Below are 57,671 nucleotides of genomic sequence, written 5' to 3'. Positions count from 1 at the left end.
TGATTTATAAAAATTCAGAACAATCTCTTGAGATATTCAAGGTTTATAATATTACAACCGGGAAATGGATGGTCCTAAAAACCACTTCTCCAAACCAATTATATTCTGACTTATTACATTTATCAGGAAAAGACGGCATTAGTGAGCTATGTGATTATGCGAGCGTGACCTGGATCACGAACTTCTTCAATGGTTGGTCTAACCTGCCAATCAGAACAGAGCGTCGTATTGTTCTGTCCATGGTTGAAAAATATTATCCACAAACATTTGCTGAAAGGTTAATGGATGCTAATAAGGATCTGACCATTGATCAAAAAGCAAGATACATGTTGACGTTATTGCGCGGTTTAAACGCTATCCATGCACGTTCTGGCACGACCACGAACACTGGCTTTGTTACCATGCCCTTTTTTCATGGTGATATCAAAATATCAAATATCATGTTTGACCCTGACTCCGACCAGCCAAGGATTATTGACTTTGACCGCTTTGGTGAATGGGACAAGCTCACCTGGACTAACGGCTGGAGCGCACCTGAATGCAGTAAATTTAAACATCTCCTGAATTCTCCCTCTTGCAACAAAGAAGATATTTTGCAATTTAACGCTGAATACGGCCAAGCTATGGATTTATGGAATATGGGAATGGTTTTTGCCATGATTCTGACCAGAGCAATCACCAATCCCTGTTATACATCCAATAACTTTTATCCGCCTTTTTCTTTTTTGCATAATCGACTTAATACTGCAAATGAAATCGGTCGTTACCATTTTGATATGATAGTACTGACTCAGAAAGAAATTGATTCGGAAATTGAACAGTTGTTACGACAATTACCGGATAGCCAGGAAGGAAGGATTTTATTTGGCTTATGGTCTGTAGTTATCTCCATGCTCAAGATAGATCCCCAAAAACGAGAATCAGCAGCAAACCTTGTGCGGATCATGGAACTCGGTATCCTCAACGAATTTACAAATGATTGTGAGACAGTTCAAGAAGCCTCATCCGAACCTTCCTGTTCTTTCCAAATTTAAAGTAGACGAGTTGTTTGCTGCTAAACCCTGTTATTGTCTGCGCTTATGTATTAAGCGCAACAAAAGCTGTTTGAGAAATTTCTTCTATTCGTGTTATCTGTTTAAAATTCCACCTTAATATTGTGTTAATTTTTATTATCTATAATCGAATTTACTGTATGTGATTGGATTTTGAAATGATGAAAATTAAACAAGACAAAATAGCCCTTCCTGGTGGAATAGAATCGCTAATGCAAGTATCTGACGATAATCCGATTGCCACTATATCTGGAGATGACGTACAAACAAACGAAGCTATGATTAGAGCGTACATTAAGACATGCCGGCAGCATCTAGAGGCTCTCAAGGCAGAGCTTTATAAAGTACTTGATGCCGGATACTCTACTGCAGAACTGTATAGAACAGATCCTGCGTCAACAGCGGACTTCAGCGTAAAGCCCTCTGCTTTTCTGGAAAAAGCATACACAGTCCAGGCTTATGATGAGAAGGGGGCCGGTATTGAAAACCGAGATCAACCTCATATAAAAGCAGGTACTGATTTTTCGAGTTATTGTGAACAGAATAGAGATACTCTTAGTAATGACTTATTGCTTTCAAATGATGCAAGTAAAATAATAGGCTCAATTAATTCAGCTATAAGCCAGTTAAATAAAGTTGAAGCCAGTCTGACAAAAGCGGTGAAAAATCAAGATGAGTATGAAATAGCTGGCGGTTCAATACCAGTGTTAAAAGGTTGCATCGAAACCGTTCTAGATCAAGCAGCTGAGTCGAAACTGGTAAAAATTGTACCAAATCAAAATTTTATTCAAAAATTGTTATCTCTACTATCAGATATTGTATCCAAAATTGGAAGTTTTTTCTTAAATCTTGGTAAATCAGAAGAGGAACAGAACTTAGCGAAATTTACCTTTTTCAAAGATAAGTATCAGACCGCTTCAAGAATACCTTCAGTCGGTTCGACGCAAGACGCTGAATTAAGTGACACTGAAGAGCTGGATGATGTTAAAGAAAACTCGCCCACATAAGGCTTTCCCATATAAGTAGTTTTGATTTGAACACAGATGGTAAATTGATGCACGAAGCTGCTCCTTTCTCCCTTTTTAAGGGAGAAGGGTTGGGGATGAGGGTTTCATACCAGTGACATAAGGCTTTCCCATATAAGTAGTTTTGATTTGAACACAGATGGTAATTTGATGCACGAAGCTGCTCCCTTCTCCCTTTTTAAGGGAGAAGGGTTGGGGATGAGGGTTTCTTACCAATTGACAAGGATACGGTACAAGGCAACTTCCCTGTGGTTTTTGATACAAGATTTCATCTTGATTTGAGTACAGATTTTTCAATTTGACTTCGTACCAATACCTATTTAACGATAACAGCATTTAACAATGTATGCCCGGAACATAGGTATCACAAATGAGCATCTCAAATTCCGAAATTTAGGTTTTACCTCATAGGAACAGTTGCATAGACCTGAGAATATAACTGTGCAATTGTTGTTGAATTGTTTGCAATCACCCTGCAACGAGTCAACGATATAGAGCCTTGAGTTGTGAACTTGTTGCTGATTTTTTAATCTGATATAGTGCTTCAGTCTCAATTAAATGGATTTGATAATGAAATTATTTCACAGTGTATTGCTGCTTGGTGCAGTAATGCCGTTGTTTGCTCAGAACATGGATTCTGTTCCAAATCGGCAGATTGCAGTTGTTAAGGGAACACATTCAATAACCCGACATTATACTCATTCGGAACAGTCTTTGTCAGGGGAAAGAACAATAAACTATCCAACCCAGGTAGTAAGGATTACAGGAGCAATTGAAACCCCAAACACTACATGTGAGGACGTTTTCAGAGAAATTGAACATCTTTATATTGATTATCTGTCCGATTCTCGAATGTATTATTTGAACAGTTACACCTTCTGCAGATTTGATCCTAAAACAGAATTGGCTAATCAATTTATTATTTCCAGCTATTTTGATCCAGCTAACGATAAAGCGGTAAGTGAGTTAACTGAATGGCTTGAGACGATGAAAGGTGCTGAAATCTATGGATATCCCTTTACAGTTGAAAGTGCCAAGGAGCTGATCGTTTCTCTAAAAATTTCATCAGGATTTAAAGAGGGAATCAGCGACCCTAACTTACTGGTGTACCGAACCGATACGAGCAATCTTCTTTTTGCCAATAATTATCAAATGAAAAAAGAATTGATAGACGATATCCGGCAGCGATTTTACAGTTACGAACCTAAAATAATTTTATCATTTCTTGAGCATTGGTTTTTTCCAGGATTGGGTGGTATTTATCAGCACGTATTAGCATCTTCAAATTATGTACTGTTAGAACCACATCGTATTTTTGTTATGAAACAAGAGCCACAATTGTTCACTCCAATGTTCAATATTGATTTTGCTCATCAATGTTTTGAATCAAAAACAAAATTCTGTCTGTAGCCAGTCTGCTTGATATTTGTTTTCCGAACTGGGTGGGCCTCGGCATTAGAGCCCAGTTCTGATTGGCACTTTATTTTAGCACCAGGTTCCTTGTTATTTATACTTTATCGAACATACACGCTACTTTCTATAGCTACAAATTGACTTTCACGGTAAAATCACCTCTTTATTTTTGAGAGACACTTATGTTGGAAGTGAATCAAATCAGTCTTAGTTTGTCAGATCTCGATAAGCGAATTGAATCGCTTAGGGGGTATCTTTGACTATGAAGCTAAAAGCGAACGTCTGGAAGAAGTAATACGCGAATTAGAATCGCCTACAGTTTGGGATAATCCTGAACAGGCGCAGGCATTAGGTCGAGAGAAGACCCAATTGGAATCCGTAGTCCATTCCTTATCTGAGTTAGGCCAATCTGTAATTGATTTAACCGAGTTATTTGAACTTGCAAGAGAAGAGAATGACGAGCAAACCATCAATGAGATAGGCGAAGAGGTTAATGGAATAGAGAAACAGGTGGCTGGATTAGAGTTCAGAAGAATGTTCTCTGGCAAAATGGATAATTCCAATGCTTATCTTGATATTCAATCGGGTTCTGGAGGAACCGAAGCTCAGGATTGGGCCGAAATGCTATTGAGGATGTTTTTGCGCTGGGGCGAGCAGCATGGTTTTGTAACTGAGTTAATCGAATGTTCTCCTGGTGAAGTTGCCGGTATAAAAAGTGCCACCATTTACTTTAAAGGTGAGTATGCTTTTGGCTGGTTAAGAACGGAAACAGGGGTTCACCGATTGGTTCGTAAATCTCCTTTTGATTCAGGAAACAGACGACACACTTCCTTTGCCGCTGTATTTGTTTCTCCAGAAATTGATGATGATATTGATATTGAAATTAATCCAGCAGATTTACGCATTGATACTTATCGTGCTTCCGGAGCTGGTGGTCAGCACGTTAACCGTACTGACTCTGCGGTGCGTATTACCCATATGCCCTCTGGTATTGTTGTACAATGTCAGAATGACCGAAGTCAGCATAAGAATAAAGATCAGGCGTTCAAGCAGTTGCGAGCAAAATTGTATGAGCTGGAAATGCAGAAAAAAAATGCTGAGCAACAGGCCTTGGAGGCGAGCAAGTCGGATATTGGATGGGGATCCCAGATACGATCTTATGTATTGGATCAATCAAGGGTAAAAGATTTACGCACTGGTGTTGAAACAAGTAATACGCAAGCCGTATTGGATGGAGCACTGGATCAATTTATTGAAGCAAGTTTAAAAGCAGGAGTAGGGCAGCATGACCGATGAACATTTAGATGAAAGTGAAGTTTATCATATTCGTAAACAAAAATTAGCCGAGTTAAGAACAAGTGGTTTTGATTTTCCAAATCAATTTCGCAGAGAGCATCTTGCTGCAGATCTGAATGCAGAATTTAGTGAGTACGATAAAGAAACATTGGCTCAAAAACAAATTAAAGCAGCCGTTGCTGGTCGAATTGTACTGAGACGTATTATGGGGAAAGCCAGCTTTTTTCATATTCAGGATGTTTCCGGCAGGATTCAAATATACATCAGAGCCAATGACCTTCCAGAAGTTTATGAACAATTCAAACATTGGGATCTTGGCGATATCGTTGGGGTCAAAGGGGAGTTGTTTATAACCAATACGGGTGAACTCACTTTAAATGCTGAACATGTAGAACTGTTGACCAAATCATTGCGGCCTTTACCGGATAAATTCCACGGTTTAGCTGATCAAGAACTTAAATATCGTAAACGTTATGTTGATTTAATTGCCAATGAAGAAAGTAGAAAGACCTTTTTAATTCGTTCGCGATTAATTCAGGCATTCAGACGTTTTATGGATAATAATCAGTATCTGGAAGTTGAAACGCCCATGATGCATCCAATCCCTGGCGGGGCAGTGGCTCGTCCATTCGTTACTCATCATAATAGCCTGGATATGACCATGTATTTGAGGATTGCTCCTGAGTTGTATCTAAAACGATTGGTTGTAGGTGGCTTCGAACGAGTATATGAGATAAATCGCAATTTCCGTAACGAAGGTATATCAACCCGGCATAATCCCGAATTTACTATGATTGAGTTCTATCAGGCTTATGCGGATTATAAGGATCTGATGAATCTTACAGAAGAGTTATTGCACTATTTATGTGATGAAGTGATTGGAACTCGCCAGGTTGAGTATCAGGGGCATCTCATTGATTTTAATCAGCCTTTTGCCCGTATGTCTGTTAAGGAAGCAATCCTGAAATATCACCCAGAGATTCAAGCTGCCCAATTGGAGAGTATCGAGGGGTGCAGAGCCATTCTGAAGCAACTTAACTTGCCTTATAAGGACACTGATGGCTTGGGTAAATTGCAAATGATTGTGTTTGAAGAAACCGTTGAACACCAATTATTTCAACCTACATTCATTACTTCCTATCCCACTGAAATTTCACCATTGGCCCGACGGAGTAATGCGGATCCCGAAGTCACTGATCGATTTGAATTTTTTATAGCAGGACGCGAAATTGCCAATGGCTTTTCCGAGTTAAATGACGCAGAAGATCAGGCTGAACGTTTTAGAAAGCAGGTTGAAGAAAAAGATGCCGGTGATTTGGAAGCGATGCATTTTGACAGCGATTACATTGAGGCTCTGGAATACGGTTTGCCTCCTACGGCAGGAGAGGGCATAGGGGTTGATCGTTTGGTGATGTTATTTACCAATTCTCAATCCATACGAGATGTTATTTTATTCCCGCATTTAAGACAGTAACTTTGGGTGATTTATGGCTTTAGGTATCATTCAAAAAGCAGTAGCCTATATAAAGGAAGTGCAGGATATAGGGTTGTTTGGTGTTATGGCAGATTCGCGTTTGTTCGCAGCATTCAGTGGATCTCCATTTTTCTATGTGATGCTTCCATTCATCGCTGTGTTATTGACTTTATCCGCTGCAATCAGTGGATATCAATTAGCTTATGCTGAAAATAAAAATTTCGATAAGTGGTTTGCATTCATTGCCTCTGGAGTTTGTGCTGTTCTTGCCAGTGTTTCTCTTTACGGTGCGGTTATTGCTTCTGCTTTAAAGGTTACTTTTGCTGCAGGACCCTGGTTCTTTTTGAGCAGCGCTGTTTTGGCCGGATTGCATCAGGGCATTATGCTGGGTATTAACATCTACAGAGCATGTATGTCTTTAACGGGTTCTGCGCAACGAATGCATTTCATCCAGGCTGCGTTGAGTAATGCATTTATTTTGGGATTATTAACTGCAATTTCCGGTGCGATCACCTTTGTTATGCTGACCCCCGTTGCGCCTATGCTGGGTACTGTCTGTGCAGCGACAGCAGCTTTTTTAACCGGGTTAAATTTGCTCTGGCGGATGATTCCCTATAATTGGAAGTATTCCATAAAGGATTTTTTTCATATAAACAAACCTATAGTGATCAATTTTGGCAATCTGGAAGCTTTGTTTATCAAAACGGAAATTCCTGAGCTTGGCGCTACCATTTCCATTTCAAGTCATCGATTATTTAGTCCAATCGATTACTGTAGTGTGCTTCAATCAATGGAACCATTCCAAGCGAATCAGTATCTAAAAGATATAATTAACAGGAAAATTGAACAGCTTCATTCCAGTTCAATACCTGACAGTGAAAAGAACAGCCAAAAAGAAAATGTATTAATCCATCTTTCGACACAGTTGGACAGCAAAGAGCTTATTTCCAAAGAGGATTTGTTAAAGACTTATCCATTGGCTTTCCAGAGTTTCTGGGCTGAAAAAGGTGAAGTGGAGCAGATTTATGATGCTGTCATGCTCTTACAGGGAAGAAATGAACCTGTTGTCCATGATGATGTTGTGCATCAGTCTGAATTGACGCAAGCTTGTATTTAACGGACAGCATTAAATTAAGAACCGGGTTTATGTTGTTCTTGTACCCGGTTCTTAAGACATTCAGGAGATCAGATTATTAACGATGCCCATGTACATGGCCGCCGCCACTATGACTGTGTCCGCCATCGTGTCCATGATGATGTGAGCCTCCTGAATGATTGCCATGATGGACTGTTCCTTCACCAAAAATACCGCCACCACCGTGTCCATGATGATGGTGATGATGTCCCCCTCCAGGTGTAAAAATTACTGATGGGGTAAACATAGAGCTACCAAAAAATCCACTATTTCTATAGCCGGAAGATCCCCCTACAACGTAGGTGCTATTGTTTGAAAATAATAAAGGCAATACACAAATCGATGCAATAATCAGGACCGCTATTCCCATAATAGGAATAATGGGGGCAACACTAAAAGCAGTCGCAGTCGCTCCAACAGCCATACCTGTAGCAGCAGTTTTGGCAGAAAATGACAGAGCCATTGCTGTGATCGCTCCAGCGGCAATTAGCGCTGCGCCTACTCCAGCCATGCACTTTAGAAGGAAGCTATAGTTAGTGTCATCATCTTTTTTATTTTTTAGATTGGGTTTTGTATCCATATTTACCTCAAGTTTTGTATCAAGTTAGTAAAGTAATTGAATGCATTTATTTTTTATTTTTTTTCATGTTACTAATGTGCCGTGGGGATTGTACCGGATTAACGATAAAAGTCATCACTATTTTAACAAAATTTTGATTTATAGATTTAAAATTGTTCATCTCGATGTCCATTAAGAGTGCTATATTTTAGAAATTATTTTAGAGCTGTTAATTAGTTTGATACGCAAATGTTATAAAAGTGTAAATTTCTGTTAAAAGAACCTGCTATAATAAATTTGTATGATATTGTCAAAAACATAGAAATTATTCAGATTGAGCAATTAACTGATTCGATTGAACAGATATGGGTGCGAATATGTCAAGTAATGAAGATAAAATTAAGAAGAATTTCCAGGAAGAACGACTGAGACAAGAGGCTTTGAGTAGAGAAATGGAACAGCTTCGTCTTCAAGAAGAACGGCGTAAAGCAGCTTTAGCGGCGGAAGATGAACCTTCACCAAAACCACAACCTGAAGAAATAAAGCTTCGTTTCAATCTTGTGCCTACAGGTGGAGAATCAGAAGATTGGAAGAAGATTCTTCAAGATTTTAAGAAAAAGTATCCTGATGCGGTCATTGAAAATAATGTATTAATTTTTCCTACCAAAGATGATGCCATTGCATTTTTTACTGCTCAAGCCAACCAGGAGCCACCCCGTAAGTTTCTTGTAGCTGAGATTGATAGTGCTGGAAAACCGACTGGTTTTCATGTATTTTCATGCGGTAATGGTACACTTTATCAAGGCAATTTGAACGAAATTGAAGAGCAATTAAAACAGGATCAACAGAATAATCCTGAAGATCCTAACTTGAAAGAGGGTTTGGCAACTATTGCACGGCTTTTAAACCCATCCAAAGGTTTTAAAGAATCTTTGATACAGGCTAAAGAGCCTGAAGCAAACAATTTGCAAGACGAACACCGGGCAGAACATAATTCTTTATTGTCACAGAGATCTAAATCGTGATTTAAAGTTAGATCGCCGAATGATTGGAATAGGACTCTGGACTATCTATCATGCGGTTTCTTGAGATGTCGGTTTTCTTAACCACCCTGTATTTACTTTTAGGATGGTTCCCCGCTCTTCCAATTAGCTTTAAGTATTTCTTGACGAAATGCTAAATTGATAATTCCCAATGTTATCGAAATCTCGCTAAAATGTCCTTCTCCCTAAGGGAGAAGGTGCCAACGGCGGATGAGGGGATCACACATCATTCATTAACTACTTATAGATAACATCCATTACGAAATTAAATTGTTGCCCTACTTCATTATTCCAAAACCTTAAAATTTCATAGCCTGAATTATTAAGACAGTTAGTCCTTCTATTATCGTATTCATTTTGGCTGCACTCATTCTGCTGACCACCATCTATCTCAATAATTAATTTTTTTTTCGATACAAACGAAATCTACAATATAGCTACCAATAGGGCATTGTCTTCTGAATTTAAATCCTTGAACTCGTTGTGCTCCAGGTGAGTTCCATATTTTAATTTCCATGCAGGTGCTGTTTTTGCGTAGGCTTTTTGCATTATCAATTAATCCCATGCATTGAATTCATATTTGGTTAGACTAAGTATTTTAAAAGATAATTTTATCCTTTTAAGAACCCTTCATCCGCCGTTGGCACCTTCTCCCTGAGGGAGAAGGACATTTTAGTGAGATTTCGATAACATTTGAAATTAAAGGTTTAGCATTTCGTCAAGAAATACTTAAGGCTAATTGAAAGTCCCCGCGGTCGCGGGGATTAACTAAAAAGTGAGGAATGTTCAGGTAAACTCTGCGGTAGTTGAGTGTTTAATAGCTATTGAACTCGTGAATTGCCAACAGACCCTAAACATCAATCGGTTGTTAATCATCTTCCCAGCTTAGAGTTCCACCAGCCTGATATTCAATGACGCGCGTTTCAAAGAAATTTTTCTCTTTCTTCAAGTCCATCATCTCACTCATCCATGGAAACGGATTTTCAGCACCAGGGTATTGATCAGCCAAACCAATCTGATTTAAACGTCGGTTTGCTATGAAATGCAGATATTCTTCAAACATTTCTGCATTCATTCCCAAGATTCCATGAGGCATGGTGTCTTTTGCGTATTGATATTCCATCTCTACAGCTTCTCTGACGAGCTGGATGATTTCTTCTTTAAACTCAGGTGTCCATAAATGAGGATTTTCAATTTTAATTTGGTTAATCACATCAATACCAAAATTCATATGCATGGATTCATCACGTAGAATATATTGGAATTGTTCTGAAGTGCCTACCATTTTATTTCGACGGCCCATAGATAAAATCTGAGTGAAGCCTACGTAGAAGAAAATACCCTCAAAAATAACGTAAAAAGCAATCAAGTCACGTAATAGGCGTTGATCGTTCTCAACAGTTCCAGTGTGGAAGGATTCATCACCTAAACTTTGAGTGAACGGTAGGGCCCAGGCTGCTTTAGTAGCGACTGATGGAATTTCCCGATACATGTTAAATACTTCAGCTTCATCAAGCCCCAGGCTTTCAATGACGTATTGATAAGCATGAGTATGAAGCGCCTCTTCAAATGCCTGACGTAACAGGTATTGACGGCATTCTGGGTTAGTAATGTGTTTATACACAGCAAGAACCAGATTGTTGGCGACTAAAGAATCAGCTGTTGAGAAAAACCCTAAATTACGTTTGATTATTAAACGCTCATCTTCAGTTAGACCATTGGGATCTTTCCAAAGGGCCACGTCAGCACTCATGCTGATTTCATTAGGCATCCAATGATTTGCACAGGCAGTCAGGTATTTATCCCAAGCCCAGCGGTATTTAAAAGGTACCAATTGGTTTAGATCAGCACGGCAATTGATAATTTGTTTGTCATCAACATGAATACGTGCAGCGCCCATTTCTAAAGACTCAAGTCCTGTCGCACCCAAAATTTGAGAAGCGACAGCTTGCTGATTATTATTATATTGCATTAAATTTCTCCTGATTATTGGCACGCTTCACAGTCGGGATCAAGAATGGAACATACTTTAGGTTCTTCATTGATCAGCTTCACTGCGTTTAGCGCTCCATCGGTAACTGTTGATTTTTCAGCGTTACTTGCACCTAAACTGCGTAAATAATAAGTGGTTTTTAATCCACGTATCCAAGCGTGCATATAGAGTTGATCCAGTTTCTTGCCGGAGGGCTGTGCCATATAGATATTAAGGGATTGAGCCTGATCTATCCATTTTTGGCGACGCGATGCGGCCTCAACTAACCACATTGGATCAATTTCAAAAGATGTGGCGTACCGTTTTTTCAACTCTTCAGGGATCCGGCTAATTGGCTGTACACTGCCATTGAAGTATTTCAGATCATTGACCATGACTTCATCCCAAAGATTCAGTGCTTTAAGATCAGCAACCAGATAAGGATTCACCACGGTAAACTCACCTGACAGATTGGATTTCACATACAGGTTTTGATATGTGGGTTCAATCGATTGTGACACGCCGCAAATATTGGAAATAGTTGCTGTCGGTGCAATAGCCATCACATTGGAATTACGCATACCTTGAGTACGAACTTTAACTCTTAATGTTTCCCAATCCAGTCTTTGCGAGCGATCCTGTTCCAAATACTTGTTACGAGCTTGTTGCAGCAAGTTTATTGAGTCAATTGGTAATATACCTTTACTCCATAAAGAGCCTTCATAAGTAGAGTAATTGCCTCGTTCATTGGCCAGATCACAGGATGCTTCAATAGCATAGTAACTGATTAGCTCCATAGATGAGTCAGCAAATTCGACTGCTTCTTTGGAGGTATAATCAATTTTCAGTTCGTATAATGCATCCTGAAAGCCCATGATGCCTAAACCTATAGGCCTGTGCTTCAAGTTGGAATTACGAGCCTGCGGTACAGAGTAGTAGTTAATATCAATAACGTTATCCAGCATACGGATGGCGGTAGTGATGGTTTTTTTCAATTTCTCTTTATCCAGAGCACCGTTTTTAATGTGAGCAGGAATATTCACGCTGCCCAGATTACATACTGCTATTTCTTCTTCTGAAGTATTTAACGTAATCTCTGTGCACAAGTTGGAACTATGAATCACTCCAGCATGTTGTTGTGGCGAGCGAAGATTACATGGGTCTTTGAACGTCATCCATGGGTGACCTGTTTCAAACAGCATGGACAGCATTTTTCTCCATAATTTAACAGCAGAGAGTGTTTTAGCATTTCTGATGATGCCTTGACGCGCTTTTTCTTCACATTCAACATACAGGGTTTCAAACGCTTTGCCGTATTGATCATGTAAATCAGGTACTTCGTCTGGAGAAAACAAAGTCCAGTCACCTTCTTCACGCACTCGTTTCATGAACAGATCAGGAATCCATAATGCAGTATTCATATCGTGAGTACGACGTCGGTCATCCCCTGTATTTTTTCTTAATTCAAGAAATTCTTCAACGTCTCTATGCCAGCATTCCAGATAAGCACATACAGCACCTTTACGTTTACCGCCCTGGTTTACAGCGACAGCTGTAGCGTCAGCAACATTTAGAAACGGAACTACGCCTTGTGATTTACCATTGGTCCCTTTGATATGTGATCCCATGGCACGCACTGGGGTCCAGTCGTTGCCTAGCCCACCAGCAAATTTGGAAAGCAGAGCATTATCTTTTATTGCGCTGTAGATGCCATCCAGATGATCAGGAACAGTTGTTAAGTAGCAACTGGATAATTGAGGTCTTACTGTACCTGAGTTAAATAGAGTAGGAGTAGAGGACATGTAGTCAAATGAAGAAAGCAATTGATAGAATTCAATGGCTTTGGCTTCCTTATCTTTTTCACGAATGGCAAGACCCATGGCTACTCTCATGAAAAATGCCTGAGGTAACTCATAACGGACGCCACGATCATGGATAAAATAGCGATCATACAAAGTTTGCAGACTTAAGTAGGTAAACTGCATGTCACGTTCAGGCAGCAAGGCTTTGCTGAGTTTATCCAAATCATAATCGGCCATTTTGGCATCAAGCATGCCTTGAGCAATCCCGTGCGCTATGTAGGCTTTGAAGTACTCAGGGTAGAGCTTGCTCATTTCATCAAAAGTGGCGTCAGATTTAATGTTTAACTTGGACAGTGCTTCCATACGCAGACTGTCCAGCAGCAGACGAGCACTGACGTAGGTATAATTAGGTTCTTTTTCAACAAGAGTTCGCGCGGACATAATCAATGATTTATGAACGTCTTCAAATTTTGCCTGATTGTACAGGTTACGCAGCGCGTATTTAATTACAGGTTCAGCTTTTACATGTTCCAGATCGCGAATGGATTCGTTAACTATAGTATTTACCCTGTCCATATCCAATGGCTTTAATTCGCCATTGGGCATAGTGATCATCAATTGTTTGCTGTCAGTGGGTTGTTGTTTTACTTCACTTTGACGTGCCTTACGATGTTCTTCACGGTACAGAACATAGGAACGAGCCACTTTATAATGACCGCTACGCATGAGAGCGAGTTCAACCTGATCCTGAATGTCTTCAATATGTATTGCGCCACCGCTAGGTAAACGACGCTTGAATACTTGAGATATTTGGCGCGTTAGCTCTTCAATCTGTTGATGAATTCTATCAGATGTCGGCGCAGTTCCGCCTTCGTCTGCAATAAATGCCTTGGTAATGGCAATTTTGATTTTAGTGTCATCATAGTTTACTACTTTGCCATTACGTTTAATTGTTTTAAGTAAACCTGGGGCATTAGCAGTCAATTCCAGTTGACTTGTTTGCGGCACATCTTTTACCGGCTCAATAATTTCGGACATTTTTCCTCCACGAAACATGTATTTGTCAACAGTTGATAAGGCGTAATTTACTGTTACTTTAAGTATAGTAGAAAACCCAACATATAGGGTGTCTTTGGGGTACTGATAACAAGATAGTGTGTTTTTTCCGGATGGTCAAGAGAATAATATGGGTATATTTTGTGGATAACTTGTGGGTTAAAATTTATAAACTGAGAGAATAAGCGAATATGTGTTTATTTTCATAAGGTTTTCAATTTACAGGTTTTTATATTTTTTTTACGATAATTGCATCACTTACATGAGAAAAACCATGGACGTTAAGCTGGAACGAGCCAATATGGGCATACAGTTGGCTAGAACTTCCTCCATCAAGATTGATGGCATCGACACAGGAAAGTGGCGGCGCTTTTAATAATTGTGCGAGTTGGTAGGTAGACATGGCTGCATTGGTAGTTACGAGGATGATTACTTTACCGTCTTTAGTGATACCTAAAGCGGAACGGTCCGCAACTCCGGCTTTGAGGCTGGGGATTTTTCCGCGAATTAATAATCTGGGACCACTTTGGATAGCAAAATCAATGGGTTGATCAGGGTTGAAGTGAGCGACATTGGTGATATGGGGTACCTTGTTTTTTGTATAAAAAATTCCCCACCAACTGATTCGCTTTAACGGATTTTCCATTTTTTTATTATTGATTCTAAGCCCAAGCGGCTTAAATTCATGATCAAAAAAGCCGCCATTGATGCTTAAAAGCGCTTTACTGTGTTGGGCAAATTGATCGGCAGATGCGTTTTTAAGGGATAGTGATTTGGCATTGACCAGGGCCAATTTATTTTTATTTAGATCAATGCGAAAAACATGAACGTGTGACCAGGGAGCTAATAAGCCACCCTCAAGATCCTGGTATTCAATTCCTGGAGATAACTCTTGCCATCGATCTGCGGAACAGGAATTGACCGGCAGAGTGACACACAGAATCAAAAAAAGAGTTCGTAATAAATAAGTTATGTTTGCAGGATAAAGATTGGTTTGCGAAGACATGTTATTGTATCCTTATGTACATCATTCAACACCACGGAATCTCATATGCAAATTAAACCGCAACATAACAATAGTGAAGCACATAAGTCAACTACAGAATTAACACAATTGATGAATCAAGTCCTGGAAATCGCCAAACAAAAGGGCGCTACTGATGCTGCGGTTGCCGTTAACAATGACAGAGGATTTTCTGTAGACGTTCGTATGGGCGAAGTGGAGACAGTTGCTTTTAGTGAAGATAAAGGTGTTGGATTAACGGTGTATATAGGTCAGAAAAAAGGTGGCGCAAGCAGCACGGATACATCGCCTGAAGCACTTGAGTCAATGGTACAGGCCGCATGTGATATTGCCAGAGTGAGTTCTTCAGATCCTTGCTTTGGACTCGCTGACAGGGAGTTGATGACAAAGCAACATCCTGATCTTGATTTATACCATCCTTGGGACGTTACACCACAACAGGCAATAGATATTGCTCTAAAATGTGAGCAGCATGCCTTATCTCTCGATAAGCGAATAGTTAATTCGGATGGCGTAAGCGTGTCTTCTTATGAGTCGCATCATGCTTTTGCAAATACTCATGGTGGGGAAGGTTATATCCACAGTACTCGACACAGCATCAGTTGCTCTGTGATTGCAAAAGATGGCGAGGAAATGCAACGAGATTATGATTACACAACAGTGCGTAATGCAAAGGATTTGGTGAATACTGATTTGATTGCGCAAAATGCCGTTGAGCGTGCCTTGAGTCGATTAGGATCGCGGCAGATTGAAACACAAATGACGCCAGTCATTTTTTCATCCAGAGTGTCAAGCGGATTGATTTCCAGTTTTGTCAGCGCAATCAGTGGTTCTAATTTGTATCGAAAAAACTCATTTTTGCTTGATTCCGTTGGTCAACAGATTTTTCCCCAATTTATTCGCATTTACGAACAACCACATTTAAAGGGTGCTCTGGGAAGCTCTCCTTTTGATGGTGAAGGTGTTCCAACGCGGCCTAACATTCTGGTTGAAAAGGGACGTGTAATCCAATACGTTCTTGGTAGTTATTCAGCACGGAGGATGGGGTTAAAAACAACTGCCAATAGTGATGGAGTGCATAATCTGACGGTAGATTCGACAGCAGGTGGATTGTCTGACTTATTGAAATCAATGAATAAAGGTTTATTAGTGACCGAATTAATGGGGCAGGGAGTTAATGGTATAACCGGTGACTACTCACGAGGTGCGAGCGGCTATTGGGTTGAGAATGGTGAAATACAGTTCCCGGTTGATGAAGTGACCATCGCTGGAAATTTAAAAGAAATGTTTCATTCCATTCGCGCTGTGGGTAACGACATCAATCCGAATATTCCAACCCGATGCGGCTCTATATGGATAGAGAACATGATGGTGGCCGGAAAATAAAGAGGGTTGGGGCCTGTTCTTTTATCCCGAATGCAGTGATGGATGATTAATAAAGTCGAACTGAACCGATGATCTTGCCGCATTCGGGATGATATTTCATTCGTCGTTCTTCTGAGAGGCGTGCAGGTTCTTCTTCAAGAGGCGCGGTACTATTGTTCCCCAACATACCGCTGCTTATATGCTGTACTTGGGGTAGTGACCCATTTATTGGTTTGGTAGATAATGATTTATAAACCCATGATCATGCTGCGCTGAGGCAGAATGCATCATTGGTTCGTGTCATGAATTTAGAGTAATCTGTTCGAGTGCCTCTACCATTAGCGCAGGAACTACCTACGCCAAGTGACTATATAAGAAATGAATTTCAGATGAATTTAATTCGATTAGTGAATTAAATTAATTTTTATCACGGAATATGATACGGCCTTTGGATAGATCGTAAGGAGTTAATTCTACCTTCACTTTATCTCCTGTCAGGATTCTGATGTAATTTTTACGCATACGACCTGAAATGTGGGCGGTTACTACGTGTCCATTTTCTAATTCTACACGAAACATAGTGTTAGGTAGGGTATCTATAACGGTGCCAGCCATTTCAATATGATCTTCTTTTGCCATAGGTCTCTCAGTGATGTTACAAGTTCATAAAGGTGAAATAGTGCACTAATTTGAGAAAAATGGCAATCCAAGCGTGATATTCATTTAAATTATTAGCGAATTTTACCGGTTTTTGAATGGATTTATCCCTGACATTGCACTTTTCCTGAAAAAAACGCTGTATTCCAATTCTGGAATCCGATCAGCAAGCAATCTTCTACTTAGGTTAAGTCGCAGAATGTAACCAGGCTACTTAACTGTTTGCAAGCAAACAGGTTGTCTCTTGAACACATCTTTGCAGAAGGCCAACGGATTTGATCGCGGAGCAAGGATGACTGTGCTAAAACACTGGATCAACTATGTCTTACTATCAGGTGGCTGCCGTTGTATAAATATAGGCCGAAATCCCGCGGAGAAGACCGCGGGATTTCGCTTGAACTGTGAGTACATGCTGCATTTCGAATTTCCGCGGATGTGACCGCGGAATCCAGAGATTAGAACTTTATTGCGTTCATGTGTCATTTCACCATCTCCTGGAGACCGCGCACAAGTCGTGGTACGTAGTCTGCGGAGATGAATTGTAAACACGTAATTAAATACATCAGATTCACAGAATTATTGATTTCAAGATTTATTTTTGAATGGGATAACCTGCCTCCACCCAGCTTCGTAATCCTCCATTGAGTGAATAGATTTTGGTATACCCCATTTTTTGTAAGGAATCAGCCACTAAAGCACAACGAAATCCACCACTGCAATACACTACTATGGGTTGATGCAGATCAGGGAGCTTTTGTTCAATATCACGCTCAATGACTCCCTTGCTTAAATGTATGGAAGTTGGGATGTATCCATCAGATAATTCATGTTCTTCCCGGGTATCAATCACAATAATCTGTTCTTTGTTATCAAGCATTTTTTTTAGATTTTGCGGGCTTATTTCCTGTATTCGTTTTTTAGCATCTTCTACTAATTTCAGGAACCCAGGGGAATGTTGTTTCATGATCAATGCTCCTTATTGTATATCGGTTAAGCTTAGCTCATTTAATATAAGTTGATAAGGTTATACTCGAAAAACAGATTAGGGACATATTAAGAGAGAATGAAATACTCTTCGATAAAGCGGACTCAATTTGAAAATTTAAGTGAATAATGATGTACTGTAGACTATTGAATTGCTCGTGTTGGAGGTATCTCTGTGCTATGGATATCGGCTCCTCATTTATGGGTTGCTTTCGCTGCAACGCTTTTTTTAGTGATATTTCACTATTTAAGTCCATGGTTTGCAAATCATTTACCTGGAAATGGAAGTGCCTTTGTCTCCTTTGCAGGTGGTGTAGCTGTAGCCTATGTTTTTTTACATATGTTGCCCAATTTGGTTGAGTACAACAAGCCCATAGGTCGTTTTCTCATGGTTAATCAATGGCTTACTCCCTTTACCGAGTTATTGATTTACATTGTCGCATTATTCGGATTTCTTGTTTATTATGGTTTTGATCTGATTGCAGAGCGAAATCGTGATGAAGGGCATGATGACGGCATGGTTTATGGGTTGCATCTTACCATGTTCTGTCTTTATAATTTTTTGATTACTTATACCATGTCGTTACGTGCTTTATCCAGCATCACCGCTACTGTTTTGTTTACCTTTGCTATGGCGCTTCATTTTGTATTGACCGATCGTAAATTCTGTCGGTTTTATAGCATGCAATTTAATCATTTAGGTCGTTTTATACTGATAAGCGCTTTGCTTGTTGGCTGGATCTGCTCGGTGATTTTTGATCCGGTTAACGTGTTAATCGCTGCATTGATGCTTGCATTTCTTGCGGGTTCCGTTTTATTGAATGTGTTTCGAGAAGAGATGCCCGCATCCGGCCTGGCCAGTTACTATTGGTTTTCTTTTGGTGCGTTGCTGATTATGTTTTTGTTATTGTTACAAACATGGATATTTGTGTGGTATCCCGTTTCAATTAAACCAGAACTGGCTATGCTCAGTCCCTGACTCTATGTTACAGACTTTTTGTATCTCAGTGCACTAATTTAATTATTGGTTAAATTATGTACTATAATAAGGTAAGAAATCTTAGGGTACATGGAGGTTTTATGGGCTATGTTATTGCGATTAGCCAATCAAAAGGCGGTAGTACAAAAACAACTACAGCCATTAATTTATGTGGTGCTTTATTAGAGAAAGGTTATAAAGCAATCGTTGCTGATATGGATAAAGATAAACCTGATGCCATAAATTGGGCCAAGCAGGGAGAACATATCAATTTTGTAATGGAGCTTTTTGAAGAAAAACCCATGGATATAATGGAATCATTAAGGCGAACTTATGATTTCATTGTATTAGATACCCCACCCAACTATATGCCCGCCGCATTTAAAGCAATCATGCTATCAGACTTGATTATTTTACCCTGCTCTCCCAGTTTTTTGGATCAAACAAATTTGACCGACGCTATATCCATACCAAGAATGGCGCAAAAGCCATTTAAAATATTAGGCTGTAAGATAAATAAAAGACATAAATTATCAGAAAAATTATTATCTGAGCTTATTAAATCCGGACAGGCATTTGAAACGTCCATATCCACCAAAGCTGCAGTTTTGGAAAGTCCATTTCAAGGTAAATGGCTAGGAAATTACCGTCCTGGCTGTGATAGTCATAAAGAGTTCTTGTCATTAGCTGATGAGGTTATCAAAATGGCTAATTTATGGACTAAACCTTATCCTGCTCTTCATTCTCAAAATACAGAGACTGTTGAACGAAGAGCAAGTCCTCTATAGGAAATTAAAGGAGCTCAAAATGCAGAATTTTTGTCTATCCGATGCAATCCTTGAACGATTTAAGGCGGTTGAGCAAGATATGGGATATTCTGAGCATATTGTTCAGCTGGATTGCAACACAATAGATACATGGGAATATCGTGAGCGAAGCTCTTATGAATTAGGTTCTATCGATTCTTTAGCCTTGAGTATAAAACAAGCAGGACAGTGTCAGCCAATCATTGTTGTCAGAGCTTCAGAGATCTTTAGACCTAAAGACAACCCCTTAGCACAATACGTTGTCATTGCAGGATACAGGCGATGGATGGCTTGCAAGACTCATCACCTTGAAGTGCAGGCAGTGATAAGAAATTTAAGTTTTGAGCAGGCAATCACCGTTCTGGTAGCTGATTCTGAAAAAGAATCTGTTTCTGAATATTCCAAGGGCATGTTGTATCATACCTTATTAGGTTCGGAGAAAATCTCTCCTGATCAGTTATGTCACAGATTAAACATCAGTCCGCAACAGCTCGAGAATTATTTGGCATTCGCACAGGTACCTGACGAGCTTTGGAGTTCAGTAGGGGATATGTCTAAGGTATCTGCCAGGACAGCAGCTACAATCAAGAGTTTATCCGAACGAGGAACCATTTATCGTGATGCACTCCTCAGTATAGCTAAAAAAATAGGCCAAGGCTTTGGTGAGAAGCGAATTAAGAGAGCGGTTGAGACGAGCATTAATCAACAGTTGAAGAGTAAAACAGCTGAAAATCCGAGCGATCATCAAATTGAATTTAATGGGAAAGTTCTGATGAATCTTCATCAAGGACGAATTAAACTGGATAAATCTTTGGTAAATCATGGTAATTTTAAAGAGTTAGTTGGTACTTTGGAAAAAAGTATCACTGATTTTGCTAATAATTATTTCAAAGGTAATTGTAAGGGGTAATCCCACAACCCCATTTTATTGGGATTTTTTAGCGTTAACTCTAATAAGTGAAGAAATTCTTTCCGACTGATGATGGTCGCACCTAACCTAAGTAAATGGTTGGTTGGCATTTGGCAATCAATGAAATCAAATTTCCAGGCGCTTAATGTATGGCAAAGATAATATAAAGCAATTTTGGATGCGTCAGTTACTTTATGAAACATGGATTCACCAAAAAAACCTTTTCCCAAACCAATGCCATATAATCCTCCGACAAGAATATCGTCTTGCCATACTTCAAAGGAGTGGGCATACCCCATAGTGTGTAAGGTAGTATAGGCATCAATCATTTCATGGGTAATCCAGGTATTATTGACCCGACCGGAGCAGGTTGCACATGCGGTAATTACCTCATGAAATGCAGTATCAATGGATAGTCTGAACGGTTTTTTTAGAGATTTTCTCAGGCTTGGTGATATCTTCATTTGGTCAGGAGCAAGAATCAGTCTTGGATTTGGTGACCACCATAAGATAGGACAACCAGGTTCAAACCAAGGGAAAATTCCTTGGGAATAGGCTTGCAGGATACGTTGTGGATGCAAATCACCGCCTATAGCCAGTAGTCCTTGTTTGTCGCTGGTTTCAGGGTTTGGAAAAATATAGTCAGTATCAACCAATGTAGTCCTTAATCCATTAGGTAATTTATAAAGAATACAGCCAACAGAGCCTGTTGGCTATAGTGTTTATCTTACTGATTTTATAGTGAATCCAGATATTTTTCTGCATCAAGGGCTGCCATGCAGCCGAAACCTGCAGAGGTAATTGCTTGTCTGTATACATGATCAGCAACATCCCCACAGGCAAAAACTCCGGGTATAGAGGTACTTGTTGCCATACCATCCAGTCCGGATTTGATGGTGAGATAGCCGTCTCTCATCTTTAATTGGTCGGTGAATAAAGAGGTATTGGGGGTATGACCAATGGCGATAAAAACGCCATCAAGAGATAATTCTTCTTTTTCATTAGTCAGAACATTGCGAATGGAAACGCCCGTTACTTTTTTTCCATCCCCCAGTACTTCATCAAGAGTTGAGTTCCATATCAATTTGATGTTACCGGTACGTGCTTTTTCAAACAGTTTATCCTGGAGAATTTTTTCGGAGCGTAGGGTATCTCTTCTGTGAATCAAAGTAACCGATGCAGCAATATTGGATAAATAAAGAGCTTCTTCAACCGCTGTATTTCCACCACCAATAACGCACACGTTTTTATTGCGATAGAAAAATCCATCACAGGTTGCGCACGCAGAAACGCCTTTTCCTTGATATGCTGATTCTGATTCCAGACCCAAATATCGGGCAGAAGCGCCTGTAGCTATGATTAATGCATCACAGGTATACGTTGTGCTGTCTCCTTGCAGTGTAAAAGGCGCTTGCGCTAAATCGGCTTTGACAATATGATCAAATATAATTTGAGTTTCAAAGCGCTCAGCATGCTTTTGCATCCGTTCCATCAGAGCAGGACCTTGCAGACCCTCAACGTCGCCAGGCCAGTTATCTACCTCGGTGGTTGTCGTTAACTGACCACCCGGTTCCATACCCGTTATTAATACCGGGTTTAAATTGGCTCTTGCGGCATAGACTGCGGCCGTGTAACCTGCTGGACCTGAACCAAGTATGATTAAGCGGTGGTGATTGCTTGTGCTCATCGTCTCTGCCTTCCTTATATTTTGTGTTAAGATGGCAAATATTATGACAAAAACGAAAATAATAAAATACCTATGGCAAAACAAGACTCGGGAAAACAGGCTGGAGCCCCTAAAAAATCCATGCCAAATTATATTGTAAAACGCTTGAGTGAAGGCGGTTTTATACTTATTTTATCCATCGCACTTTTTGTACTTTTATCGCTATTTACTTATAAAGTGAGTGATCCTGGCTGGTCGCATGCTACCCGGCCCGGAGTTGATATAGCCAATGCTGGTGGGCAAGTCGGTGCTTATCTGGCGGATGCCTTGTATTTTGCTTTTGGATACTTTGCATTTTTGTTGCCTATAGCTTTTGTTTATGTTGCCTGGGCGTTATTAAAAGATTTTCATGCGTTAAAGTCCTTCGATAAAACAGTTCTGATGATTCGTTCCGCTGGATTTATTCTGATGGTAATGGGTGGATGTGGACTATTAACTCTTCAACCAGAAATCAAAGCAGTGGACTCTATTCATAGCGCTGGAGGAATAATAGGCCAGGCAGTGAGCAATGGCTGGTATCAGATGTTAAATTTTCAGGGCGCCACTCTTGTTTTATTGGCCATGCTTTTAGTGGGAACAACATTGCTAACAGGCCTATCCTGGCTTATCTCGATAGAACTTATTGGTAAGTATACTCTAGTAGGCATTAATGCCTCGTATAAGGCTCTGAAGCACGTCATAACCTTATTTAAAGGAAGAATGCCCTCCATTACCATTAACCCCAAAGAACGTACTGTGGCGACATCAGAAGCTCCCAGTAAAGAAAAATCAGTACCTCAATTATTTAGGCCGAAAAAGGAAAAAGAACGAGATCGCGAAAAAGCACCGCCGGTTCTCATCCTTCCGGAAGAAGCCAAGCCTGAGGTGATAAAAAACGTGCGAGAGTCCAGAGAAATCCGTCCTCCCAAGTTGACTTCATCGGGTACCTTACCTGGGCTAAATTTATTGGATAAAGGTCAACCTGGAAAGCCTATGGGTGGATATACCCATCAGGAACTGGAAAATGTTTCTCGAGATGTGGAACAGCATTTATTGGATTTTGGCATTCAGGCCGATGTGGTAGCCGTTCATCCAGGACCAGTAGTCACCCGATTTGAATTACAGCTAGCAGCCGGTGTTAAAGTGAGTAAATTAACCGCTTTGGCCAAGGATTTAGCGCGTTCACTGTCGGTGATTTCTGTCCGTGTAGTGGAAGTTATACCTGGGAAAACCGTGGTTGGCCTTGAGTTACCAAATCATTCGCGTGAAGTGGTTCGTTTATCGGATGTACTGTCTGCTGACGTTTATCAACAGGCACATTCACCCCTTACATTGGCACTGGGCGTGGACATTGCCGGTCACCCTATGATAGTAGATTTGGCGAAAATGCCCCACCTGTTAGTGGCAGGGACTACTGGCTCAGGGAAGTCAGTGGGTATTAATGCGATGATATTGAGCATTCTTTTTAAAGCATCACCTGAGCAGGTTCGTTTGATTATGGTGGACCCCAAGATGCTTGAATTATCCGTCTATGATGGCATCCCTCATTTATTAACCCCTGTCGTTACCGATATGAAAGAAGCCGCAAGCGCATTGCGTTGGTGCGTGGAGGAAATGGAGCGAAGGTATAAGTTGATGGCCGCTCTGGGAGTAAGGAATTTGGCAGGTTTTAACACTAAAATTGCAGAAGGAATTGCTCAGGGCGAACCGCTTGTTAATCCATTATGGAAACCCGTAGACTCTATGGACACTACAGCGCCTCAATTACAAGCGCTTCCCTATGTCGTTGTGGTTATCGATGAGCTTGCTGACATGATGATGGTGGTTGGCAAAAAAGTAGAGCAGCTTATTGCGCGTATTGCTCAAAAAGCTCGGGCAGCGGGAATACATATGATTCTTGCTACACAACGACCTTCTGTGGATGTATTGACTGGATTGATAAAATCCAATATCCCAACCCGTATTTCATTTCAAGTATCATCAAAAATCGATTCTCGTACTATACTTGACCAACAGGGTGCAGAGCAGTTACTAGGCCATGGAGATATGTTGTATTTGGCTCCTGGAAGTGGTGCTCCCTTGCGTGTGCATGGCGCATTTGTGGATGACAAAGAGGTGCACCGTATCGCTGATGATTGGCGTTCCAGAGGTGAGCCAGATTATATCGAAGACATTTTAAAAATGACCAATGATGGTGAAGGTGGTGTGGACGATGAAGGTCAATCAACAGAAGATGATGATCCTTTATATGATCAAGCCGTAGAATTTGTTATTCAAACACGAAAAGCAAGTATTTCTGCGGTACAGAGAAGATTAAAAATTGGATACAACCGTGCAGCACGAATGGTTGAAGAGATGGAGCGAACGGGAATTGTTGGTCCACTGGATGGTGGATACCGGGATGTTCTGGTTTCATCGGTAACTGAGGAATGAACATGAAAAAATTAGCTGTATTGATCCTGGTCTGCTTTTCGGGCAGTTTGTTTAGCCAGACCTCCGGGGAGTTATTGCAAGAGAAGCTTAATTCCATCAAAACCATGAGTGCACATTTTAATCAGATAGTCAAAGCTAAAAAGAAAGAAGTGTCTCGTTCATCGGGTACCATGGCCTTACAGAGGCCAGGACGTTTTCGTTGGCAAACCATTGATCCCATGGAGCAACTTGTTGTTGCCGATGGAACAAAAATGTGGGTCTATGATGTGGATTTAGAGCAGGTCACTGTCAAAAAGCAGGAAAAAGGCCTTGGTGGAACTGCTGCTTTATTTTTGAGCGGTTATGATGATACCGTCACCAGAGATTTTGATGTAACTCAAAAAGAAGTGGGGCAGGTCATTACTTTTAATTTGAAATCGAAATCTCCCAAAGAAAATTTCCAACAGATTAAATTGATTTTTACTAATGAACAATTAACCGGCCTGGAGTTGTATGACCAGTTAGGGCAGGTGACTACGGTTAAATTAGTCCAAATAAAATCCAATCCCAAGTTACCTGCCAAGTTGTTCCAGTTTAAGCCTCCTAAAGGGGTCGATCTGGTGCAGCAATAAGCACCATTCGGGCATATAGGGTATTTACGAATGAGTTTGTTTAATACGGAGCCTACACCGCCCCTCGCTGAGTTTTTAAGGCCCAAGCATCTCGATGAGGTGATTGGACAAAAGCATTTACTCGGCGAAGGTAAACCCTTGCGATTGAGTTTTATGGGGCAAAAACTTCACTCCATGATACTCTGGGGGCCACCAGGGGTAGGTAAAACAACAATTGCAAGGTTAACAGCTCAGGCTTTTGATTGTGAGTGGATTGCCTTGTCTGCGGTGTTCTCAGGGGTTAAGGAGATCCGAGCTGCAATGGATCAGGCGCAAGATCATTTAATTCATGATAAGCAGACTATATTATTTATTGATGAAATACACCGCTTTAATAAAGCGCAACAAGATGCATTGTTACCCTATACTGAATCTGGACTTGTCACTTTTATCGGGGCGACTACAGAGAATCCTTCATTTGAAGTCAATTCAGCGTTGCTGTCCCGTGCACAGGTCTATGTTTTAAAATCTTTGACTGATGATGAATTAAACGAGTTGTTTCAACGAGCTTATTCAACTGTTTTGTCTCATCTGCAATTCGACAGCCAGGCACTGGAAGACATTATCGCCTGTTCTGATGGTGATGCGCGAAGGCTGCTTAATTTGCTCGAACAAATTAATACTGCCTGTGCTGCAATGAATGTGAGCGAAGTAACCCATGAATTTGTAATGAATGCTTTGGCACCAAACTCCAGGCGCTTTGATAAAGGCGGTGATAATTTTTATGATCAGATTTCAGCATTGCACAAATCCGTTCGTGGTTCTGATCCTGATGCCGCCCTCTATTGGTTATGCCGTATGCTTGATGGTGGCGTTGATCCGCATTACCTTTCAAGGAGGATAGTCCGAATGGCCTGGGAGGATATTGGATTAGCTGATCCAAAGGGGATGCAAATTGCCAACGATGCCGCAATGACTTATGAGCGTTTGGGATCTCCCGAAGGGGAGTTGGCTTTGGCTCAGGCGGTTATTTATCTCGCGGTTGCTGCGAAAAGCAATGCAGGATATGTTGCGTTTAATCAGGCCATGTCTTTTGTAAAAAAAGATAAATCCAGAGAGGTTCCTGTTCATTTGCGCAACGCCCCTACCCGATTATTAAGCGAGTTAGGACATGGGCGCGAATATCGTTACGCTCATGATGAACCACACGGTTATGCCGCAGGAGAACACTATTTTCCAGACGGAATTAAAGATCCCCAATGGTATAAACCTGTACCAAGAGGCTTGGAAATCAAAATCGCTGAAAAGCTGGCATTTTTAAATCAATTGGATGATGAGTCTAAAGGTTAAATCGCTTTGGTCATTGATCAGTGCATATTCATTAATTTTTTTCAACCCATTGATTTTTTAATGAATTTTCAGGTATAACAATATGTCTTAAAAATAAAAGGAATTAGAATCATGCAAAAAAGTTGCAAATTAGCTTCAGTTTGTCTTTCATTAGGCATTTCGACTATAGCTGCTGCTGGGACAATGGGACCTGCTGTTCAGTCTGAGTCATGGTATCTTACTGGTGGAGCAGGGGCTTCCTGGTCAAATGATGCCGATATTACTGTTGACTCTACAATATGGGATTTTTCCAATCAAGGTTACTCAGATAATTTAGGTTCTTCTGCGCTGTTATTTTTTGGAGTAGGCCGATACATTACTGATTATCTTCGTGTTGACGCTCGATTTGAGCACAGAGGCGATTACGATTATTCAAGATATCAGACCGGCGCAAATACTGGCGTGACTGGATTTACCGGTGATGAACGAACACGAAAATTTAAATTGGACAGTAATAGCGTCATGGTAAATGGTTGGGTTGATCTGGGTACGCTCAATTCAAAATTATTATGGCAAGTGGGAACTTTTTCAGTTCAACCTTTTGTCGGTGCAGGAATTGGTGTTGATTATTTGAATGTCAAAGACTTTAGAACCATAACGGCACCATTTGGGGCAGGCCGCACAGAAATCGCTTCGGTAAATCAGACCAGCACAGATAGTGAGTTTGCCTGGCGAGTAGGGGCAGGTCTTACCGCTCAATTAACTCAACGAACTTCATTGGCTATTGGTTATGACTATTTTGATGGTGGCAATATTCCATTTCCTGACTACATCCTGTCGTCATTATCTGCGCCAAGTGGAAGAACTGGTGTTAACGTGACTCCCTGGAAAGGTTCCTTTACAGCAAATGAGGTTTATGCAGAGTTACGCGTTCTCATCTAATGGCGAGCCTTGCTTGATGTATCATGATCTTCTAATACATCATTTAAGAGCGTTTAAGTCGATTTCATGGTTAGCCCATGAAATCGATGCTTATTGAAATAAAATAGGTTCAAAGGTGAGCTCTTCTGAATAGACTCCTATTGAATTCCTACTCAGTGTCAAAATTATGACTGGCAATCAGGTACTGATGATCATTCTCGTTCTAGCGTACCAGTAAATACCCACATACCTTCTTATAGGTATCAATCTTTGACTCATTGATGAAAACCTGCTCCTACCTGTACTTGCTCGCCCTCCCGATTATCCTTGGGGTATGTATTTAAAAACTGGAGAAGCTCTATCGAGAACAATTGAGCAGTTGTTTTGATTTGATGCCATGTCAAATTTTCTTTGAATCAATGGATTAGCTTGCGTCTTTTTTAAAACCGGAAATATTTAATTGAGTAATTATATGATTTTAAACATATTTTCATTTTGGCGTGAAATTTGCTAAAGTCATTATTAACTAACTTTTTCATTCATCATTTTATGGACTATTGTAATTACCAGACTTGTGCGGTTAAACCTCAGATTGAATTTTCTGAATGGGATATTCTGTCCAGTTTACCCAATGCGCTTGTGATATTAAATGCTCAAGGGCGTGTGGTTTGGTTAAATCCTTGTGCTGAAGCGATGCTTGGTTACGGACTAACAGGCTCCTTATGGCTGGATGTCATTCAACGGGCATTTGTTCCACGAGCTGATGATGGTCATGAAGTGTCTTTGGCGGATGGACGACGAGTACATGTTGCTATTTCATCTCTTGACAGTTTGCCAGGTATCTTAATTACCCTATCGGATATTACTGCGACACGAGATTATGAGAAAGCGAGAGAAAATGAGAAAAGGCTGGTGTCTATAGGAACAATGACCGCCCAGCTGGCTCATCAAATCAGAACCCCTTTGTCATCTGCTATTTTATATACTGAGCATTTAAATAATATTGTCGACCTTGATCCCCGTATAAAAAATTGGATACGCCGTTTACAAGAGTGTCATGGGAGTATCGAACAACAAATTCAAGATTTACTGTTGTTTGCCCGAGGCACATCCATAAAACCAATCTTGATGGATATGACTTATTGGTGCTCTCAATTAATGCAAAGAGCTCAGCCTTACATAGAGTCTTCTTCGGTATTATTCAAAGTGAACAATCAATTAATAACACGTGAATCATCCATTCACGGAGAGTCATTAATTGGAGCAGTTTTGAATCTGGTAATCAATGCGTTGCAATCAGAAGCTACAGAAATACATTTAACACTTGCATCTATGGATGATTCAGGTATACAAATATCAGTAGAGGATAATGGAAAGGGGATGAGTGACGAGGTAAAAACACAGGCCTTTTCACCGTTCTTTACCACTAAAGCACAAGGAACTGGTTTAGGATTAGCGGTTGTTTTTGCAGTTGTGAAAGCTCATGGAGGTAAAGTGACCTTAGAATCTGTTGAAGGCGAAGGTACACAGGTAAACTTGTATATACCAGGTATGAACAGAGTCGAATGAAACGAGAATAAAGGATATTTATGAGCCATGTTTTAATTGTTGAAGACGATCCGGTATTGAGAGAAGCTCTTGCTGAGACTATGACTATTTCAGGTCATACCTACATTACAGCCAAGGATGGGAAAGAAGCCTTAACCTTGCTTGACTTGCATAATCCTGCTGTGGTTTTAACAGACATTCGCATGGATAAACTGGACGGTAATCAATTGCTGGCAGAACTTCATAAAAAAAGACCAGGATTACCCGTTATATTAATGACTGCTTATGGATCTGTAGAAGATGCTGTTAATGCCATACGCCACGGTGCCGTGGATTACTTAACAAAACCATTCAGCGCTCAGGTATTAATTGAGAAAATCAATCAATTCATTAAAGTTGAAGTGGATGATTGTGGCGAGCCTGTAGCGCAAGATCCAAAAAGTCAGGCTTTACTCACTATGGCCTTAAAGGTCGCACAATCAGATGTTGGCGTGATGATTAGTGGAGAAAGCGGAACAGGTAAAGAAGTATTGGCTCACTTTATACACGATCATTCTCCACGAAAAAAACAGCCCTTTATTGCGATTAACTGCGCGGCAATTCCAGAACAAATGCTTGAAGCCACCTTGTTTGGTTATGAAAAAGGTTCATTCACCGGGGCCTATAAATCGACTCCCGGGAAATTTGAACAGGCTCAAGGAGGCACTTTACTACTGGATGAAGTGAGTGAAATGTCTTTAAGTTTACAAGCGAAATTATTAAGAGTATTACAAGAGAAAGAGGTAGAGCGTATCGGCTCAAATAAAATGATCAGTCTGGATGTTCGAATTCTTGCTACCACCAACAGACAGTTAAAGGATGAGGTGCAGGCCGGACGTTTTCGAGAAGATTTGTTTTACAGGCTCAACATTTTTCCTCTGCAATGGCACCCATTAAGAGAGAGAAAAAACGACATCATTCCATTGGCTAATTATTTGATTCGAAAACATTGTCAACACAAACAACCTGTAGTTCCGGTGATTAGCCCAACCGCACAAAAACTGATGTTGTCTTATCCCTGGCCGGGTAATGCCAGAGAACTGGATAATGTGATTCAACGAGCTTTGGTATTGCAAACTCAAGGAATCATTGAAGGAGAGCATTTACAGTTATCATTAACCTCCACACTGACATCTGAAACAACGGTCACAGCAAGCAGTAAAAATTTACAGATTCATGAATTTGAATTGATTGAAAAAACGTTATTGGAACATGAAGGAAACAGACAACGGGTGGCAGCATTATTAGGTGTGAGTGAACGAACTTTGAGATATAAGCTGGCTAAAATGCGTGAAGAAGGTTATACCGTTTAAACAACAGAACATTCATTACGCTGTTTTTTGATGATTGAGTTGATTGCAATGAATGAAGATAAGGGGCAGGGAAGTGAGCGATATAAATACTGTAAATTTATTGAATCAAATTCGAACCATGTCTGCTCAGGCAGAAGGGACTGTCAATCAGGCTGATGCGAACCAGACACCATTCAGTCTGGTGTTTCAAAAGGCATTGAGTCAAGTTAATGAAATGAGTCAAGCCTCAGATGCATTGAAAACACGATTCGAACTGGGTGATCCTAATGTCAGTCTGGGTGAGGTGATGGTTGCCAGCCAAAAATCGAATTTGGGTTTCGAAGCAACTTTGCGGGTTAGAAATAAAGTTGTCCAGGCGTATCAGGACATCATGAATATGCCTGTATAATGCAGGTGATTCGATGAAATCCATGGACTAATTCTTTTAGAATCAGGATAAAATTACAGGAGTTTATAATGGCATTGGCTGATAATGCTTCTACTGCGGCAGCGAAATTTGCAAGCTTATCTATCCCTCGCCAAATTGGTTTGCTGGTCGGTTTGGCTGCAAGCGTCGCTATAGGTTTGGCCGTAGTTTTATGGTCTCGCGATCCCAGTTACATCCCTCTATACAGTCAGTTAAATCCTCGAGATACCTCTGAAGTCCTGGCGGTTCTGGAGAGGAGCGGCATCGAGTACAAAATCGATCAAAATAACGGTGTTTTGCTTGTGCCTGCAGATGAATTACAAAGTGCTCGATTAAAACTGGCGGCTGAAGGATTGCCTCGTGATTCCAGCGGTACTGAAGCGATGTTTGCTGGAAATGGAACATTTAACAGCAGTCAATTTATGGAAAATGCTCGTTATAAACAGGCTCTTGAAACAGAGCTGGCGCGAACGATCAGTAAATTTAATGACATTAAATCAGCGCGCGTTCATTTGGCTATTCCCAGAGAGTCTGCATTTGTCAGAGACAGTCAGCAACCTAGCGCTTCAGTATTTATCGATGTTTATTCAGGAGTGGAGCTTAAAAAACACACTATTGCGGCTATAGTCAATCTGGTTGCCTCAAGCATCCCCAGTTTAAGTGCAAGCAGAGTAACTGTAGTGGATCAGGATGGTCAGTTACTTAATGAGGGGGCTGGTCAGACGTTATTTTCAGACACAGAGCGTTTTCTTGATTATCGACAAACATTGGAACAACAATATTCACAAAAAATTCAGGACATTTTAACTCCGATACTAGGGTATGGGAGAGTACGAGCGAAAGTATCCGCGGATATTGATTTTACCAGTTATGAGCAGACTCAGGAGTTGTTTAATCCTGAACAGTCGTCTTTGCGCAGTGAACAAACCATGCAGGAACAACGGAATGCTAGTAATGATGCCAGTGGTGTTCCAGGTTCTCTCTCTAATGTTCCAACACCAAATCCTGCACTTGGACAAAAAAATGTTCCTCCTAAAACTGGAGCTAACGGCGCTAATGCTGCTAATGGTGCTGCACCCCAGCAAACGACTACGGATCAAAGTCAGGCAAGTGATATTCGAACTCAAAGTACAAAAAACTTTGAATTAGACAAAACAGTGAGTCATACCAAAAATCAACCAGGTACCATTAAGAGGTTATCGGTTGCAGTCCTGGTTGATAATCGTGCTGTGATGAATGATAAAACTAAAAAAATGGAGAAAAAACCATTAACTCCTCAGGAAATTGAGCAGATCAAGTTACTTGTGTCAGATGCAATAGGTCTTAATGCAAAAAGAGGCGATAGTTTGAATGTGATCAACAGCAGCTTTGTGAAACCTGATCCTATAGAAAGACTGCCTGATGAGCGCTTTTGGCAAAAAGACAGTTTTTGGTCCATAGTGAAGCAAGTAGCGGGTGCATTATTTTTACTTGCTTTGATCTTTGGCGTGTTTAAACCCATGCTAAAGACATTGGCAAGTAACAAGAGTGAAGAAGAAGCGAGTTTAAAATTAACTGATGAGTCTGGCCAGGATAATCAACTCGGTTTAAACGAAATCAGCGATTATGAGTCTCAATTGAATTTATTACGCCAGGTGGTGGATAAAGAACCTAAGCGCGTTGCTCAGGTTGTTAAAACATGGGTTGACAGAGGTTAGCTATGGACGGAATAGAACGTGCAGCAATTTTGTTACTTAGTATGGGGGAGAAAAATGCCTCTGAAGTACTTAAACATTTAGAGCCGCGACAGGTTCAAAAGGTAGGTATGGCTATCTCCTCTTTGAGTTCGGTCAGTAAAGCTAAAATGCAATCTGTTTTAGTTGATTTCATCAGTGCCATAAGTGATCAGACCAGTTTGACTGTGGACACGGAACACTATTTGCGAACAGTACTTATTGAAGCTTTGGGTTTAGAAAAAGCGACTCCTTTTATCGACAGGATTTTGATCTCTCATAAAGACAGTGGCTTGAATAAATTAAAATGGCTTGACGGCCGGCTGATTGCCGATGTGATACGTAATGAACATCCACAGATTATCGCTACAATATTAATTCATCTTGATTGTGAACAATCAGCTGAAGTGGTCAGCTATTTCAGTGCAGAAAAACGTGCTGAGGTATTATTACGAATGTGTAATATTGACACCGTTAAGCCAGAAGCGATTTCTGAACTGGGTAAAGTTATAGAAAAACAATTGAGTGGTCAAACGGTTGGAAAATCGACTTCAGTGGGTGGAATTAAAACCGTTGCTGATGTGATTAACTTTCTCGATGGTGCTATGGAAGAAGAGGTCCTTGAAAAGATAAAAGATTGGGATGAGGATCTGAGCGATAAAATCCGCGATAAAATGTTTGTTTTTGAAAACCTTGTTGATATGGACGATAGAAGTGTCCAGATTTTATTGCGTGATGTGACCTCAGAGCAACTAAAAGTAGCGCTTAAAGGAACTACTGAAACAACACGAGATAAAATTTTTTCAAACATGTCCAAGCGTGCCGCAGATTTGCTGCGTGATGACATTGAAGTACAAGGCCCAGTTAAAATAAGCGATGTGGAACGTGCACAAAGAGAGATTCTTGCAATCGCCAGAGGCCTTGCTGAGGACGGCAAGATTTCTCTTGGATCCAAGGGCGGTGACGAACTGATTTAAAAATTTCCTCGAGTGAAGATTGGGGTAATCATGGCGTTTAAGATGATTGAAGCGCCATTTTAAGCGTTCATTAATTGATACCAGATTCGGATTATGACGCCAGGAAATTAATAAACAAGAATAAGTCGTTCTTGCATTTTTGACGCTGAGTAAATGATTTTGTATTCATCTTAAATTACAAGGTATTTTAGAATATGTCTAAAGAATTTCAGCCTTTTCCTATGGGATCTGACACTAAGGGGTTTAACTCCTGGGATTATCATCATGTCAAAGCTGATGAGCCATCAAAACCTGATTTGGAAGCGCAATTAAATGAGCAAATTGCACAATTAAAGCAGGAGGCAATTGAAAAAGGTTTTGCAGAAGGAATGAGACAAGCTCAGGAGGAGATCGATTTAAAAAGAGCAGAATTGGTTCAATGGATTGAATGGTTCAAAAATCCAGTTCAGCTGCTTGATGAACAATTAATCCAAGAGGTGATTAACACGTTGATTTGGTTGAGCCAATATTGTATTGGGATTGAACTTACAGTACATCCGGATAAATTTAAAATGCTCTTTAACGAAATAAAAAAGGAGTTGCCATCCTTAAGTGGAGCCACGATTTTGGGGATGCATCCCCAGGATATCGAGTGGATTAAATCTGAAATTGGTGAGAAAGATGTACCTGGAATTACTGATGCTTTATTTGCAGATCCCGCCTTAAATAGAGGTGATTTTTATCTAAAGGGGCAGCATAGTGAGTTGGATGGCAGATTACACACCCGATTAACCACTTTATTTGCCCAATACATCAATAAGGATAACCTTAACGAGCCCTTTGAACCTCTGAATTCAGGATTGGATAATGACTCTTTATAAGTCAAAATTATACCAGATCCTTTCGGATATGAGGCAGATCAAACACTCTGGATTAATGCATTGTGGCAGAATCAGTCGCGCTGTAGGTTTAACTCTTGAGGCAAAAGGTTTTAATCAACCGATAGGTGCGCGCTGCCTGGTTACTGTAGATGATTCACGTTCAGTTGAGGCTGAAGTGGTAGGATTTAGCAATGATAGTGTGTATTTAATGTGTATAGACACAATACAGGGACTGGCACCAGGGATGATGATCAGCCCTACAGGGCGGATTGCGCAAGTGGGGGTTGGGTTTCAATTACTTGGACGCATATTAAACGGTTCCGGTTTGTTGATAGATGATGGACCTTCCCTTGATTTAGTCAATTCCTACTCGCTTATTAGCCCGATTATCAATCCTTTAAAAAGAGCTCCTGTGGACACTCCTTTGGATGTCGGCGTGCGGGCAATTAATGGATTATTAACGGTAGGTCGTGGACAGCGTATAGGTTTATTTGCAGGAAGTGGAGTCGGAAAATCAGTATTATTGGGTATGATGACCCGCTTTACTAATGCAGATGTGGTGGTTGTTGGTTTGATAGGTGAGCGTGGGAGAGAAGTTAAAGAGTTTATAGAATTTAACTTGGGCGAGGAAGGGCTTAAGAGGGCTGTGGTTGTTGCCGCACCTGCTGATGAGAGTGCTTTGATGCGATTGCATGGAGCCATGGTTGCTACAAGTATCGCTGAGTATTTTCGTGATCAGGGAAAGCATGTGTTACTGCTTATGGATTCATTGACTCGATTTGCCCAGGCACAAAGAGAAATTGCCTTATCCATTGGGGAGGCTCCAGCAACCAAGGGTTATCCTCCCTCGGTATTTGCCAAACTTCCCAAATTGGTAGAGCGTGCAGGAAATGGCATGCCAGGAAAAGGCTCAATAACGGCATTTTATACCGTATTGGCTGAGGGGGATGACTTGCAGGATCCCATTGCTGATGCCGCAAGAGCCATTCTGGATGGGCATATTGTTTTAAGCCGATCGCTAGCTGAAGAGGGTCAGTATCCGGCAATTGATATAGAAGCGTCGATCAGCCGAGTGATGCAATCCATCGTGTCTGATGAACAGATGAAAGACACCTTAATGTTTAAAAAACTGATATCAGTTTATGAAAAAAATAAAGATCTGATATTACTTGGCGCATATGCAAAGGGGAGTGATCCTTTGCTGGATAAAGCTGTTTTGGTTATAGATAGATTTAAAGAGTATATAACCCAGGGTATAAATGATCGGGTAACGTATAAGGACAGTGTGTCACAGCTGTCACAATTGATTTCAACTTCTATCGGAGCTAGTTAATGAGTCAGCGCCTGGATCGTTTAAATCAGTTACTCCATTTAAAAAATGAAGAAACCAATCACGCTTTAATAGAGCTGAGAAAATCAAAAGAGCAATTTAACCAAAATAAATTACGCCATGAGCAGCTCGTCGTATATCGTCAAGATTATTTACATCAACTGGAACAAATAGGCTATGAGGGCAGTACCGTAGGAAGATTAAGAAATCGTATTGATTTTATTAGTCATTTAGATACTGCTTTAATACAATTGAATTCTCATTTGGCTCAATTGGCTAAAACCAGAAGTAAACTGGAGATGAATTACAAACTCGCAAAAGCAGCAGAAGAGGGTGTAGCCAAACTCATTGAACGGGTTAAAAAAGAGGAACAAATTAAATTAGAACGGCGCGATCAAAAAGAAAGTGATGAGTATGCGCAAAAGCAATGGTATAGTAAAAAAAATTATGATGAATCAAACCCTTTCGGTGAATAGTATAATAAAGAAAATTTGGATAGCTTTGGCTATCTTGATTATATTAGCGGCTGTTTTCTCAAGCATATTCCGCTCATTAACTCCTTGGGCGAAACAATACAAAGGTGAAGTAGAGCAGCACTTGAGTCTTCTTTTAGGCCAACCTGTTACTGTTCAAACGATGGAAACAGGATGGTATTGGTTTCAACCGGTGCTTAAGTTAAAGCAAGTCAGCATTGATGGCGATAAAAAGAACCCATTACATTTACAGCAACTGCTGATCGGGATTAACTTATTTAAATCACTTTGGTATTGGCGTATCCAGCCGGGCGTTCTTTATATCGATGATATTCATCTTAAATTTCGTGAGAAAGCGGGACATTGGAGCATAGATGGCATTTCTCCAGCCTCGATTAAAGATAATGAGTTTACCCCGGAACAGACAAAGCTCGTGTTAGGTTGGCTTTCCCAACAAGAACGATTAATCATTAAGCATGTTTCAGCTCATTTTTATTTTAGTGATGGTGGATTAATTCCAGTTAGCGGGCTCAATGTTTCCATTGTGAATCGAGGTGGCCGTTATAAAATTCGCGGTGAGGCGCGATTGGAGCAGACCAACAGTACTGAATTTCAACTGCTCGGGGATGTACGTTTTGATCTGAATCATTTTGAGAATACTCAAGGACAAATCTATTTTGCTGCAAAACACATTGTTCCAGCTCAATGGCAACATGTTTTTCCAAATACTACAGAGCAATTGGAAGGGGGCAAAGGTGACTTGGCTGTTTGGCTCGATCTCGATAAAGGTACGGTTACATCAGCTCAGGCTCAGGTGAAATTAAAACGTTTAGCCTGGCGTTTAACCAATAAAAAAACAAGTGAGTTAATTCAATCCTTTTATGCCAATCTCGCATGGAAACCAAAGGCTAATGGCTGGGAATTTCAGGCCGATCACATTAAATTGCGTGCTGCTGGCATCAGTTGGCCAGAGAATCAATTATTAATTCATTACAACAAGCCAGACAATCAATACCAGATATTTGTCAAATCCATTATTGTTGAATCCTTGTTAACCGATGCAATTAACTGGCCTTCTTCCATAACCGAGTTATTACAGGCCAAGCCGCATGGTGTTTTAACTGATACTCAATTGTTTATAAAAGATAAAGAAGTCAATTATATTCTTACCCGATTTGAGCATGTAGGCTGGAATGCAATTAAAACGGTTCCTGCAATAGAAAATCTTTCGGGTGCACTAAACTGGCAGCCGCAGGAAGGGCGGCTTGAGCTGGATTCAGAGAAGGTATCGGTCAAAGTAAAAGATTATCCTCTTCAGCAATTGGATCTTTTTAATGGAGCAGTTGATTGGAAAGAACTGGGTAATGGATTCAAGGTAAGCATTGAACGATTAATAATGAGTAAACCTGATTTAACCATCAGTGCGCAGGGCGTGGTTGATCAGGTAACCCGAAATTCTGTTGGACACGTACGTCTTGACGCTGATTTTTCTGGAAAAAATTTGCAACAATGGACTGCTTTTCTGCCTAAAGAATATTTGAAACCAAAATTGTATTTATGGTTGACCACAGACATCAAACGAATAGCCAACGCAACGGGAACAATCCGTTTTAATGGTTTTCTTAATGATTTTCCCTTTGACAATAATAATGGAGAGTTTTCCATAGTCAGTCATGGCAGCGGAGGCGAGTTGTTTATTACTTCCAAGTGGAAGTTAATTAAAGAGTTGGAAGGGTATATCCGTTTAAAAAATCGCAATCTTGCGATTGATTTGGTGCATGGTGACTTTCAGGGAGTTCCTGTGAATCAAATGCATTTACGAATTGATGATATAGGCAAGGATAAAGAAACGCTGTTAATACATGGCATAATCCATGGAAAAGCGCAAAAAATGTTGAATTTTGTGTTGGCCTCTCCATTAGAACAAAAACTGGCTGCATTAAAGCGGCTGGCCGTTGATGGTTTAGTATTATTAAATTTGCGGCTTGAACTGCCATTATACCCCGAGAATGATGACAACCTTGTCAGGGGGGATCTGGCTTTTGAAAACAACACTATTGCAGTAAAACATCAAATGGGGGCAATTAAGGTTGAGGATGTGCGTGGTGATTTATCATTCGATGAAGAAGGGGTGACCCATAGTGCTTTGGAGGCAAATGCTTTTGGTTTTCCTTTAAACATCAAAATTCAATCGGTTAAAAAACCAGAACCAGAAACCTCTGTTCTTGTTGATGGTGAGTGTACCGTCGACTCTTTAAAAAAACAGTTTGATTTTCCCTTATTATCCGTGCTTAAGGGGATGTTTTCTGTCAAGGCAACCATTAAGTTGACTGATGATCCTAATGATATGGACAGTGTTGTGCTTCAATCCAATCTTAAGGGTTTGGCGGTAAATCTGCCCGCGCCGATGGGTAAACCTTTTGATACTCAAGTTCCTTTGGTAGTGAAACTGGATTTTAACCCTAAAAAAGCAATACGATTACGATCGAACTATAATGGTCGTTTAAGTTCTGATGTTTTGATGCAAGTCAATAAAGGGGGTCTTGTATTTAAGTCAGGACAAATTCGATTGGGAAGTTCAGAAGCTATTTATCAAGAGAAACCTGGCCTGTCTGTAGTGGGTACTTTAGATGGGTTTGATTTATATGAATGGAAAAAAGTATACGATTCATTTGCAACGGAACAAACGGGCTCATCTTTATTAGCACAACTTCGAATCATTAATGTTACCTTGGGCAAGTTAAGCTTCCTCAATCAGCATTTTGATAACATGGCGGTGAAAGCTAAAATCCTTCCTGATGGCGGTTGGGCGTTTAATCTGAATCAGAAGAACATAGCAGGCGATTTGACTTATAGAACCGCCACAAATTCTTTAAGCGGCTTTATTAAATATTTGCATTTAGCTTCGTTTGAAAAAAACGGCAAATATAGCGAGCGAACAGCAAGATCGAGTCCAGATCAAATCCCTAACCTCAATTTACGTATTGATAACTTCTCGCTAGGGAGCAAGCAGGTAGGTAATATGACTCTGAAAAGTCAATCTTCACCTGAACGCTGGTTAATTGATTATTGCAGAATTGATTCACCATTTTATCAGGCTAATATTAATGGGGAATGGACACAAAAAGGAAAGATCAAACAATCAAAGATGCAGGTGAAACTGCATTTAAATGATTTGGCTAAAAGTCTGGAATTATGGCAAATTACTCCGGCAGTTGATGCAGGCAAAGGCGATATGGAGTTTAATGGCGGTTGGAAGGGGACTTTGTATGATTTTTCTCTGGCTTCATTAAATGGAACCATGTACCTTCAGCTTAAAAATGGTCGAATAACTCATTTGAGTCCTGAAACAGAGGAAAAGCTGGGATTAGGGAAATTATTAAGCATTTTGAGTTTACAAACGATACCTAGACGTTTGAAACTCGATTTTAGCGATTTGTCTCATCAAGGGTACAGTTTTGATGTATTTAAAGGGAATTTCACTGTAAAAAATGGCATCATGAATACACAGGACAGTTACATTGATGGTCCTGTGGCATACGCCAGCATGAAAGGTGATCTTGATTTGGTGCGTCGAATGTATGATTTGAATTTGAGTATTTCGCCTCACATTACAGCCAGCTTGCCCATAGTTGCTACGATTGCTGGTGGTCCAATTGCAGGACTCGCAGCCTGGGTTGCGAACAAGATTATTAATCAAAGCATGCAAAAAATTACGGGTTATAGTTACAAGGTGTCTGGACCATGGAATCAACCTATAGTCCAGCAATTGAGCATCGAAAAGAAAATTATCAAAAAATGATTAAATTATGCTGGCATCATTATTTTTAGTTTATTGGAAACTCGTGATATTTCAGGAAACTCCTGATAATACTCCCTATTCTCATTTTTTAATGGGAATCAGTATTTTATTCTTCACTTTGGTTATGACCCTACAATGGAAATTTTCAGAACTTGAGTTTTCTGATGACTTGTTAATTACTACTTTGATTGCCCTTAGTTTGGTTTTTTCCTTTGTAGTCTATACTTTTGCTATTCTCTATTTAAGAGGCCTGGGTTCTCGATGGGTGCAGACAGTGACTTGCTTATGTACCTCCCATGCGATTATTCATCTCTTGGCCAGTCCTTTATTTTTAGTCGATCCTTATCTCGCAAATGCTCATTTAAAAAATCCACTTGTTTTATTTATTGCTGTGATATATTTATTCGTGACTTTGGGTTTGTCTGTTTGGCAATTTGTACTTACTGCCTACATCTATAAATCAGCAATGAGCAGTACCACGGTTCAATCAGTTTTGGCTGCGTTCGGTTTAATTGCAGTTAATGTATTAACGGTTACTTTTTGGCGATGAGATTATGACACATTTACATGTATTAGGTTTAAGTGGAACGTTCATGAGTGCTTTAGCTTTGCTTGCGAGAGATGCTGGATTTAAAGTGACCGGGAGCGACGCCAATTGTTATCCACCGGTAAGTGATTTGCTTGCGGCCAAAGGCATTACCTGGACTGAAGGTTATGAGGACACTACACAGGCTTTACAAGCAGATTTGGTCGTAGTTGGAAACGCCATCAAGCGTGGAATGCCTGTTTTGGAAGCAGTTATAGAAGCAGGTAAAAATTATACTTCAGGTCCACAATGGCTTGCAGAGAATATTTTATCTCGATATCAGGTCATTGCGGTTGCTGGTACCCATGGAAAAACAACCACTACCTCGATGATTGCCTGGATACTTGATAAGGCAGGATTAAATCCTGGTTTTTTAATTGGAGGTGTTGCTACCGATTTTAATACCAGCGCATGTTTGGGAAAAGGGGCATGGTTTGTCATTGAAGCAGATGAATATGATTCTGCTTTTTTTGATAAGCGCCCTAAATTTATGCATTACCGACCAAGAATCGCAGTTTTAAACAACCTCGAATTTGATCATGCTGATATTTACCCCGATCTGGCAGCCATTCAACAACAATTCCATTTTTTAATGAGAACAATACCAACCAGTGGCGTCGCCATAAAACCTCGAGATGACAAAGCATTGAATGAGGTTTTGGCTCGCGGCAAGTACTCTCGAGTAGAGGAATTATCATTGACGGGTAATGCAGACTGGTCAGCAGAACTACTGGATGAAAGTGGATCTGCATTTAAAGTCCTACATTCAGGTGAGGTAGTTGCAGAGATCCATTGGAAGTTGATTGGTCGTTTCAATATCGAGAACGCTCTGGCTGCAATTGCCGCCAGTGCCAATGCCGGTGTAAAACCTGAAGTTGCTGCACGAGCACTGGAGAGTTTTACTCCGGTTAAAAGGCGTTTGGAGGTTAAATCAAACCGTCACGGTATTACCGTGTACGATGATTTTGCACATCATCCTACGGCGATTACTAAAACAATTGATGCATTAACCCGCAGTAAAAGGCACCAGCGCATTTTTGCTGTCATGGAGTTTGCTTCATATACCATGCGTACAGGTGTTCATGCCGGTGAAATGGCGCATGCTCTGGCGCCTGTCGATGGTGCCTTCGTATTGGAACCTCATGATTTTGATTTGAACGAAACAGTGGCTGATTGGACGTGCCCTTATAAAATTTGTAAAAATAACGACGAGATAGTGAAGGAAATTACAGGTATTGTGAGGGAAGGGGATGCTGTTTTAGTAATGAGTAACAGGGGATTTAATGGCATTCACCAACAATTGGTAACGTCTATTGATCAACGCTACCTTTAGGGGCTGTTGATAATTCATGTTTTGACGTCCAGCGACTTGTTCTTGGGATCCAATTGATTATAGGCGCAATATATTTTTGTTTTGAGCAAGATCTATCGATTCCGCGAACAAGTCGCGGAAAGTAGGCTTGAACATAATGAAATGTCAACAGTCCCTAGGTTCTGTGAACGAATTTTTAATATATTGCAAATAAGTTGTCATTGCGAACAAAGTGAAGCAATCCATTACAGCGTGTTAGCGAAGATTCGATGTGGATTGCTTCGCTAACGCTCGCAATGACGGTTTTTTATGCAATAATTAAATTTTGTTCTCGGAACCTAATGGATTCTTGCATTATTTTTTCGTTATCAGGTGAACGTCTTTAATACTGCTTGTGATGGCGAAGTTATCATATTGATTGGGGAATAATAGACTAAAGGTAACTACTCACGTCATCCCGAACGCAGTGAGGGATCTCCTGTCGGGTGGCACAATTTTACAGAATCAATTGATACAAGTCGCCCCACTCTTGGTTCAATGCATTAATCAAATCAAGCTTCTTTTTTCGTAACCAACTTTTAATTTATTTCTCTCGTTCAATAGCCACAACGATACTTCCACATCAAACCTACCCGTATTTTCTACGGTAATGTCACTCTCAAAATTGTAATAAAATAAACCCAAAAGTAGATTTGATACGATGAATGATGAAAATGAATACCATTTTTTATCAAAATCCAGGAAATAACCAATAATAAAACCAAAGTGATAGTTTTTAATAAACAATAACCCTCGCGGCGTTATCGTATTGAAATAATTAAAATAAACGTGATCGATTATTTTAATTCGTTAAAAAATTAGAAAAATTGACGTGATTTCCTGCAAGTAAAACGGTGATTAAGTTGATTTTGATAACTCAGATAGTAACTAAAAATCTAACTGATGGTTGCTTAACTACTTAAGCATTATTTTTAAATGAGGATAAACATGACAACTGATTCTGTGATTGGGGCCTCGATAGGGGTTCTTGTTGGAGCCTGCTTTGGTTTTTTTTGCCATCGTTTAACTAAAAATTTATCTACTCAAATAACGCGCGATGAAGATAATAAAGACTTAACTAATCAGCTTGAGTCGTATAATCAAATGGTCAGGGAAGTTGATCTCGAACGAGGCACCATACTCGATACGCTTGAACAAATGATGGATCTGCATTCCGCAAAGACCGGTTCAGACACGCACTGTAGCGTTGTTCCCGATAAATTTCGGCGGGAGAGAGAGGACATAAAAATATTTGTTACTCGTTTTTCCGGACTTTTAAAAGATTATCCAAGATATTCAGCGGAGGAGGCTAAAGCTGACCGCGATTATCTGCCCCGTATTCACCAACAGACTTTGCAGCACCATGAGGCAGTTAAAACGTTGGCTGAAGAATGTTTCCGCCGTATTGAACCCGCGGATAAAAACCAGCACAAACCAGCCGTCAGATCGTTATAGACTGCTTTTGAAACAACAGTCTGTTGATTTTAGGATCAACCATCAACAGACGCGAATGAAATAGGTGAAGCTATGAGTACAATTCTAGATGTCGCAACCGGCGGTATTCTTTCTATGGCAGTGGGGATCTCTATCGGCCTGGCCGCCTTTGCTACTTTATCCGTCACTCTACCCGTTGCCCTGTTATGCGGAGCCGGGGGAGCTGTAGGTACTGCCCTGGTCTTTGGTGCTGGAGCTGCCATGGGTAATCTTTCTGCTGAAGTGGATAATATAAATTTAGCCGCGCAGCAATGTGAAACAGAATCAGCGAGGGCGTTCAGTAGGGAGTTGGATTCCGACAGATTAATGAGCGTGATGCTCCAAGTGCAGGCTCTGGAGGCAAAATTTAATACCTTACAAAATAATGTTGAGGATCTTAAAGAGACAATCGCCCTGGATCAAGACACGAATGATATTACCTTGAAAAACTTACTAAGGCATCAGGTACCGGTTTCGCAGCCTGAAACGCTTACCGGTCCGTCAAGAGCAGGTTTCTTTTCGAATGCAAGTCAGACTGCCGCTAACGACGCAGGTTCGGCACAGGCGGAAAGAACAAGAGGAATACGCACCAGAACAGGCTAACCACATTGTACCATCCTCCAAAGATCTCTTGTTTTTCCCGGGAAGGATGGTGCCATAAACAAAGAAAACAAAGGAAAAATATGTCGAATTTTTTTTCAATATTATCGGTTGGTAAACATGCTCTTGGTGTGGTACCCAGAGATAAAAATTTGGATGACTTTCCTTTAGAAAAAAGACTGGAATCTCATCCAAAAGATATTATTGTAACCATCAGTCTGGATGAAAACCAGGAATACACTATCTCTGCCAATCTGATTGCTTCAGCACAGGATGGATGTGTTTATGATAACGATATAAAAATTCTTGAATGGCATGTCATGAAAGAACGTTGTTTGGTTGTTACTTCGTTCACCACCAGACAGGTTAACCTGTTTGCGAATTTTGAACTAAACGAATGTTTTATTAAAGCAAGCGGATCTGTGCTGATAGCCGGTAAAGTGGCGTGCGAATCGGCCCTTGTTATAGAAGCTGAAGCATTATGTTTAACTGAGTCTATCCAATCTGGAGGTACGGTCATACTTTCTGCACGCCAGGGAGTGGGTCTTCTTGCGCCTGTTCAGGCGCAAAATATGTCAATTCATGCGGCTTATGTTCATCAAGAGGCAGGGCTTCAGATTTCAGGTCAACTGGATGTCTCTACTCAGTGCTTTAAACAAGACGCGGCCGTTAAAACAGAGGTTGATTCATTACGCTTGATTGCCTATCAATGTGAAATGAATGGGTATCTATCGGTTAATAACGAATGCTTTTTAACCGCGGATGCCATGGTTTTGGGGCATGGACAATCAAAATCAACTATGATGCTGCATGGTGATCATCACATTCATGCCATAAATCTTCTCATACAGGGGGATACGCAGATTCGTATTGGAGATGCCGATGATGATAAAAAAAGTGATTTCATTGTTGATAAAAAATTAATACTTGATAAGCCTGTCATCGTTGATTTGTTTAATACCAGAATCTCCATCGATGAAATGGATAATCAAGGTGAATTGGCATGTCATCAATGTACTGCGGAAGTAAAAAAGGTACGTCAAAATGGTGTTTTCGATGCCCATCAATCACTGATTACTGTTTCAGGCTGTTTTTATCACGCTAATTCTTCTTTAACTGAGTTAAAGGACACGAATTTCAACTCGCCAGATGTATCTGTTTTAGGTGGTCACTTTATTGTGAATGATTGTCGTTATCAGGGGAGTTTCTGCCATGTCGTCGCTGGACTTTTAACTGTTGAGAACCAATCTGAGATAGAGCTGGATAGCTTATTGCAGGCAGAAGAGAGCCAGGTTAGGGTTCATGGCAGCAGGCTTACCGCCCGTCAGTCCATTGTTGCAGCAGGTCACCTGCTATTAGACAACACAAATATAACAGCAAAACATATAAAAACGATACAAGGCAATGCGTGTATCAATCAGTCGATCATTACGGCTCAGTCTCAGATCAGGTTGAACGGCACAACAGAATTAACGAATTCATGCCTTTCTGGTCATGTGGTCATACTCAGAGGGGAACTGACAATTAATGACCTGCAGGTACATACGTACATTATCGAGATCCTGTCGGAACAAGCGACAATTAATTCCTTGTCTTCCTTCTCGGATAAACTTCATGTACAGGGAAGTAAAATACCAGAACAGGTGGTGTTGAAACGATGCCTATTAACCACCAACAGATTTTCTTGTTCGGGTAATGCCACAATAGAGCGTTCCGCTTTTTACGGCGTTTCCAGCGAGCCTGTCAGTCATGATCTGCATGCCCATCTCAAGCTTGTTGGCTCTCGATTTATTACAGACAGTCAGTTAAGCAACTACGTAGACAGTGAGTTGGAGATGGATGCTCACAGTCGAGTACGCGTGGGTTTGCTGCATTCGCAAGGGGCTATGAAAGCGAAGGATTCTACTATTTCCTGCGAGTTCATTTGGCAGAGGCGTGGTGTTTTTAAGCTGGAATCAAGTCGAGTTCAGGTGAAACAGGCCATGTTTCTGCAGGACAGTACGATCGATTTGAACAAAAATACCATGGTATTGGCTCCAGATGTGCAAGTGCAGCAGGGTTCCACACTTCGACTCAGGAAAAGAAGTCATTTAGTCTGCGCGTCGCAGCTAAGGACATCGTCTGATTCAACCATGAGCAGCGATGAGTCCGTGATTGGTACCCGAAAATTTATTTCATCAGGACGTACGGATTTATGTTCCAGCCTGTTATCCGCAGCAGAACTGCTTATTTATAATCAATTTGGAGCCAGGAAGCAGTCAAAAATTACAGTAGAAAAGCTGATTTTTATTGCTCAACAGGCGCATGCTCACTTTTCTGATTCTGTCGTTGCCAGTTCTGATATCGGCACGTTTGGTGACACGATTATCCATAATACCATCGTTGCAGCTGAAAGAACCCTTTCGGTTTGGTCTTCCGCCGCCATGACCCTCGACGGCAGCGCTCTGGTTTTAGCCAGAGACATGATTGTTCGCGGTCTGTTAACAACCCAAAATACAGAGGTGTTGGCAGGGCTGGAAGGTAAAGAACAACGAGCGGTCTGCTTGCTCAAAATTGGCAGGGAATTACTGGTTACTCAAAACGCCATGGTGAATGGAACTGCTGATTTGTTCATTGAGGCTGATCGGTATTTACACCTGGGCAATATGAAGCTTGGTGCTAATCTGCGAGCAAAAGGAGGCGTACTCAATAACCTTGGTACTATTGAATCAGAGCATGTTTATCTGGGGTTTGATGACAGGGTTGTCAACTTGGGCACATTTTCAGCTAAAAACATGACAGTTCACAGTAATTTTTTGAATCTTCTCGGTAGAGCCTATATCAGTGACGACTTGATAATGCAGGGATTTTATGGGGTAAACCTCGGGCTTATAATTGCTAAGAACTATACAAATACCCAGTTGTTTTCTGTTCATGGTGGTCTGGCACTTTCCAGTTCATTTGTCGATCCTGAGGCTGTTTTATCATGGAGCAACCTTTTTTCCGTTGGAAAAATCGTAACAAACAAGTTGCTCGCTAAATACTCAGGCATCATTAATCTGGCGTTTATGATGCCCGGCTTACTAAACCGTGCCTCTTTGCTTTATGATGCGTATCACCATTTTGATTGGGAGCGCTACAAAACCATGCGTCGACATGAATGGATGTCGACAGTCTGTCAACTGAAAGAGAATCTCTGGCTGCTTGGGAATCTATATAATACGGTTAAAACATCTGTTGGAGACCGTCCCGACAGAATGATTGAACTGAACAGCGTGTCTGACTGGCAACGGCTTGGAGCAGATTTTAGCGCAATTTTTTCAAACGAACACAGCACGACTTCCCTTATCGGTATCCACTCAGGAATAAGTTTCTCGGCCTCAGGGGTAAGAAAGACTCTATTCAGTGTGAATACTGGCGTTGACGTGTCTTTGATGTGTCATTCTGTTGATAACCGGTATTTCTATAATACTGGCTGGTCTGGTGGTGGTAGTGCCTTTTTTAATACAGATTATACGTGCAATGCAGGTTTCATGACGGGTGTTTGCCAATTAAATTTTAAGGCCAATACTATGGATAATACGGGCTTTTTGGGTGGAAGCAATGCCAGTGTGACCATAAAACATCTCAGTCAGAAAGGACGACTGGCACTGAGTCAGGGGCAGGCTCATATTCTTGAGTTCGATGGCAGGGGCAATGTCAGCACCGAACTGAATGGTATATACGCGGCCGGCAAGACGTTTGATTTCACAGGTCATCTGGACGCGCAGGATGTTCAATTCGTTTATACCGATTCTTTTAAAGCTCAGGACGAATCAACTTTTAATGCCAGTTCAGTCAGTATTAAGACGCCGGTTTTTTCTCATGGTGGGCAAATCACTTCAAATAAATCAGCCGAAGGTGGTTCTGACACCAATTTCTTCCACGTGGAATCCAAAACGGCTGATTTACACGGCTCTGCAACACTCGAAAATGCCTTTTTTAATATCGAGCATATTGCAGAAGCAACTCAATTTATTTCAGGCCAGGGTCCGTATGAGCAGTATGCTGTGTCCGGACATTTGGGAGTAAAAACCCAGAATCATATTATTCTGGACGCTCCTTTTAACCGACATTGCGATTTATCCGTAGAAGCCAGAGGCATTACGATGACCTCAGATTATCATCAGGACAGAGATTTAAGCCTGAGCACCACGGAGGGAGACATTGACTTATTAAGTCACATTACCAGCAGTAATCTGCATGTAAAATCAGCAGGAACCATTAAAACAAATCATGCCATAAATTGTGATGGTGTAGCCAGTTTCACCGCGGATGGCGTCTTTTATAATCTAGGTGGAACCATCAATGCCGAGACGGTTACAATAAAAGCTACCGAAATTAAAAATATATCCGCCGGCGCTTTATTTCAATCCTCCCAATCATCAGACCACCATTTTACTCCCTTTGGCATACCCTGTTCGACCGAAAATATGGTAAAGGAAGCAGTTCAATCACAAAGCCCATGGGGAGTAGTTATGGGAGTTGATGGAATCATCAATGGACGTAAGGATCTTTATATGGAGGCTACGTCTGGCAACATTGAAAACTGGGGTGGGATTGTTCGAGCAGGAGAATATGCGCAATTACTTGCCAGTGGAGACGTCTTCAATGCCTGTAATGTCCGCGTCAGTCGTGGTGACATCTATGAATTTGATGGAGGATTAATCGCTGGAGGAAACGGGGCTGACAGGGATGGAGTTGGTCTTTTTATCCGGGCAGGAGGGAAGGTCATTGCGGATGCGTCGGACTTCGTAAGTGATGGTATCAATTATCTTGAGGCTGATCAGGGCTTCGATTTTCAGGCTCGCCAGCATACCGAGCGTTCCGCAAAAAAGAAATCAAAAACCAGGTCTGGAAAAAAGTCTGAAGAGGTAAGGAAGGACACTAAGGTTAAAAATTCATCCGTACATTCGTCGGCTGGATATAACATTCTGGTAACCCGCCATGGGGGTGTTCAGGCTGCGGCAACTCGTTTCTCCTCCCCCGGGGGAACCCAGATCATGTCTCGCGATACGGTTCTGTTATACAGCGTAAAGACACAGAGCCGACAGTATAAATCCTCGAGTCGCTGGTGGGGCCTGTCAAAACGCGCGCGCTCCGAGAAGCATCAGGAGGCCATGCCTACCCTGTTTTATGATAATGGTGTGACCCGTATTGAGGTGACGGACGGCTCTCTTGATGCGCGTGGCGCTTATTTTGCCGGTGCCGGTGATTTGGAGCTAAAGGCTTCGGGGCGTATCCGCTTTGGTGTTGATATATTAGATCATAAAATTGTGGAAAAAAAACGCGGTTTTGAGGTATCTGCAACCGGAGTGGGGGCCTGGAAGGCGTGGAAGAGCGGTGGCAATCTCATGGATATGATGAGTGCTGAAGATGCCACCATGACAAAACTGAGGTCTATGCTTGACAGCCACAATGATGGTGAACGATTAGCAAACGCGGCCAATTTAGGGATTAATGTATATAACACGGTAAATAATCTGACACGTGGATTGGCGAAGAGGACTCTGGACAGGGAATTACTGGCGCGCTATGGGCTGGGGGGAGATAAAGGATGGTCGCCTGGCATTAGTCTGTTGGTGAACAAAAGCGAAATGGTTGCGAAATACCAGACACAAGGCCCCGGAGGTGTTGATCGGGCAGGCAATGTTTATCTGGAGGCAGGAGAAGGCATTGATTTGGAACATGGTGTTTGTGTGCATGCAGATGGCAATATGGTAGTTAACGCTCCTGAAATAATCGCAACGGCAGCGGAATTGCATTCCTCCATTGATCAAAAAATCTTAAGAGCTTCCGCTGCTTCAGCGGGAGGACAAATAAACAGTGCCTCGGTCGGGTATTCTCATAGCAAAACAGAAACAACTCATTACGTTCCTGCTGAATTATCGGCAGGCGGCAATATGAGTCTTGGTCATCAAGGCCAGGCCATGAGCCATGTCGTACTGGATGGTGCTCAGATCAAGGCTGGTACCTTAGATGCTGATATCGAACAATTAGACATTATTGACAGACAGGACAGGGAGGTAACCCGATCTAAGTCCATCGACGCCAGTACTTCAGGTCATGTTTCCACTTACAAAGGGTCAGGACACTCTGCCACTACCTCAGAGCACAGCGGTATTTATGTGGTTGATGGAATTAATACCGATGGTCACAGGGTTCATATAGACGAAGCACGGATGTGCGGGGGAGAGATTTTGACTCCAGGCGAAAATCATATTGAGATTGATAAATTAAGCGCAGTAACCGTTTCTGATCATGAGTTCTATCGAGGTACGGGAGTCAGTTTCAATACGAAAGATTTGTCACGTCTGAACGGAGGAACAGTAACAAATAATACAGGAGAATCAGCGATTGCGGTTGCTGAAGTAACCCTGGATCGAATTGATTATCTGGCAAGGACAACTCCCGTTATTCATGGTGAACAGGAAACCCAAGTCATTATTCACGAATTAGCGGGCAATCTGCAAACAACATCGGCGAATGGAACAACCGTCATCAGAAACGATGAACTGCATCTGACGCTGGATGTTCCAATGACTAATAGCAACTATATGCAGACAAGTCGGGCGAATATTCAAACTGGCCTGGACAAAATAGTTTCAGCTCTTCGGCCAGCTGATATTCCCGGTATTGAGACTGTACTTCAGGAGGAAGTAAGGCGGCCGTCAGGAAGCAGACAGGAAGAGGAAAAGGATGGAAGCTCCGAAAAAGAACAATCTGACAAGGATAAAGGGTCGGCTTCCGATAAAGATAGGGACTTTGAAGACTGCGAGTTGATGTTATCACCTGAAGAACAAAAAATACTGTGGGATGGGGTCTGGTCACTTATGTCTGAGCATGACCGAGAGACAATCAAAGCAGATCTATTCACTGTTATGGCAGAGTGGGACGCCGGGATCTTTAACTCGCCCGCTCAGAAAAAGCTCGATAATGATATACAGTGTGCTTATCTGGAGGTTTTTAAAGCAATTTCAGTGGAGAGATGGGGGTTCATAAGCAAGCATATGAGAGCAGACGTAGCCGATAAGTTATTCCATGCTTTGTCATCTCCAGAGGCTTTATCGAAGGTGCATGTTCAGACCTGTTTCGGTCCCAGAGGGGTTTTAATCAGTTTTGTTTTTAATCTGGGTTTAAATTCAAAAAAAAATGTGCCGGACCTGATTAAATCAACTGTTACCTCGACAGCGGGCGATCTTGGTTTCAGTATTTTATTAAGTGAAGTAATGGGTTCTGCGGCTGGTCCTGTCGGTTGGACTGTGCTGGGTCTGGAAGCCCTGGATGCGATGTTTTATGATTCCAGGTATGTCGATAATATGCTTGAGGATGAGGTTCATTTAATTTATAAAGCGCAGGAATCAATTAACGAAGGCAAGCTGTTACTGGGTATTGCCGAACAAATGATGGCTGCTGACAAAATCGCGTTGGCTAACGAAATGAGGGCCTTTCATTATTTACTGGCACCAGCATCCTGGTTTGGAAAAGCGGCTGAAGCCGTTTGGGATAAAGTAGCAGGTGCTGGAAAGTCGGCTACGTCAAGGTACGAAAGACCACAGCAGGCAGCAGGTTATGAACCTGCTTTTTTTCGGTCGGCACAACCAGCTGTAATGGATGAGGCAGAATCCGACATTTTGGAATCCAGTGTAAGGATGCATGCAGCCCACTGATCCTTTTGCGCTAATGCCATGTTGCGAACCATGGTACAGCAGGAGTTAATGAACGTATATCATGAAGCCAAACGCTGCACTGAACATCAGCAGTACCATTGCAAACTCATTTTGAAATATTTGTTGGCATATAGATAAATTAATAGTTGCAATATTTTTTATAGGTTGATATAAAAAATGAAGGTGTCCTTTATTTCGGGACAAATTGCTCGCTGCTGTTTTTGCGGGTGAACACCAGCGGGAGGATGGCCATGCTCGAGTTTGCCGTATTCAAGCAAAACGCAATGCAACTAACCAGGAAATTAACGCGTAGCAATTCTCAATATACGGGCTGCATGGGCTTCTTTTCTGCACTAATGCCAAGTGCTGGTTCTTTGGATGACTCGATAACTATTGGAAGGGTTGCCCATTCTTTTGATACCGATCTTGATCCACAATTATGCTTATACGTCAGCTCATTCTACAGGCATGCATTGGTGAATTCCGAAGAGTTTACTGAATTTAAAAATAAGGTGCTAATAGGAATATACATCTTGATGTTGTCGCGTTATAGTTCAACTGTTTGTTATTACGTGAATAAAAATTTTATCGATTTGTTACAAAGAGATTTAGGGATAAACTCACTGTCCGATATCAGTAATGAAGTGTTTCACCAAAGTTTAACGGCTCTTAGCCAATACAGTTCCTATGTTTATGAGCATAGAAAAGATGATGAAATTTATGTTGATTTAAATAATCGCTTTGGTCCGAGGATACAAGGTGAGATTGAAGAAGTTAGAAATTCCAGAGTGATTCCAGATGATTCATGGTATGGTGTTTATTGCGGTATGTTTTGTTCAATATGGATGACTAATAAGTCTTAAAGGAGGTTGTATGCCATTTACTCCACCCTCATTTTCTTGTTTAAGAGCAGATACTCTTAATCTAGATGATCGCTTTTCAATTACTCTCGGCAGATATAAAATTGTTCCTGTTTCTCAGTCTTCAGCATCCTCATCGTCTGCACAAGATCAGGTAGTCCCGAGCGCACTTGAAATACTCTTGGCCAGAACGGATGGTGTTATACATTGTAAAAGTGATCGAGCGACTGTAAAGGATGCTTTTACCAGATTATGCACTGAGTTGCGGGCAATATTGCATGAGGGTAAGGAAGATAAATGCAAACAGGCCACTCAGTTTTTGTTGGGTGCTTTGTTGCATCGTTATTTCAGATTAATAAAAGAATACGATAAATGCAATTCATATACTTCTTATTTTTATTCACCTTTCGATGAGCGAAATTGCCAGCTCTTTCTCGCAGTAAGAAAAGCATTGGGTTTATCTGATGAAATGCCAAAGGATTACAGAGTTCAGGATTTGAAAAAACTGGATGTCACAACTGTTGTAACGGCTTTGACTGCATTTCGTGAGAATATGAAATTAAATGATCGATATCTTAATTACCCACATTATGCAGATGATCCCAATTTTCAACCTTATCTGGAACAAATAATAAGCGAGCAGTTACTTAGGAACAAGGGTGAGCTGCAGAAGTTTAAAGCCATTCGATTTGTTCAATCTTTGGTTAGGAATGTTGATGCCGATCTTAAGGAAACAGAGGCGACGATTAAAACATGGTGCAGGCAGTTAGCTAAAGATCACTCGGATTTTAAATCATTAAAATTAGATGTCATAGAAGCGCATTTGAAACGCCATGTAGAGTCAGGTCCAGTGAGAGACAAGATTACCGATTTATTATACACTCCGATGATTGAAAACGATCTTGATTCGATGGATCATTCCAGTTTTGAATTTTCTTTGACAAAAGGTGCAGTCGATACTGCAACTTATACAGTAGTCGGCGGATATGCTTTATTATTAATTTCACGTGGAGTCGCCGAAGATCCTAAGCTGGTATTTGAGATTAATAAAGTGTTGATACCTCCACCGTCAACAGAACGGTTCACTTATAAAGACATGTTAAACGCTACATATTTTGTTGAACAATATATGAAATATTATCCTTCTGCTGCTTTGGATTATGATTACTTTGACGATCGCTCTGGCTTCGATACCTATCTTCGCAATAGTCTTATTCGATTAACTGAGAAAACCAAAGAGCCATCTCCGGAGGGTAGTGAGGCAAGAGCGTCGGTATCGGGATATTAGATTTTCTATGATTTTTTGATACTTTATTTCACTTTCAGGAGCGTTTTTCTCCGGTTGTGGCATGGTGTTTTATAAACTTGCTCCCCGCGTTACACACAGGGAGCAGGATTATGAATATTAATGTGCCGCAAACTGCAATTGCCCGTCTTTATAAGTGACCTCAATTGTTTCGCCTGAACGAAATGCTCCAGTCAATAACGATTGAGCCAATGGGTTTTCCAGTTTTTGTTGAATGGTTCTTTTTAAAGGTCTCGCACCGTATACCGGATCAAAGCCCGCTTCTGCTAGATAGGCCAGAGCCTCTGGTTTTACCACAAGATTGATGTCCTGCTGCTTCAACCGATGATGCAAATAAGCGATTTGAATTTCAGCGATTTTGGCAATCTGTTCCTTGAGCAAGGAATGGAATACCACCGTTTCATCAATTCGGTTAATAAATTCAGGGCGGAAATGCTGTCCAACCATCTCCATAACGGCAGATTTTACTTGGTCGTAATCAAAGTTGGTTCCCATCTCCTGAATTAGCTGGGATCCCAAATTCGAGGTCATTACAATTACGGTATTACGAAAATCCACCGTACGTCCCTGACCGTCCGTTAAGCGGCCATCATCCATTACTTGTAAAAGAATATTGAATACATCCGAATGTGCTTTTTCTACTTCGTCGAGCAGAATTACAGAATAAGGTCTGCGTCGTACTGCTTCGGTTAAATATCCACCTTCTTCATATCCTACATATCCTGGAGGTGCGCCGATGAGACGGGCAACCGAATGTTTTTCCATGAATTCAGACATGTCAATACGTACCATGGCTTCTTCTGTATCAAACAGGAATGTGGCCAAAGCCTTGCACAATTCTGTTTTTCCCACACCGGTAGGACCAAGAAAGAGGAAGGAACCGATAGGGCGATTCGGATCAGATAAACCTGCACGTGAACGTCGTATGGCATTAGAAACTGCATCAACCGCTTCATTTTGCCCAATCAGTCTGTTGTGAAGGACTTCTTCCATTTTAAGCAGCTTTTCCTTTTCCCCTTCCATCATTTTGGCGACGGGAATACCTGTCCATTTTGAAACAACCTCGGCTATTTCATCTTCAGTGACTTTATTGCGGACCAGTTTTGTTTCCACATTATCGAGCGCAGCAACCTGGCTCAATCGTTTTTCCAACTCAGGTATCCGACCGTACTGTAACTCCGACATTCTGCTTAAATCACCGGCTCTTCTGGCGGTTTCCATTTCAAGTTTGGCTTGCTCCAGAGCCTCTTTAATTTGAGTGGAGCCTTGCATGGTCGCTTTTTCAGCCTTCCAGATTTCTTCTAGATCAGAGTAACTTTTTTCCAGTTCATCGATGCTGTGTTGTAAATCAACCAGGCGTTTTTTGGACGCTTCATCATTTTCTTTTTTCAATGCTTCTCGTTCGATTTTTAACTGGATAAGTCTTCTGTCCAGTTTGTCCATGCTCTCGGGTTTAGAGTCTATTTCCATACGAATTAAGCTACCCGCTTCATCTATTAAATCAATAGCCTTGTCTGGTAACTGGCGGTCACTGATGTAACGATGAGACAAAGTAGCTGCCGCTACTATGGCCGGATCGGTAATTTCAATACCATGATGCACTTCATATCGTTCTTTTAAACCTCGGAGTATGGCTATTGTGTCTTCAACACTGGGCTCATCTACGAGCACTTTCTGGAATCGCCGTTCGAGAGCGGCATCTTTTTCGATATATTGTCTGTATTCATCAAGAGTTGTGGCACCAATACAATGGAGTTCACCTCGAGCTAGGGCTGGTTTCAACATATTTCCAGCGTCCATGGCACCTTCTGCTTTTCCTGCGCCCACCATGGTATGAATTTCATCAATGAACAAAATAATTTGACCTTCCTGTTTTGCCAAATCATTAAGAACTGCTTTCAAACGTTCTTCAAATTCGCCACGGAATTTCGCACCTGCGATCAATGCGCCCATATCCAGAGAAAGCAAACGTTTGTCTTTTAATCCTTCTGGAACTTCTCCATTGATGATCCGTTGAGCCAATCCTTCGACAATTGCTGTTTTACCCACGCCTGGCTCACCGATGAGAACCGGGTTATTTTTGGTGCGTCTTTGCAGAACTTGAATGGTACGGCGTATTTCATCGTCACGGCCAATTACCGGATCCAGTTTTCCTTGTTCCGCTCGTTCTGTCAGGTCGAGGGTGTATTTTTCCAGTGCCTGCCGTTGCTCTTCAGCGTTGGCGTCATTCACTGTTTCACCGCCTCTTAAATCATCAATAGCCTTTTCAATGGCTTTAAGCTCTCCACCTGCTTGCTTTAACATTTTAGAGAGGGCGCTCTCCTCAGTTATTGCTGCGAGCACAAATAATTCACTGGATATAAAATTGTCTTTTCGCTGTTGCGCTAATTTGTCGGTTAGATTAAGAAGGCGATTAAGAGCATTGGATATATGAATGTCTCCACCAGTCCCTGAAACTTTTGGCATTTTTTCCAAGGCTTGATCTATCAGTGTTCGTAAGAGCGCAATATTGACGCCAGCTTTAGTGAGCAGAGGTCTACAGCTACCGCCTTGTTGATCCAATAAAGCTTTCATTAAGTGTTCAGGCTCTATAAATCCATTATCTCTTCCAAGAGCCAATGACTGAGCATCGGCCAAAGCCATTTGAAATTTAGAGGTCAGTTTGTCCATTCGCATAGCTTCACCTTTTATAGTTATTTTAGGGTATTAATTCATCTCTTACTGCCGTAAAATGAGGGCAGTTTTAATTATTTCAAGAGCTTAAAGATGAATAATGATTTACCTAATTCTACTCCAGATTCACAAATTTTGCTTAATCAGATCGTTCTGGATTACATGAAAGAAAAGAAAAGAAAGCGCAGATGGCGTTGGATATCGCGAACACTATTTGTTTTGATTATTGGAATTATAGGCTACAAAATCTATTCCTACAGCAGTGATGATACTGGCACTAATACAAAAGCTCATGTAGGTTTAATCGATATAAATGGAGAAATATTTGATTCCAAGGTTGCAAGCTCGGATAATTTTGCCAAAGGCATGCAAAGTGCTTATAAAAATAAAGGATTAAAGGCTTTGATTCTTCGGATTAACAGTCCCGGCGGCAGTCCGGTTCAGGCTGAGTATATGTACAATACTATCAAGTATTATCAAGCTAAATATCCCAACGTCAAAATCTATTCTGTTTGCGTGGATATGTGTACATCAGCGGCGTATTATATTGCAGTAGGTGCTGACAGCATTTATGCCAGCCCTTCAAGTCTCGTTGGATCAATTGGTGTATTATACAATGGATTTGGCTTTGTGGATGGCATGGAGAAAATTGGCGTGACCCGTCGTTTAGTGACATCAGGTTCAAACAAAGGATTTCTGGATCCGTTTTCTCCCATTACAGATTCGCAAAAACAAAAACTGCAAACCATGCTTGATATCATTCATCAACAATTTATCAATCGGGTAAAAGAGGGGAGAGGCAGCCGTTTACACATTGATGATGATACTTTTTCTGGTCTGTTTTGGACTGGTGAGCAAGCATTAGCCAATGGTTTGATTGATGGCTATGGCAGCAGCGGACAGGTAGCGCGTGACGTTATCAAAATTGATAACATGATAGACTACACCCAAAAACAGAATTTCTTTGATCGGGTAACTCAAAATATTGGAACTGCCATGGCAGATGAATTGCCTTTAAATTTTGGTGTTAAGCCGGGATTGAAGTAAGATTTATTCAACTTTAGTAGGCAACGTCCCTGAAGTTTGTTTAGACAAGACTTAATCTAGAAATGGGCACAGATTTTTCAATTTCACTTCGAACTGC

At 41.0% G+C, this 57,671-nt stretch carries 43 protein-coding genes (1 of these 43 running past the window's edge); 32 read left to right on the top strand and 11 right to left on the bottom strand.

All coding sequences use genetic code 11. From position 1 onward, the window contains the following. The 6 genes from G543_RS0101720 to G543_RS16840 form a co-directional block, all read left to right on the top strand. A protein-coding gene (locus G543_RS0101720; protein WP_028382993.1) for a protein kinase domain-containing protein crosses the window boundary here: on the top strand, positions 1–1,034 show its end. Its footprint begins 1,129 nt before the window's first position; 1,034 of the gene's 2,163 nt are visible here — the last part of the coding sequence; the start codon falls outside the window, past its left edge; it ends in the stop codon at positions 1,032–1,034. Between the two features lie 176 nt (positions 1,035–1,210). Continuing rightward, positions 1,211–2,059 carry a hypothetical protein gene (locus tag G543_RS0101715; protein ID WP_028382992.1) on the top strand — a complete coding sequence of 283 codons (849 nt, stop codon included), beginning with the start codon at positions 1,211–1,213 and terminating at the stop codon, positions 2,057–2,059. A gap of 588 nt (positions 2,060–2,647) precedes the next feature. Further along, positions 2,648–3,487 carry an Lpg0189 family type II secretion system effector gene (locus G543_RS0101710; RefSeq protein WP_028382991.1) on the top strand — a complete coding sequence of 280 codons (840 nt, stop codon included), beginning with the start codon at positions 2,648–2,650 and terminating at the stop codon, positions 3,485–3,487. Between the two features lie 185 nt (positions 3,488–3,672). Next, a protein-coding gene (prfB, locus tag G543_RS16845) for a peptide chain release factor 2 (RefSeq protein WP_115343499.1) occupies positions 3,673–4,786 on the top strand; the annotation gives its coding sequence in 2 pieces (ribosomal slippage) (positions 3,673–3,747 and positions 3,749–4,786; 1,113 coding nt in all). Then, positions 4,776–6,260 carry a lysine--tRNA ligase gene (gene lysS, locus G543_RS0101700; protein WP_028382990.1) on the top strand — a complete coding sequence of 495 codons (1,485 nt, stop codon included), beginning with the start codon at positions 4,776–4,778 and terminating at the stop codon, positions 6,258–6,260. Before prfB ends, lysS begins: the two co-directional genes overlap by 11 nt. Positions 6,261–6,273: 13 nt before the next feature. Further along, a complete protein-coding gene (locus G543_RS16840) occupies positions 6,274–7,377 on the top strand; it encodes a hypothetical protein (protein ID WP_051190547.1) in 1,104 nt (367 codons plus the stop codon). A 76-nt stretch (positions 7,378–7,453) separates the two neighbouring features. On the opposite strand, the gene G543_RS0101690 is transcribed toward G543_RS16840, so the two are convergent. Beyond that, positions 7,454–7,975 (bottom strand): hypothetical protein, encoded by a 522-nt coding sequence (locus G543_RS0101690; protein WP_028382989.1) that lies wholly within the window; start codon positions 7,973–7,975, stop codon positions 7,454–7,456. 356 nt (positions 7,976–8,331) lie between these two features. Here G543_RS0101690 and G543_RS0101685 point away from each other — a divergent pair, with 356 nt between their 5' ends. Beyond that, entirely contained in the window at positions 8,332–8,979 is a 648-nt protein-coding gene (locus tag G543_RS0101685) for a hypothetical protein (RefSeq protein ID WP_133141316.1), read from the top strand. Positions 8,980–9,234: 255 nt separating this feature from the next. On the opposite strand, the gene G543_RS19380 is transcribed toward G543_RS0101685, so the two are convergent. The 5 genes from G543_RS19380 to G543_RS0101665 form a co-directional block, all read right to left on the bottom strand. Beyond that, positions 9,235–9,387, bottom strand: coding sequence for a DUF559 domain-containing protein (locus G543_RS19380; protein WP_238584763.1), 153 nt, complete (start codon positions 9,385–9,387; stop codon positions 9,235–9,237). A gap of 1 nt (position 9,388) precedes the next feature. After that, positions 9,389–9,514: a DUF559 domain-containing protein gene (locus G543_RS19375; protein WP_244918528.1), complete on the bottom strand. Its 126-nt coding sequence runs from the start codon at positions 9,512–9,514 to the stop codon at positions 9,389–9,391. A 351-nt stretch (positions 9,515–9,865) separates the two neighbouring features. After that, complete coding sequence (locus G543_RS0101675; protein ID WP_028382987.1) at positions 9,866–10,969, bottom strand: ribonucleotide-diphosphate reductase subunit beta; 1,104 nt, start codon at positions 10,967–10,969, stop codon at positions 9,866–9,868. 14 nt (positions 10,970–10,983) lie between these two features. Next, complete coding sequence (locus G543_RS0101670) at positions 10,984–13,809, bottom strand: ribonucleoside-diphosphate reductase subunit alpha (RefSeq protein ID WP_028382986.1); 2,826 nt, start codon at positions 13,807–13,809, stop codon at positions 10,984–10,986. Between the two features lie 247 nt (positions 13,810–14,056). Further along, positions 14,057–14,833 carry a phosphodiester glycosidase family protein gene (locus G543_RS0101665; protein ID WP_028382985.1) on the bottom strand — a complete coding sequence of 259 codons (777 nt, stop codon included), beginning with the start codon at positions 14,831–14,833 and terminating at the stop codon, positions 14,057–14,059. A gap of 45 nt (positions 14,834–14,878) precedes the next feature. Between G543_RS0101665 and pmbA the strand changes: the two genes are divergently transcribed. Further along, a complete protein-coding gene (gene pmbA / locus G543_RS0101660; RefSeq protein ID WP_028382984.1) occupies positions 14,879–16,237 on the top strand; it encodes a metalloprotease PmbA in 1,359 nt (452 codons plus the stop codon). A gap of 396 nt (positions 16,238–16,633) precedes the next feature. Here the strand turns inward: pmbA and infA are convergent, their stop codons facing one another. Next, positions 16,634–16,855: a translation initiation factor IF-1 gene (gene infA, locus G543_RS0101655; protein WP_006872751.1), complete on the bottom strand. Its 222-nt coding sequence runs from the start codon at positions 16,853–16,855 to the stop codon at positions 16,634–16,636. Between the two features lie 610 nt (positions 16,856–17,465). Then, on the bottom strand, positions 17,466–17,837 hold the full coding sequence (locus G543_RS0101650) for a rhodanese-like domain-containing protein (protein ID WP_028382983.1): 372 nt from the start codon (positions 17,835–17,837) through the stop codon (positions 17,466–17,468). A gap of 195 nt (positions 17,838–18,032) precedes the next feature. On the opposite strand from G543_RS0101650, the gene G543_RS0101645 reads away from it, so the two are divergent. From G543_RS0101645 to G543_RS0101635, 3 genes are all read left to right on the top strand, one after another. Next, the gene (locus G543_RS0101645) at positions 18,033–18,836 is read left to right on the top strand and encodes a hypothetical protein (RefSeq protein WP_028382982.1); all 804 of its coding nucleotides are present in this window, start codon (positions 18,033–18,035) and stop codon (positions 18,834–18,836) included. A gap of 101 nt (positions 18,837–18,937) precedes the next feature. Further along, positions 18,938–19,624: a ParA family protein gene (locus G543_RS0101640; RefSeq protein WP_028382981.1), complete on the top strand. Its 687-nt coding sequence runs from the start codon at positions 18,938–18,940 to the stop codon at positions 19,622–19,624. Positions 19,625–19,643: 19 nt separating this feature from the next. Continuing rightward, entirely contained in the window at positions 19,644–20,552 is a 909-nt protein-coding gene (locus G543_RS0101635) for a ParB/RepB/Spo0J family partition protein (RefSeq protein ID WP_028382980.1), read from the top strand. On the opposite strand, the gene aat is transcribed toward G543_RS0101635, so the two are convergent. Both aat and trxB read right to left on the bottom strand, forming a co-directional pair. Next, positions 20,525–21,208, bottom strand: a complete 684-nt coding sequence (gene aat, locus G543_RS0101630; protein ID WP_028382979.1) for a leucyl/phenylalanyl-tRNA--protein transferase — start codon at positions 21,206–21,208, stop codon at positions 20,525–20,527. The two genes, G543_RS0101635 and aat, sit on opposite strands and share 28 nt — an antisense overlap. An 80-nt stretch (positions 21,209–21,288) precedes the next feature. Beyond that, positions 21,289–22,239, bottom strand: coding sequence for a thioredoxin-disulfide reductase (trxB, locus tag G543_RS0101625; protein ID WP_028382978.1), 951 nt, complete (start codon positions 22,237–22,239; stop codon positions 21,289–21,291). A 72-nt stretch (positions 22,240–22,311) separates the two neighbouring features. Here trxB and G543_RS0101620 point away from each other — a divergent pair, with 72 nt between their 5' ends. The 20 genes from G543_RS0101620 (at position 22,312) to G543_RS0101520 (ending at position 53,836) form a co-directional block, all read left to right on the top strand. Beyond that, positions 22,312–24,690: a DNA translocase FtsK gene (locus G543_RS0101620; RefSeq protein ID WP_028382977.1), complete on the top strand. Its 2,379-nt coding sequence runs from the start codon at positions 22,312–22,314 to the stop codon at positions 24,688–24,690. Positions 24,691–24,692: 2 nt separating this feature from the next. After that, the gene (gene lolA, locus G543_RS0101615) at positions 24,693–25,301 is read left to right on the top strand and encodes an outer membrane lipoprotein periplasmic chaperone LolA (protein WP_028382976.1); all 609 of its coding nucleotides are present in this window, start codon (positions 24,693–24,695) and stop codon (positions 25,299–25,301) included. 30 nt (positions 25,302–25,331) lie between these two features. Continuing rightward, positions 25,332–26,630 carry a replication-associated recombination protein A gene (locus tag G543_RS0101610; protein WP_028382975.1) on the top strand — a complete coding sequence of 433 codons (1,299 nt, stop codon included), beginning with the start codon at positions 25,332–25,334 and terminating at the stop codon, positions 26,628–26,630. A gap of 111 nt (positions 26,631–26,741) precedes the next feature. Continuing rightward, entirely contained in the window at positions 26,742–27,551 is an 810-nt protein-coding gene (locus G543_RS0101605) for an outer membrane protein (RefSeq protein WP_028382974.1), read from the top strand. Between the two features lie 528 nt (positions 27,552–28,079). Beyond that, the gene (locus tag G543_RS0101600; protein WP_028382973.1) at positions 28,080–29,099 is read left to right on the top strand and encodes a sensor histidine kinase; all 1,020 of its coding nucleotides are present in this window, start codon (positions 28,080–28,082) and stop codon (positions 29,097–29,099) included. Positions 29,100–29,119: 20 nt separating this feature from the next. After that, the gene (locus G543_RS0101595; protein WP_028382972.1) at positions 29,120–30,430 is read left to right on the top strand and encodes a sigma-54-dependent transcriptional regulator; all 1,311 of its coding nucleotides are present in this window, start codon (positions 29,120–29,122) and stop codon (positions 30,428–30,430) included. A gap of 73 nt (positions 30,431–30,503) precedes the next feature. Next, positions 30,504–30,818, top strand: a complete 315-nt coding sequence (gene fliE, locus G543_RS0101590) for a flagellar hook-basal body complex protein FliE (RefSeq protein WP_028382971.1) — start codon at positions 30,504–30,506, stop codon at positions 30,816–30,818. 68 nt (positions 30,819–30,886) lie between these two features. Next, positions 30,887–32,533 carry a flagellar basal-body MS-ring/collar protein FliF gene (gene fliF / locus G543_RS0101585; protein WP_028382970.1) on the top strand — a complete coding sequence of 549 codons (1,647 nt, stop codon included), beginning with the start codon at positions 30,887–30,889 and terminating at the stop codon, positions 32,531–32,533. 2 nt (positions 32,534–32,535) lie between these two features. Continuing rightward, a complete protein-coding gene (gene fliG / locus G543_RS0101580) occupies positions 32,536–33,525 on the top strand; it encodes a flagellar motor switch protein FliG (protein WP_028382969.1) in 990 nt (329 codons plus the stop codon). A gap of 194 nt (positions 33,526–33,719) precedes the next feature. Beyond that, entirely contained in the window at positions 33,720–34,385 is a 666-nt protein-coding gene (locus G543_RS0101575; protein WP_028382968.1) for a FliH/SctL family protein, read from the top strand. Beyond that, a complete protein-coding gene (gene fliI, locus G543_RS0101570; protein ID WP_028382967.1) occupies positions 34,372–35,718 on the top strand; it encodes a flagellar protein export ATPase FliI in 1,347 nt (448 codons plus the stop codon). Before G543_RS0101575 ends, fliI begins: the two co-directional genes overlap by 14 nt. After that, positions 35,718–36,191, top strand: a complete 474-nt coding sequence (gene fliJ / locus G543_RS0101565; RefSeq protein ID WP_028382966.1) for a flagellar export protein FliJ — start codon at positions 35,718–35,720, stop codon at positions 36,189–36,191. Before fliI ends, fliJ begins: the two co-directional genes overlap by 1 nt. Beyond that, the gene (locus G543_RS0101560) at positions 36,163–39,990 is read left to right on the top strand and encodes a YhdP family protein (protein WP_028382965.1); all 3,828 of its coding nucleotides are present in this window, start codon (positions 36,163–36,165) and stop codon (positions 39,988–39,990) included. The genes fliJ and G543_RS0101560 overlap by 29 nt, the downstream gene beginning before the upstream one ends. Positions 39,991–39,997: 7 nt before the next feature. Continuing rightward, on the top strand, positions 39,998–40,540 hold the full coding sequence (locus tag G543_RS0101555; RefSeq protein ID WP_028382964.1) for a hypothetical protein: 543 nt from the start codon (positions 39,998–40,000) through the stop codon (positions 40,538–40,540). Between the two features lies 1 nt (position 40,541). Further along, entirely contained in the window at positions 40,542–41,909 is a 1,368-nt protein-coding gene (mpl, locus tag G543_RS0101550) for a UDP-N-acetylmuramate:L-alanyl-gamma-D-glutamyl-meso-diaminopimelate ligase (RefSeq protein ID WP_028382963.1), read from the top strand. A gap of 966 nt (positions 41,910–42,875) precedes the next feature. After that, positions 42,876–43,382, top strand: a complete 507-nt coding sequence (locus G543_RS0101545; RefSeq protein ID WP_028382962.1) for a hypothetical protein — start codon at positions 42,876–42,878, stop codon at positions 43,380–43,382. 72 nt (positions 43,383–43,454) lie between these two features. Next, positions 43,455–44,003 (top strand): hypothetical protein, encoded by a 549-nt coding sequence (locus tag G543_RS0101540; RefSeq protein WP_028382961.1) that lies wholly within the window; start codon positions 43,455–43,457, stop codon positions 44,001–44,003. Positions 44,004–44,083: 80 nt separating this feature from the next. Beyond that, on the top strand, positions 44,084–51,688 hold the full coding sequence (locus G543_RS0101535; protein WP_028382960.1) for a hemagglutinin repeat-containing protein: 7,605 nt from the start codon (positions 44,084–44,086) through the stop codon (positions 51,686–51,688). Positions 51,689–51,939: 251 nt separating this feature from the next. Beyond that, entirely contained in the window at positions 51,940–52,551 is a 612-nt protein-coding gene (locus G543_RS0101525; RefSeq protein WP_028382959.1) for a hypothetical protein, read from the top strand. Between the two features lie 10 nt (positions 52,552–52,561). Then, positions 52,562–53,836: a hypothetical protein gene (locus G543_RS0101520; protein ID WP_028382958.1), complete on the top strand. Its 1,275-nt coding sequence runs from the start codon at positions 52,562–52,564 to the stop codon at positions 53,834–53,836. A 117-nt stretch (positions 53,837–53,953) separates the two neighbouring features. On the opposite strand, the gene clpB is transcribed toward G543_RS0101520, so the two are convergent. Continuing rightward, positions 53,954–56,530 (bottom strand): ATP-dependent chaperone ClpB, encoded by a 2,577-nt coding sequence (gene clpB, locus G543_RS0101515; RefSeq protein ID WP_028382957.1) that lies wholly within the window; start codon positions 56,528–56,530, stop codon positions 53,954–53,956. Between the two features lie 90 nt (positions 56,531–56,620). On the opposite strand from clpB, the gene G543_RS0101510 reads away from it, so the two are divergent. Beyond that, complete coding sequence (locus G543_RS0101510) at positions 56,621–57,574, top strand: S49 family peptidase (RefSeq protein WP_028382956.1); 954 nt, start codon at positions 56,621–56,623, stop codon at positions 57,572–57,574. Positions 57,575–57,671 lie beyond the last annotated feature (97 nt).

Source organism: Legionella moravica DSM 19234 (assembly GCF_000423305.1).
Lineage (GTDB): Bacteria > Pseudomonadota > Gammaproteobacteria > Legionellales > Legionellaceae > Legionella > Legionella moravica.
This window is presented reverse-complemented; position numbering and strand designations above follow the sequence as displayed.

Excerpts from the sequence above, each read along its gene's own strand:
- fliJ (WP_028382966.1), top strand. The coding sequence starts at position 35,718 with ATGAGTCAGCGCCTGGATCGTTTAAATCAGTTACTCCATTTAAAAAAT.
- G543_RS19375 (WP_244918528.1), bottom strand. The coding sequence starts at position 9,514 with ATGGAAATTAAAATATGGAACTCACCTGGAGCACAACGAGTTCAAGGA.
- G543_RS0101540 (WP_028382961.1), top strand. The coding sequence starts at position 43,455 with ATGAGTACAATTCTAGATGTCGCAACCGGCGGTATTCTTTCTATGGCA.
- G543_RS0101640 (WP_028382981.1), top strand. The coding sequence starts at position 18,938 with ATGGGCTATGTTATTGCGATTAGCCAATCAAAAGGCGGTAGTACAAAA.
- G543_RS16840 (WP_051190547.1), top strand. The coding sequence starts at position 6,274 with ATGGCTTTAGGTATCATTCAAAAAGCAGTAGCCTATATAAAGGAAGTG.
- G543_RS0101610 (WP_028382975.1), top strand. The coding sequence starts at position 25,332 with ATGAGTTTGTTTAATACGGAGCCTACACCGCCCCTCGCTGAGTTTTTA.
- G543_RS0101670 (WP_028382986.1), bottom strand. The coding sequence starts at position 13,809 with ATGTCCGAAATTATTGAGCCGGTAAAAGATGTGCCGCAAACAAGTCAA.
- G543_RS0101535 (WP_028382960.1), top strand. The coding sequence starts at position 44,084 with ATGTCGAATTTTTTTTCAATATTATCGGTTGGTAAACATGCTCTTGGT.
- G543_RS0101710 (WP_028382991.1), top strand. The coding sequence starts at position 2,648 with ATGAAATTATTTCACAGTGTATTGCTGCTTGGTGCAGTAATGCCGTTG.
- G543_RS0101635 (WP_028382980.1), top strand. The coding sequence starts at position 19,644 with ATGCAGAATTTTTGTCTATCCGATGCAATCCTTGAACGATTTAAGGCG.
- G543_RS0101665 (WP_028382985.1), bottom strand. The coding sequence starts at position 14,833 with ATGTCTTCGCAAACCAATCTTTATCCTGCAAACATAACTTATTTATTA.
- G543_RS0101715 (WP_028382992.1), top strand. The coding sequence starts at position 1,211 with ATGATGAAAATTAAACAAGACAAAATAGCCCTTCCTGGTGGAATAGAA.
- G543_RS0101650 (WP_028382983.1), bottom strand. The coding sequence starts at position 17,837 with ATGAAACAACATTCCCCTGGGTTCCTGAAATTAGTAGAAGATGCTAAA.
- G543_RS0101620 (WP_028382977.1), top strand. The coding sequence starts at position 22,312 with ATGGCAAAACAAGACTCGGGAAAACAGGCTGGAGCCCCTAAAAAATCC.
- clpB (WP_028382957.1), bottom strand. The coding sequence starts at position 56,530 with ATGCGAATGGACAAACTGACCTCTAAATTTCAAATGGCTTTGGCCGAT.
- G543_RS0101555 (WP_028382964.1), top strand. The coding sequence starts at position 39,998 with ATGCTGGCATCATTATTTTTAGTTTATTGGAAACTCGTGATATTTCAG.
- G543_RS0101605 (WP_028382974.1), top strand. The coding sequence starts at position 26,742 with ATGCAAAAAAGTTGCAAATTAGCTTCAGTTTGTCTTTCATTAGGCATT.
- G543_RS0101685 (WP_133141316.1), top strand. The coding sequence starts at position 8,332 with ATGTCAAGTAATGAAGATAAAATTAAGAAGAATTTCCAGGAAGAACGA.
- trxB (WP_028382978.1), bottom strand. The coding sequence starts at position 22,239 with ATGAGCACAAGCAATCACCACCGCTTAATCATACTTGGTTCAGGTCCA.
- G543_RS0101525 (WP_028382959.1), top strand. The coding sequence starts at position 51,940 with ATGCTCGAGTTTGCCGTATTCAAGCAAAACGCAATGCAACTAACCAGG.
- G543_RS0101545 (WP_028382962.1), top strand. The coding sequence starts at position 42,876 with ATGACAACTGATTCTGTGATTGGGGCCTCGATAGGGGTTCTTGTTGGA.
- G543_RS0101600 (WP_028382973.1), top strand. The coding sequence starts at position 28,080 with ATGGACTATTGTAATTACCAGACTTGTGCGGTTAAACCTCAGATTGAA.
- G543_RS0101595 (WP_028382972.1), top strand. The coding sequence starts at position 29,120 with ATGAGCCATGTTTTAATTGTTGAAGACGATCCGGTATTGAGAGAAGCT.
- lysS (WP_028382990.1), top strand. The coding sequence starts at position 4,776 with ATGACCGATGAACATTTAGATGAAAGTGAAGTTTATCATATTCGTAAA.
- G543_RS0101560 (WP_028382965.1), top strand. The coding sequence starts at position 36,163 with ATGATGAATCAAACCCTTTCGGTGAATAGTATAATAAAGAAAATTTGG.
- G543_RS0101510 (WP_028382956.1), top strand. The coding sequence starts at position 56,621 with ATGAATAATGATTTACCTAATTCTACTCCAGATTCACAAATTTTGCTT.
- G543_RS0101690 (WP_028382989.1), bottom strand. The coding sequence starts at position 7,975 with ATGGATACAAAACCCAATCTAAAAAATAAAAAAGATGATGACACTAAC.
- G543_RS0101675 (WP_028382987.1), bottom strand. The coding sequence starts at position 10,969 with ATGCAATATAATAATAATCAGCAAGCTGTCGCTTCTCAAATTTTGGGT.
- G543_RS0101575 (WP_028382968.1), top strand. The coding sequence starts at position 33,720 with ATGTCTAAAGAATTTCAGCCTTTTCCTATGGGATCTGACACTAAGGGG.
- fliF (WP_028382970.1), top strand. The coding sequence starts at position 30,887 with ATGGCATTGGCTGATAATGCTTCTACTGCGGCAGCGAAATTTGCAAGC.
- fliI (WP_028382967.1), top strand. The coding sequence starts at position 34,372 with ATGACTCTTTATAAGTCAAAATTATACCAGATCCTTTCGGATATGAGG.
- G543_RS0101520 (WP_028382958.1), top strand. The coding sequence starts at position 52,562 with ATGCCATTTACTCCACCCTCATTTTCTTGTTTAAGAGCAGATACTCTT.
- pmbA (WP_028382984.1), top strand. The coding sequence starts at position 14,879 with ATGCAAATTAAACCGCAACATAACAATAGTGAAGCACATAAGTCAACT.
- infA (WP_006872751.1), bottom strand. The coding sequence starts at position 16,855 with ATGGCAAAAGAAGATCATATTGAAATGGCTGGCACCGTTATAGATACC.
- fliG (WP_028382969.1), top strand. The coding sequence starts at position 32,536 with ATGGACGGAATAGAACGTGCAGCAATTTTGTTACTTAGTATGGGGGAG.
- lolA (WP_028382976.1), top strand. The coding sequence starts at position 24,693 with ATGAAAAAATTAGCTGTATTGATCCTGGTCTGCTTTTCGGGCAGTTTG.